Raw genomic sequence first — 53,493 nt, 5'->3', positions numbered from 1 at the left:
CGTCCCCGTGACTGGCCCCGATGTCGCGCTTTATACATGTAGCTACGCCGTAGGTCGCGTCATGCACGTTGCTGATGCTTACGTTCTGCGTATCCGATACCGTCCAGGTCACATTCGTCAGATTGCTTTGCGCAATCGCGCAACCCTCCGGAACCAGGACCAGGCAGGCGGTTTTAAAGTAGTAGTTCTTCATAACAGCGAGGTTGTTCTCGGTTTTTTAGAATGGACCGCTGGATCGAAACCACATAAATCAAGGCCGATTTCTGGATTCTCCAGACTGTATCCACTGGCTTTCCCATTTCGGGAAAAACCCTGTCAAGAGACAAAATCTGTCATTTTCGCCGCAAGCGTCTCATTCCAATCAAAATATAAATTCCGCCATGATGTCACAGTAGCCATACCCAATTTGCTATTCTGAAAATAGAGAGAAAAAAGCAAGTCAAAGGGCAGAAGGAAAAGGGCAAAACTGAAGAGCTTCGGCTTTTCCGTTCTGCCCTTTTCCCTTTGCCTTCCGACTTTTTTGACCCGGTACCCGGCACCCGGTACCCGGTACCCGTTCGCTTGCGGTCTTTTGCGACCTGGGACCTGCGACCTGTGACGTCTTACCCGGCACCCGGTACCCAACAAGGAGCTTCCCATGGCTGCTCTTCGCCTTTGCACCCACATCAAAACCAACGGCATCAAATGCGGCTCCCCGGCTTTACGCCACCACACTCTCTGCTACTTCCACTACCAGTGGCAAAAGCGAGACCAGCGCCGCATCCGCCTCGGCGGCCCCGTCGGCATGAATAAAAACTCGGGTGTCGAACTCCCACTCCTCGACGGCCCCGAAGCCATCCTCGTCTCCATCATGGAAATCCAGCGCGGCCTCCTCGACCACCGCATCGAGGTCAAAATGGGCACCGCCCTGCTCTACTCGCTCCAACTAGCGCTCCAGGCCCGTATCCCTCGTGTCGGTCTCTGCCCCACGGAAGCCGTCCGCGAATGCCCCGAACTCGACATGGAACTCGAAATGGAACGGGCCCGCGCCATGCGCCCCGCCAAAGAAAAATGCGCGGCCTGCCGCAAACAAGACGATTGCCTCTCTCCCCGCGACTGCCGCAAACTCCCCAAACTCCCCGCCGGCTACCACCGCGAAGGCGAGCGCCTCGTTTGTGAACGCTCTCAATCCACCGAAAAAGATGATTCGTCATCCCGAGCGGAGTCGCGAAGCGACGTAGTCGAGGGACCTGCATCTGATTCGTCATCCCGAGCGGAGCACGCGTCAGCGTGCGTAGCATCTGATTCGTCATCCCGAGCGGAGCACGCGTCAGCGTGCGTAGTCGAGGGACCTGCATTCTCCCCGACCGAAGCCACCGCCCTCAATACCACCCCGATCCCCGAGACCGGCACTCACTCGCTCCGAGAAAGTAGCCCCGGGCGTGAGCCCGGGGAAAGCGCACCGCCCAAATTTCCCCCGAGTCGCGCCGAAGCGCGACGGCAGATCGTGCCCTCTGAAGAGAAACAAAAGGTTCTTCGGCTCCGCGACTCACGTCGCTCCCCTCAGGATGACACCTCAAAAATCGACGCTATACCCTACGCCAACAGTATTTTGAGATTTAACCCCAGCCCCCTCATGGATCTTCCGGGAAAATTTCCGCAACTCGTTGAAACGACGGGAGGGACGAAATAGGGGGTGGGTCGTGCCCCACACCTGCGAATTCAGCAGATGCAGGGCACACAAGCAATTAGGCTGCGCGGACTTGGACCTTCATTGGTTTGCTGGCGCGTGCTTTGGGAAGGATGAGGTTGAGGACGCCGTCGCGCACGACAGCCTCGCAGTCTTCCGGTTTGACTTCCTGCGGTAATTCGATGACCCGGAAAATCATGTTCGACTGGCGATCGGAGTAGAGCACGCGGCCGTTCTGGTCTTTCTGGCGGCTGCTCTTTTCGGTGTTGCCGCGGATCAGGATCCGGTTGGTGTCGCAGAGGATGTCCAGGTCCTGCTCGCGGAAGCCGGGGACTTCGACTTCGGCGTTATATTCTTCGCCGTTGTCGACGATCTCGACGGCGGCAGGTGTGAGGATTTCGGCTTCGGCTCTCAACCAGTCCTCGAGGTCGTGGCCGTGGATCCAGCCGCGCTGGGAGCAGAGGTCGAAAGCTCGCTGGGCGATGCGGTGACGGAAATCGTGGATTTGCTGGTCGATCGCGTTGGAGGTGTCTGGGCCGCTCATAACCGACGATGCGACGGCTACGTTGCCGCTGGTCTTTTTCAAGGTCATAACGTCTCCCTGGTAGTGGCGCGGAATTGGCAGATGTGAAAGATCGACGATTGGTCTGAGGTGAGGAGTCGACGATAGCGCCGAATGTGAGTACGTTCAACGTCTCTGGGTGTGGAAAAGGAGGGAGGTTGAACGCGCAGCTGCGGGACACCGTTCTTGAACCGGACCTTGCTGGCGTGGCATTCTGCCTGTATGAGTCTCTCACCCGAGCAGGTTAAGGCCGAGATTACGCGGTACTGGAAGGCGTTTACGGATAAAGATGCGGCGACGCTCAGCGAGTTTTACGCCCACGAGTCGGTTGGGTTCAGTTCGACGTCAAAGCGGTCGGAGCCGGGACGGATGGCGGCGATCAGGCGCCAGCGTGAGTATTTTGGCGGCGGCGGAAGGATTGAGGCCAAGGTCGAAGGAATCGAGGTTGTGCTGCTTGGGGAGTCGGCGGCGATTGCGGCGTACATGTTCCGGTTTCATGCGAGCCGGACTGATGCGCTGGGGAAGACGGTGGAAGAAGACATCCGGGATGGGCGCGCGACCCAGGTTTTCGCGCTGGATCCGGATGGAAGGTTGAGGATTTTTCACGAGCACTTCTCGCAGCCGGTAGGGTGAGGGCGATCTTCGAGCCCCCTGTTTGCGTTCTGAGAGTTCCCGAATATACTGGCTGGCCGTTGGGAGAGCGCGGTCGCGGTGTGGGTGTGCATCCAAAGAGTAGTTGCTGGAGGAAGAGCCGATTCAGGTCCTTCGACTCCGGTTTCCGGCGCTGGACAAAACGCGCGGGAGTCCTCCCTCGCTCAGGATGACGGTTCAATAAGTCAGTAAGAAGGAGAACGAATGGCCGGTGGAACCCAGGCGGTTCTTCGAGATCAGGTGGCGGTGGTGACAGGCGGCAGTCGCGGGATTGGGGCGGCGATTGCGCAGAGGCTGGCGGAGTTGGGAGCGATGGTTTACCTCGCGGGCCGCTCGCAGAAGGCGGTGGACGCGGCGGCCAATAAGATTCGGATGGCGGGCGGCAACTGCGTGGGGTATCAGGCGGACGTCTGCAAGTGGCGAGATGTTGAAGAGCTGGCGGAGTTCGTGAATAAGGAGAGCCGGCGGTGCGACATCCTGGTGCATAGCGCCGGGATTGGGTGCTTCGGGCAGCCGCTGCACGAGATGGATTTGCAGGATTGGGAAGACGTGATGAATACCAACCTGCGCGGCGCATTCTATTGCGTGAAGGCGTTTGCGCCGCTGATGATCCGGGCGCAGTACGGGCACATCATCAATATTTCGAGCATTGCGTCGAAGAACCCGCTGCCCAAAGGGGCGGCGTACGCGGCGTCGAAGTGGGGGCTGAACGGGCTGTCGTATTCGATCGCCGAGGAGTTGAGGAATTACAACATTCGGGTTTCGCTGATATGTCCGGGGTCGACGGATACGGGGTGGTCGCACTATGCGGGCAAGGATCCGGAGAAGATGCTGAGGCCTGGAGATATCTCAAGAATCGTGGAGTTGCTGGTGACGCAGGCGCCGGAGTCGTTTGTGAGCGAGATTATTGTGCGGCCAACCAGGAAGCCGTAAAGGCGGATCCCGGGTGCTGGGTACCAGGCCGACGGTTGCGGCGAGCAATATTTTTTCAGTTTCAAGAGACAATAGAAGGGAAATGTTTCGATGACGGAATCGCAGCATCTTGCGGATACGGTGAGGCGGGCGTGCGATGGGGATGCGTGGCATGGGCCGGCTCTGGGAGAGATTTTGCGGGACGTTGATGCCGAGGCGGCGCGGGCGAAGAAGGATGGCGTGCATTCGATTTGGGAGCTGACGCTGCACGTGATGGCGTGGTTCGACATTGTGCGGCGACGGATGGCGGGCGAGGTTCTTGGGGATCACAATTTGACAGGGAGTGATGACTGGCCACCATTGCCGGACGATCTGAGCGAGAGTCGGTGGAAACAGACGAGGGATGCGATGGTTGAGTCGGCACACAGGCTGGCAAAGGCGATTGAAGAGTTCCCTTCCGCAAAACTCAACGAACAGGTGCCTTCGAAAGATTACTCGTACGCGGTCATGCTGCACGGGGCGGCGCAGCATGGGCTGTATCACGCGGGACAGATGGCGGTTTTGAAGAAGCAATTAGGCATTAGCAAATAGCAAAGGCGAAAAGACCCAGGTTAACGCGCAACTGCGGCGCGTGAAGCTGGAGCACCACGTACCGCGAACTTTCGCGAGACGACTGAGCTGTTGATTTTCGTACTTGTACTCTCGGCTGTGAGAGCTCTGGGTTCCAATTGCCCGGCCTGAGTTCCGGTGCTACCATCGGATGCTTGGAATACATTCAGGAGGTCTTTATGGCTGACGACAGCGGCAGTGGAATTCTGTGGTTTCTGGCGGGGCTCGGCATCGGCGCAGCGGTGGGAGTTCTGTATGCTCCGAAGGCGGGCAAGGAGACGCGCGACGACATCGCTCGTTATGCCCAGGAAAGCTCCGATTATGTGAAGGACCGCGCGAAGCAGTACAAGACCCAGGCGAACCAGTGGGTGGATCGCGGCAAGGAAGTTGTGACCACGCAGAAGGAACAGATTCGCAACGCGGTGGAAGCCGGACGCCAGGCATATCGCGAGGCTAAGGCAGAGCCGGAAAAGGTATAGTCGTGAAAAAGGCCCACATCTAAACCCACATCTGCTCACTACGGCAGATGTGGGGCACCGAACAACGAGACACCATGAACGAATCACTGATAACGGCATTCATTATCGTCACCGCGGTCGCGGTGGTGCTGCAAATGCTGATCCTCGCGGCGTTGTACTTCTCGACGAAGAAAACGTCGGCAAAAGTGGAAGCGCTGGCGAAACAGGTCGAGGAAAAAGCCATCCCGGTTCTGACGCAGGCGAACGAGATGATCGTCGAGTATCGGCCGAAGGTCACGACCATCATCGACAACCTGCATGCCACGTCGACGACGGTGCGCGAGCAATCGGAACGTATCAACGTCACGCTGAACGATATCGTGGACCGCACGCGGTTGCAGGTGATACGCGCCGACGAAATCGTCAGCCGGTCGATGGATCGCGTGGAAGAGACGGCGGAAGCCGTGCACCACGTGGTGCTGTCACCGGTTCGGCAAATGTCGGCGGTGGTGACGGGACTGCTGGCGGGAGTCGGCGAGTACGTTGGCGGACGCAAGGTGCGGCGTCAGCGCGACGCGGTACCGCAGGACGAGATGTTTATCTAAAGAGGGGCTTTGAGATGGAGTCGGCGGCCGAGAGGTCGCCGATTTTGTTTTGGGGGCGGAAGGTGCAAGGTACAAGGTGCAAGGTACCAGAAAAACCCCACCCTATCGCTTCGCGATAAGGGTGGGGCACGAGAGTTTTCTTTTCTTGTGCCTTGAAGCTTGTGCCTTGAACTTCATTGTTTTGGTGGATCGGCGGAGCCACCGTCCCAGATGATCTTCCAATCGCCTTCTTTGTTCTGGCGCCAGATGGTCAGGTACTGGCCGGTCATCTTGAGGGACTTCCCTTCCTTGTCTTTGGTGGTGAGGGTCCAGTGGCCGCGGGTGTAGCCCATGCGGTTGCCGGGCATGGCGTAGGCTTCGTCAGGATTCCAAGCGAGGTGGAAGTTGGGATCGGCCCACTGATCTTTCAAGGCGGCGCGAACGGCTTCCGTGCCGACGACAGGCTTGTCCCGCTGAACGACGCCGTTCTCGTCCATGTACTGCATCCAGCCGTCGAGACGGTGCTCCTGCGTGGCCTGGTTGAAGTCGCGGTCTGCTTTGAGGAGCGCTTGTTTGACGGAGTCGGACTGCGCGAGGGTGGAGCCTGCGAAACCGCACAGCATGACTGCCAAGATGATGCGACGCATAGAGCCTCCCGGTTCGTTTGGCGAAATAGTACAGGAATGTTGGCAGATGTCGAAAGGATTGGGCGGAAAAGCGGGTACTGGGACGATTGTTTATGAGATGGCGACCATATCATAATCTATCCAACTGGGCACCGGGGTTTCCAACGTAGATGTCATTGACCCGAGAGCTCCCCTCAGGGGCTAAAGCCCCGATCAATGGGGCAGCTTAACGGCACGCCTGAAGGCGTGCCCCTTCAAAACTATTCACAACGTGAAACGCGTGCAGGTGAAGCGCTTGGCGGCACGACTAAAGTCGTACCCTGACACGGGCGCATTCAGCACGAAAGAAGTCGTGCCCTTCCATTTCAGTGCAGTTTGCCGAGTTTGTCGAAGGGCCAGTAGACGAAGACGGCTTTGCCGTAGACGGATTCCTGTGGGATGGAGCCGAAGTCGCGGCTGTCCTGCGACATGTTGCGGTGGTCGCCGAGGACGAAGAAGGAGTCGGCGGGGACGGTTATTTCGGGGAAGCTGCGGTCGTCGCGGTAGGACGGGCGAACGTAAGGCTCGTTGAGCAATCGGTCGTTGACGTAGACGCGGCCTTCTTCAATGCGGACGCGGTCGCCGGCGGTTCCAATAACTCGCTTGATATAGCTTTTGCTGGGGTCCTGCGGGTATCGGAAGACGACGACATCGCCGCGTTCGATGGGCTCCCAACGGTAGATGAACTTGTTGATGAAGATGCGTTCCTGATCGACGAGGCCGGGCATCATGCTGGTGCCTTCGACTTTAACTGGCTGGTAGACAAAGACGATGATGAAGACGGAAACTGCAGCGGAGATGATGACGTCGCGCAGCCAGCGCAGCATCCCATTGCGAGGCTTGAGCGCCGGTGCCGCAGGTGCGGCAACGTGCGGTTGCGGCTGTGCTTCCTGGTTCGGTTGGTCTCCTGATATCACTAGCTTTATTGTAATCTCCCGCACCGACAACGGAATGACACTTATTGGACGCACTTCCCGGGCGAGGGTTGTGGGAGAGGTTTGTTGTTTTGCGATAGAATCCTTGCCCGAGGTGAGGATAATGCGTAAGCATGCGTTTGGTAGCGTGCTGGTGGTTCTTTCGTTGGCCATCGTGGCGCTTGCCCAGTCGGAGATTCCGGCGTACCACATAGGGGCGCCGCCGAAAGGCGCCCACCTGGCTCCGATCGTGCCGAGGTCCCAGAGGACAGGCGAGGCCTATTCGGAGAAGTATCAGCAGGTGGCTTACGACATCGCGCAGAAGATTCCGGGAGTGCTGTACCAGCTTCCCTGCTATTGCTATTGCGACCGGATCGGGCATAAGAGCCTGCGGACGTGCTATGAGTCAGACCATGCGGCGCATTGCGCGACCTGCCTGAAGGAAGCGTATTACGCTTACTTCGAAACGAAGAAGGGTAAGACTGCCAAGGAGATACGGGCGGGAATCATTAAGGGCGAATTCCAGTCGATTGACCTGATCCAGGCCGCGGAACGAGTGGGGAAAATGTAAAAGGGGTCGACCCTGTCGCCAACAAAGGCCACTAGAGTAGGCCAGCATGAGAGTTGCACCACTGCTGGTGCAGTTGACGCAGCGTGTCAATATCGGTATAAAGCGGTGCAAGCCCTGCTCTCCTTGTAGATGAAGGCTGTAAGGCAGGACGGTTCCGCGCACTGTGGCGCCTGTGGGTGCTGCCCGATGAAGAAAAAAGCTCTAGTGAAACCTAAACATATAGTGGCTAAATCAAGTAAAACAAAGAAGAACAGGAATCATACTGTGAAGGGGTCGGCGGCCAGAAAGCCAGAGATCCTTGCCGTCCCACCGCGTCCGCAGCCCCCGATGAAGGCAAGCCAGGATCCAAAACTTGTGCAGGTTGTGAAGGATTACGAACAAGCGCTCAAAGCGTTACAGTCGCAGAAGTTCGACAGGGCCAAGCCATTACTGGAAAAGGTGATCGCTGCGGGAAACAAAGAGCTTTCGGATAGGGCTAGCCTGCACCTGAACATCTGCAACCAGCAACTTGCGAAGGCGTCGCAGAAATTTGGCAATGCCGCCGAACAGTACGACTACGCTGTGTCGCTAATGAACATGGGCGACTATGTCGGCGCGCGGGAGCAGCTGGAACGGGTGATCAAGAATGATCCCAAGCTGGATTACGCGTGGTATGGGTTCTCGGTGCTGGAATGCCTGACGGGGCATTATCCCGACGCACTGCAGCGACTGACGGAAGCCATAAGGTTAAATCCGGCGAACCGGTTCCAGGCGCGTAACGATTCGGATTTCCAAAACCTCGCTGACGATCCGCGATTTACGGAACTGCTCTATCCCGAGGGAGCGGCGCTCTAGTGGTGGGATGGGGCCAAGCATGACCCTAAAGCAACAACCGCTGGCGGCAATTGAAGCTTATCGAGTGGTGTGCCTGGGCGGCGGCACCGGGCTTTCGACCATTCTTCGCGGCCTGAAACATCTTGTGTTTCTAACGGGACAAACGGTGGAGGCTCCACCGCCGAGCTGCATCTCTCATCTCACCGCGGTTGTTACTGTCACAGATGATGGCGGCTCCAGCGGGCGTCTGCGCAAGGAACTGAACGTGCCGCCGCCGGGCGACATTCGCAACTGCATGGTGGCACTGGCAGAAGACGAAGCGCTGATGGCGCATCTTTTCCAGTATCGGTTCTCGGCCGGGGTGGGACTCGAAGGTCACAATTTTGGGAATCTGTTTCTGACGGCGCTGGCGGACCTGCGCGGCGATTTTGCGCAAGCGGTGAAGGATTCGTCGCAGATTCTGAAGACGCGCGGAAATATCGTTCCTTCGACCACAAGCGACGTGCAATTGACGGCGCAGATGGCGGACGGGACGACGGTTCGCGGAGAGACGCGGATTACGGCCAGCAAAAGCCGGATCCTGAAATTGGAAATGGAGCCGCCGAATGCGGCTCCGCTGCCCAGCACGCTGGAAGAAATCGCCGCGGCGGACCTGATCACGATTGGACCGGGATCGCTGTTCACGAGCCTGATTCCAAACCTGCTGGTTCACGGGATTCCGGAGGCGATTCGGAAATCGAAGGCGCTGAAGGTGTATGTCGGGAATCTGATGACGCAGGCGAATGAGAGCCTGGGTATGACAGCGGCGCAGCACATCGAGGCATTGTTCCGGCACGCGGGTGGCAAATTCTTCGATTACGCGCTCCTGAACGAAACACCGATTCCGCCGGAAATGCAGGACCGGTACGCTGCGGAAGGGGCCGAGCCGATCGTGGTTGATGTCGACGCAGTGCATGCGCTTGGAGTGGAACCAGTGCTGGGACTGTACCTGGCCCCGGGTGAGATAGCGCGCCACAACGCCGACCGGATCGCGCACGACCTGATGCAGTTACTGTCCGAGCGTAACAGGGCGGAACGCGAGGCGCGCGTTACAATGGTCGCCGATGCCGAAAAGCCAGCCCACCGCTAAGACTTCCGCGAAGTCCACCGAACAACCGCGTTTCGCTGTCGCCATCATGGCGGCGGGTAAAGGCACCCGACTCAAATCCAAACATCCGAAAGTGCTGCACCGGATTGGCGGGATGCCGCTGCTGGCGCATGTTATTCGCGCGGCGGCGGCAGCGGTGCCAGTGAGGGACATTTACTGCATCATCGGACACGAAGCGGATCGGGTTCGCGAGGCGGTGGCGTCGTACGGCACGGGTTTTGTCGAGCAGCGAGAGCAGCGAGGGACGGGGCACGCGATGATGCAGTGTCGTGAGGCGCTGCGCGGATACGATCATGTGCTGGTGCTTTCGGGCGATGTGCCGCTGATTCGCAGAGAGACAATCGCGCGCGTGCGAGATTTTCACCTCGCGCAAAGGGCGGAGATGACGCTGCTCTCGGCGATTCCGCCGGATCCGTTTGGGTACGGGCGAATTATCCGGAGGAAGAAGGGCGCGCGGGCCACGGATGAAGTAGCGGAGATCGTGGAGGAGAAGGCGGCTTCGGCGTCGCAAAAGAAGATTCGGGAAATCAATTCGGGGATCTATGCGTTCTCGGTGCCGGAATTGTTTGCGCGAATCGATAAGCTCTCGACGAACAACGCGCATCATGAGTTCTACCTGACGGATATGGCGGAGTTGTTTTCGCGCGACCGGAAGAAGGTCGTGGTGCTGCCGGCGACGGATTCGAACGAAGTGCTGGGTGTGAATACGCGGTTCGAGTTGGCGTCGCTGGATGCCCTGTTGCGGGCAGAGAAGGCTCAGCAACTGATGAGCGAGGGCGTGACCATCTTCAGGCCGGAGACCTGTACGATCGACTCCGATGTGACGGTTGGACCGGATACGGTGCTTGAGCCGTTCGTGCAACTGCTCGGGACGACGTCGGTCGGCGGAGATTGCGTGATCCGGTCGTACTCGGTCATCAAGGATTCGCGAATAGGTGACGGAGTCAAGGTGCGGAATGGGTGCGTGATGGATGAGGCTACGGTCGAGAATGGGGCGATTATCGGGCCGTATTCGCATCTCCGGCCGGCGAGCCACGTCGGCGAGAACGCGCACGTTGGGAACTTTGTCGAGACGAAGAAGGTTCGGTTGGGGAAGGGTTCGAAGGCGAATCACCTCACTTACCTTGGAGATGCCGAAGTCGGCGAAGGCGTAAACATTGGGGCGGGGACGATCACCTGCAACTACGACGGCGTGAACAAGCACAAGACGACAATCGACGATGGCGCATTTATTGGGAGCGACAGCACGCTTGTGGCGCCGGTGACAGTTGGGCGCGGGGCTTACGTCGGAGCGGCCTCGTGTATTACTGAGGATGTTCCGGAAGACGCGCTGGCGATTGGCCGAGGACGGCAGGTGAATAAAGAAGGCTGGGCTAAGACGAAGAGAGAGATGATGAAGAAGGGCTGCTAGGGCGAAGCCACGAATTCCGTCTCTTGCAGTTACCTCGTCCTTATTATTCCCATCTCGGAATCCGTCGTTGGTTATGTTCTGCTGTTCTTTGGATCTCAGCTGATGTGGCTGGGACTTTCCCAAATTGCACGAGAAATGAAGGACACGGCTCAGGAAATCACGGGCAGGATGCCGCCGCGACTGCCGCCGGCGCTACTGTCTATGAATGTGGTTGATGGTGCGGCGGTGTAGTGCCTGAGCTTCGGTGAATACGCCAGCGATTACTGTGCCGCAGTGGCGGCACTTCCCTTCTTTTACGTCGTCGCTGAGGATGGAGTGCCAGGAGCGGCGGATAATGCGCTTCTTGCAACCGGGGCAGATAGTATCGCCGCCGTCGGAGAAGATGTTTCCCTCGTAAACGTACTTCAGTCCCATAGTCATGGCTAACCGGCGCGCACGATGTAGAGTCGCGGGCGGCGTCGGGGGCTGGTCCTGAAGTTTGAAATCCGGGTGGAAGGCGGTGAAGTGGAGGGGGACGTCGTCGCCCAGATTCTCGAGCACCCAGTTGCAGAGTTGCTTGGTTTCGTCCTGATCGTCGTTCAGGGTCGGGATCATAAGGTTCGTGATCTCGAACCAGACATTCGTTTCGTGGCGAAGCCAGCGGAGGCAATCGAGCACGGGTTGCAGATGGGTCAGCGTGATCTTGCCGTAGAACTTTTCGGTGAAGGCCTTGAGGTCGATGTTGGCGGCGTCAATGTGCTCGTAGATTTCGAAGAAGGGCTCGCGCTCGATGTAGCCGTTCGAGACCATGACGGTATTGAGGCCGCGATCGTGCGCTTCGCGAGCGATGTCGATGACGTATTCACCCCAGATGGTCGGCTCGTTGTAGGTGAAGGCCAGGCTGGGAGCGCCGTACCGTTCGGCGAGTTCGGCGACCTCTACTGGTGTGAGGTGAGTTGAGCGGACGTGATCGGCTTTCGCTTTGGAGATGTCGAAGTTCTGGCAGAACTGGCAGCCCATGTTGCACCCGGCAGTTCCCATGGAGAGAATTCGGGTGCCGGGGAAAAAGTGGTTCAAGGGCTTCTTCTCAATCGGATCCATCGCGACGGCGGCGGGGCGTCCGTAGCCGAGTTGAACCAGGCGGCCACCTTCGTTTTTGCGGATGAAACAGAAACCAGATTGGCCTTCACCGACGTGGCAGTGCCGCGGGCAGAGATAACAGTGCAGGCGCCCGTCGGGCATGGTTTCCCACCAGCGGGCTTCGTGAATGGCGGCCTTCTCTGCAAGCAGCGGCATAAACAACTGGAGTCATTTTACTGCGAAAAAATGAGGTAAGCAGGAACAAGCGAAGAATTGAAGATCGGGTGAACCGAAGACCGGAAAGCACTACCCCGCCCTGGCCAACTACAGGCGGCGATGGGGCACCGATACGTTACTGAATAAAAAAGCCCCTCTTTTCAGAGGGGCTGATTGCTTCAGGAGAGAAAGATCTATTTCATCTGGGAGGTCAATTCGCGAATGCGGAGGCGAGCCTGGTGGAGGCCGTTCTGGGATTCGCGTTCAGAGATTCCGATAGTGCTAGCGATGCGCTCGTGCGAGTAGCCTTCGCCGTCATGCATGACGAAGATGAGGCGCTCGGTTGCGGGTAGCTGAACCACTGCGCGCTCGAGGTGAACCCGCTTCACGTTGTGGCGGATTCCTTCAACTTTCTCAGAGGCTGCGCAATTCAGTGTGAGGCTACCAACCGGCATGGATTCGCGAATTTCGGTCAGCAGCATGCGGTCGATCATCTCATCGGTGGGAGCATCACTCTGGGCAAAGGCACGATGGAAAGTACGCGCCGAGAGTTCCTCCGCAAGGAGTTCGTTGTCGGTCATCCAGAACGCGAACGAATAAACGCGATGCCGATTTACCTCGTGTATTTTCTGATACTGCTCGCGCTTCGCGGCCTGCTTTGTACCGGTCACGATCCCGAGAATTTTTGCCTGAATGCCATCCGTCATTTTGTATGCCCCCTGCTGAACCTGGAATTCGCTTCTGTAATCTAACGGTGTGGCGCGCAAGAACTGAATGGAAGTAAGAACCCCACATCCACACCGATAGTTTCGGTTGCAATCGCTCTTCCGCCCGAAAGGGAAATTGAACAGGAATGAGGGCAAACCTACGTAAGTTATTGGGATAAAAGGCCGATTAGAGACTAAGGTTTTGACGTACATTCCCCAGGGTACTTGCAAGGCGGCGTCTGAGTAGCTCCTGTATGGCGCGGGCGATACCGCAAGTTGGTATGTCGATGCCAATTTGCGGCGGAACAAAGTAAATTTTGCCGGAGCCCGGTGGAAGGAAAGTTACGAGGGTTAGCAAGCTGGGGGTCAGGCGCCAGCGCGCTTCGCCGGGTGATTGGTAACGCGCCGAACCATCGAGAGTAAGTCGCCAACTTCAAAGGGCTTAACGAGACACAGGACGGATTGCGAATCGGTGAAGTCCCGGGTTGCTTCTTCTGAGGCGTCGGAGAGAGTTAGCACGATTCGGCCAGCCATTTCCGGACGGTGTCCCCTCAACCAGTTGTGGATCTCCGCGACCGACCAACTGCCCGGCATCTTGCCGTCGAGAAGAATGACGTCGAAGCTCTCTCGTTGGAGTCTTTCGATGGCGGCTTCACCGGTGTTGGCAGTCACGACAGTCGCGCCGGCGCCGCTCAGCACCTCACGCTCGAACTCGAGGATGGCGTCTTCGTCGTCAACAACGAGAATGCGGCCCTGAACTCCGTGGTCCCTGGGCTTGGCTCGGCGGTCGCGCGGGCCTTCTTCTTTCGATTCCGCGATTGGGAGCAAAACCCTGAAGACAGCGCCGCCAGAAGGATGGTTCAGGGCGAGAATCTCGCCACCGTGCTCCTTGGTTATGCCGTAGCAAATGCTGAGGCCAAGGCCAGTTCCCTTGCCTATTTTCTTCGTTGTGAAAAATGGATCGAAGACACGCTTGGGTTCCCTAATGCCCGGGCCGGAGTCGTGGAACTCGGCACAGACATAGTCGCCTTCCGTATAGGTATGAACCTGGAGTTTGCCGCCTCGGCTGACCTCCAAAATCGCGTCAACGGCATTGTTGACGACGTTGAGAAAAACCTGTTCGAGTTGGTGCGGGTCGGCTACGACGGTGGGGAGATCGCTTTCGAAATTGCGCTCTACCTCGATGTTGTTCAGCTTGAGATCGTAATCGCGTAGCGCGAGGGTTTCGTCGATCACGCGGCGGAGATCCACGGTCTGTTTTGTGGGCTTTCGCTGGCGGGCGAAGGAGAGCAGATTCTGGACAACACGATGAGTTCTCTGCGCCTGCTTGTAGAGCTTGGAGACGAAATCCAAAGACTTCTCGGGAAGAGGTTCGCTCTCCAGCAATTGCGAGTAGCCGAGGATGGCGGTAAGTGGATTGTTCAGTTCGTGGGCCACGCCGGAGATTAGCTGGCCGACGGCGGACATCTTTTCGCTCTGCAGGAGCTGCTCCTGGGTGCGGCGGAGATCTTCATAAGCCTTCGAGGTTTCTTCGTAAAGGCGGACTTTCTCTATGGTGGTTGCCAGTTGGCGACCGATGGCGATGAGCAGGTTCTCGTCCGTCTGGGAAAATTCGCGTTCGCTGCGGCTACTGACCCCGATGATGCCGAAGGGTTTGTCCTGCGACCAGAGGACGACCCAGCGCCACGATCGTAATTGCTCCACCTCCACAAATTCCTGTATGACTGTGGGAAGTTGAACAAGGTGCTGCGGCGTGATGAGTTCGGTTCGAGAACCCTGAATGCGAGCCATGAATTCCGGCGGAAGCTCCAGCTCCTGAAGGAACTCGGCGGTGATGCTGTGTCCCCACGAGGCTCGGCGCCGAACAATGTTGGTACCTGGTTTCAGGAGGAGGATTGCGCCGGTTTCGGCTCCGAAGAGTTCAATGCAGTGCCGCAGTGTGACGTTCAGAATCTCATCGAGGTCGAAGGACTGGTTGGCGATGACGGAGATGCGGTTGAGCGCGTTGAGTTCGCGGTTGTGGCGCCGGATCTCGTCTTCCACGCGCTTCTTCTCGGTGATGTCAACGACGAAGCCCTGGATACGGTCGATGGCGCCGTCTGGCTTTCGGGTGGCGAAGCTGTTTTCGAGAACGATGGCGCGGGAGCCATCTTTGCGTCGTAATGCGAACTCGTAGTTTCGGACGAAGCCTCGTTCTTCGATCTGGCGCAGGAAACGCTCGCGATCGTGGGAGTCTTCATAGAGTTCCTTGGCGACATTGAGGGAGAGGACTTGCGCACGAGACTGGTAGCCAAGCAGGCGGACGAAGGCCTCATTGCAGGCGAGCAGTTGACCAGACGCGGTCGAGATGAAAACACCTTCCTGGACTTCTTCGAAAAGCAGGCGATAGCGCTCCTCGGCGGTGAGAAGTTGAGTGGTGTCGCGAATGACGTGAACGATGCCGGCTCCCGAAGTACCTTCGACGGAGTAATTCGAGGTGGAAACCAGTGAATAACCTCCGAAGCAGGGATCGACATCGGCATCGCTGACCGTGTATTTACTGGAGCGCTGACAATACGGACAACCACCGGAGGCATTAGGCAAGACCTCGGTAAGGCGTCGGCCGACAATTTCCTGCGCGGTGGATGCTTTCAGCTTCGACAGGAGCGCGCGGTTGACCCGCAATATGGATCCGTTCGCATCGTGGACAAGCACCAGGTCGACGATGGAGTCGAAGGTTGCCACCCATTGCCTCTGCGAATGGATGATCTGCTCGAACATTCGCAGATTCTCCATGGCGAGGCCCAGTTGGCTGGCCGTGGCCACGAGGAATTTGAGTTCGTCGGCGGTGTAAGAGCGCTCGTAGGCTATGCCGAAAAGGAGTACGCCGATCAGCGACGACTTCCCCGCTATGGGAATCATGAGCACGTGCTGGAACTTGCAGCCTTCGAGGCCACGCCTGGTGGCGTCGTCGAGACCTTGCACGGTCAACTTCACCGGTTGGCGCTCCAGCATCAGGCGGGAGCCATAACTGGTGCTGGCGTCGATTTCGCGGCGACTTCGGACGTAATCCTCTGGAAGGCCGACTTGCTCGAAGATCACCATGCGACCGCTCTGCTTCATTCGTACCCAGGCTGCGCGAGCGCGACAGAGAATCTTCAGTTCGGAAAGAGCAGAGTGCATCATGGCACGCGAGTCTTTAGCCTCGGCAATCGATGCGCCAATAGAGGTAAGGACCTCGAGGCGGTCGGTGCGCGCCTTCGAATCGTCGAGCACGATAATGATCATGCTCAGGCCGAGCAGAAGTTCGATGATGGGATCGAGGTCGTGAAAAACGTGAGTGGTCGAATGCCGGTCGTCCATGTGGAGCAGGAGTAGCGTCAGTACCATGAGCCAGGGACCCTGAGTGAGACGTCCGCGATTAAATCGCGCTAACAGAATGGCACCCATGAAGGTCATGACGCGGTAACCGATGTGAACGGCTAGCATGAGGAGGAAGGCATTGGGAAAGCCATAAATTCGGATGGCAACGAGTATCAGCGTGCCTGCGGCCGCAATGCCGACGGGAAGCAAATAGCGCGTGGAGTTGGTATAGAGCAGGACAGCCACTACCAGAATTGCAGTTGCGCAGACGAATGCGGAATGGGAAAGGATGAGCCATGGGCGGGGATCCAAGGCATTTTCAGCGACGAATTCCCACTCGCGGTAAGTAAGATAAAAGATCCATCCGATGATCCAGAGGAAAAGATATTTTTCCTGGAAGGTGCGATAGATGAGGATGGCACCGGCAATGAGGACGAGAGTGCCCGATCCCTCGGCGAGTACCTCGGAGATGGCAAAGCGCGAGCTGAGAAGCCAACTTGCCCAGAAAAGGATCAACATGCGGAGTCCCGGCGAAGCAGGCGCAATTGCACCACAGTGTACTTCGATAATTGAGGAACCGTTTGGTGACTCAGGTAACCTAGTTTGCACCTAGTTTGGACAATCGCGGAATTGTCATTTAGGGAACTGCGTGTAAAATGAAGCCGCCCTTATAGATTTTTGCGCTTCAGGGCCACCGCCGGGGAGTCAGATAATCTCACTCATGGATGCCGATCGGATCCTGGTCGTCGACGACGAAGAGCCAATCCGCGAAATCGTGACGTCGATGCTCGCCAACGCGGGCTATAGCTGTAAGCAGGCCGGCTCCGGCCTGGAGGCGCTCGCGATCCTGGAATCCGGCGAGCAGTTCGAATTGATCCTCTCCGACCTGATGATGGCTGAACTGGATGGGATTGGGCTGCTGGAGCGCACGAAAGAGCGCTTCCCTGACCTTCCGGTGGTGATGGTCACGGCGGTCCACGATATTTCCGTTGCGCTGGCGGCCATTCGGAATGGCGCATACGACTACCTGCTGAAGCCCTTTGAGCGCGAACACCTGCTGGCGGTGGTTCGGCGAGCGCTGGAGAACCGGCGGTTGAAACTGGAGAACCGGGCCTACCAGACGAACCTGGAAGCTCTCGTGGAGAACCGCACTGTGCAACTTCGGCAGGCGATGTCGGACCTGGAACGGTCGTATGACATCACGCTGGAAGCACTGGGCGATGCGCTTGACTTGAAAGACGCTGAGACGGAAGGCCACTCGAAGCGGGTTACGGCATTCACGATTGCGATTGCGCGCGCGATGGGGTTGCAACAGGATGCAATTCGCGTGATCGCCCGTGGGGCTTTCCTGCATGACATTGGCAAGATGGCGATCCCGGACGCGATCCTTCGCAAGCCCGGGGCGCTTACGCCGGAAGAGACCGAGATCATGAAGGAGCACTGCTTCAAGGGGTTCCAGATGCTCCGACGCATTCCCTTTCTGCAGGAAGCGGCCGAAATCGTTCACGCGCACCAGGAGCGGTACGACGGTACTGGATACCCGCGCGGGTTGAAGGGCGAGCAGATTCCGCTGGGGGCACGGATATTCTCGATTGCGGACACGCTGGATGCGATTACATCGGATCGGCCGTATCGGGCTGCACAGAGCATTCAGGCGGCGCAGGAGGAGATCGAGCGCTGGTCGGGGCGGCAGTTCGACCCGAAGATCGTGGACGTGTTCAGGCGGATGCCGGAGAGCATCTGGAGAGACCTAAGGAAAGAAATCGATAGCCAGATCTACCGTTTCGCGATTTCGCCGAAGCTGACTAAGGGCGGGAACGCGTAAAGCAGCATTCAGCATTCAGCATTCGGTCAGACGAGCCAGTAGTAAATCCCTGTCGCAATACGCCACACACAAAACTAAAGAAGCCATTAGCAGCTAGCCATCAGCAACTGCAAGGATCCGCACCTTTGCAAAATAGGGACTGGTTGGCTCGCGGCCGTTTCGGGGCGAAGGGGGCAGGCGAGGCGCCGGCGCTCTAATAGCAATCAGGCAGGATGTCGATCGGCGCTCCAGGGTGCGAGTCGCTGAAGTGCGGTATGCTGTTCGTCATGCCAACACCGATTTCTGAACATGATGTACGCAATGCTTTATTGAAGCTGCCGGGATGGCACCAGAATGGCACGGCGATTGAGCGCCTGTTTCGGTTTCCAGATTTCAAGGCGGCAATGGAGTTCGTCAACCGGATTGCCGATGCGGCCGAAGAAGCCGGGCATCACCCGGACATTGCGATCAGCTACAACAAGGTGACGCTTACGTTGATCTCGCACGATTCCGGTGGGGTGACGGATCGGGACATTAAGATGGCCGGGCGTATAAACGAAATCGCCGGCTGAGCGCCGGCGATTCCAGGTTCCGAAATTTGGATATATTTATCTATCCGGACGCTGCCGCCCGGTTGGCACGGCGCCGAGCCTATTGCGCCGGACGGGTCTGGAGGTTATCCGCGACTTCGTTCAGCGCGGCCTGAATCTTCTCTAACTCCGATTGGGCCGCATCGTTCCACTCGGCCAGCCTGTCCGGAGCCTCATCGAGCCGGTCCAACAGCCATTCCAGGCGACGCCGGCCCGCTTCCGACAAGAGCAGGGCCCCGATCCCTCCTATACCCAGTACGGTTAGTGGCAAAAACCACTTTCGCATGTTCGGCCTCCCCCCGACCGTTCACACCACTCTCTATCAATATTTGACGCCATAGGTAAAGCTAAAGTTTCAGTGGAACCCGGTTAGTGAGTGACGGAGGTAATCCGTTTCAGGATTCGGCGGCACGGGAGTAACCGAAAGGAGTCTCCAACCCGCCGATTCGGGATAGCCGCTGGCCTTCTTGCCTGCAAGTCGTTTATGGTTGTCCCGCAAATCTAGCCTATCCCGAGGGAGTCAACTCATGAAATTGTCGAGAATTCTTCCACTTCTCTCTCTGCTTTTACTGGTTTTGCCAGCCTTGGCCCAGGAAATGCCGCGCACTTTCCAGCCGGACACGATTTACGTGGGTGCGGCCGGTAAGTTCGAGGCTGAGCCGGACACGGCGGTGATCAATTTCAATATCGGCGCACAGGAGCCGGTACTTAAGGACGCTTACGCGCGGGCGCAAAGAGCCGCGGAGCAGATACGACAGACACTGAGGTCGAATGGAATCGAACCCAAGGAAGCCCAGATATCGTCATTCCAGGTGGCACCGGTTTACGACTACAAAAACCCGAAGAGAAAGCTGGTCGGGTACCGAGTCAGCGCGAACATTACAGTGAAGGTGACCGATTTCTCGAAGGTCGGTCCGATCGCTGCGAGCTTCGCGGACATGGACGTCACGGAGAACCAGTCGATCAGCTACACTTTGGAGAATATGGAAGCCGCGAAGGCCAAGGCAGTGCAAGATGCATTCCAGAAAGCGCGGGCGAATGCAGAGGTCGTGGCTCGAGCAGCTGGACGGCAGTTGGCGTCGCTGATCTACTCGTCAATCGATACGAGCAGCGAGGTCGTCCCTCTTCCGAGAGCAAGACCGATGATGGCGATGGCGGCAGGGGTGGCAGCTCCAGCACCGACTGAAGAGTTCTCGGCGGAGAAAATCACAGTGACAGCCAATGTTAATGCGGTGTTTGCGATGACGGGATATACGAAGTAGTCCCCTCAGTAAAAGCCCACGTCTGCTAAAAACCGCGGCAGACGTGGGGCACGAGTCAAGCGCAGGGCACGAGCCACTGGAAGGGACACTCCGCGCGATAAAGAATCGTTGGGGCCGTTCAGACTACGCGGTGATTGGGATCGGGATCGGGTGGGATCTCTTGTTCCGAGGCGGGGTCGATGATTTCAATGTCGGAGGCGTGCCATTCACCATCACTTTCCTGTGTGGCGGTGATACGAACTTCGCTACCCGGTTTCAGTGACAATTTGGCTGACTGCTTTCGCTTGGCTGCGGGGAAAGTCTCCTCGTAATGAACGACTGCGCTTTTGATTTCAACCTTGCGCATCATTCCGTTTTTTCCTTTTACAAAGATCCAGCCGTCGGCGCGCGATGCCGCTGGAGCGTCGACGACTACGCCGCGGAATATCCCCGGAGTACCTGCGAAGGCTGGCAGCGCCACCAGCCAAACAATCAGCAGAAAGAGAGCCGCACGCTTCATGATGAAGTTGGATGATACGACAGCGCGGGACGGAGAAGAAAAATCGGGCGGCTCAGGATCGGGCAATCAGAAAAGCTGGTAATCGGGTAAATCAAAAACAAAAACTAAGGGCCTGGCCCATGCCAAGCCCCTGATTGCCAGATTACCCAATTGAACGATACCCGATTAACTCAGTCGTAGTATTCCAGGCCAAGGTGGGTGATGAGCTCTTCGCCCTGGAGATAGCGGAGCGTGTTCTTCAGCTTCATGAGCTGAATGAAAAGGTCGTGCTCCGGATAGAGGCCGGGGGCAGTCATGGGTGACTTGAAGTAGAAGCTGAGCCACTCCTGGATGCCAATGCCCTTCAGTTCAGCCGAACGCTGGGCGAGGTCCATGAGGAGGATCAGGTCGAGGACGATCGGTGCGGCGAGGATGGAGTCGCGGCAGAGGAAATCGACCTTGATCTGCATGGGGTAGCCGAGCCAGCCGAAGATGTCGATGTTATCCCAACCCTCTTTGTTATCACCGCGTGGCGGGTAATAGTTAATGCGAACCTTATGCGTTATGTGTCCGTAGAGCTGGGGGTAAAGCTCGGGCTGCAGGATGTGCTCGAGCACGCTCAGCTTGGACTCTTCCTTGGTCTTGAAGGACCCGGGATCCTCGAGGACCTCGCCGTCGCGATTGCCGAGGATGTTGGTGGAGAACCAGCCGTTCAGACCGATCATGCGCGCCTTGAAGCCGGGCGCCAGAATAGTCTTCATGAGGGTCTGGCCGGTCTTGAAGTCCTTGCCGCAGATGGGAGCCATGTTGCGGCGAGAGAGTTCGTGCATGGCCGGGATGTCGACGGTCAGGTTCGGTGCGCCGTTGGCGTAGGGGACTTTCTCCATGAGAGCCGCGTAGGCGTAAATCTGAGAGGGCGCGATGTTATCGTCGTTCGCCACCAGGGCTTTCTCGAAGGCCTTTACCGTGGAGTGGATTTCGGTGGGTTTGGTGAAGCTCTCAGTAGAGCCGCACCACATCATGACGAGGCGGTCGGTGCCGCTGGACTTGCGGAAATTGCGGATATCCTCGCGAACCTGCTCGGCGAGATCCATCTTGGTCTTGCCCTTCTTGACGTTGGGGCCGTCGAGGAGGCGGACGTAATTCTTGTCGAAGACTGCCTTCTGGGGCTTGATGCCGCTGAGGAATGGCTTGATCTGGTTGAGCAGATCTTTCTCGAGCACGCCGGCTTTCATCGCGGCCGAGTACATGTCATCTTCGAAGATGTCCCAACCGGTGAAGACGAGATCGTTGAGATTGGCGAGGGGGACGAATTCCTTGATCTTGGGCGAACGGCCTTCGGTACGTTTGCCGAGGCGGATGGTGCCCATCTGGGTGAGAGAGCCGATGGGGGCGGCGATGCCCTTGCGCACCGCTTCGACGCCGGCGACGAAGGTTGTCGCGACGGCTCCCATTCCGGGAATCATGATTCCTAACTTACCTTTGGCCGGAGCTATCTCGGTTTTTGCGGAGCCCGGCTTTGCATTCTTCTGCGCATTAGGCATTGCGACTGTCACTTCCTGATGAGGGATGAAAACAAGCCAGTATTTCGCATGCAGAGACCTTTTGCAAACTCTTGTTTCCTGAATGGTTAGGGGGGAGCGGTGAATGACGAGATTTCGGAGTGGAATGTGGAAACCGATTCACCACCGAGACACAGAGGCACATAGGATTTCATTTCAAAAAGCAAAACCGCAAAAGCGCAGGCCTTGAAATTTGGGATTCTAGAATTCAATTTCTCTGTGGCTTTGTGCCTCTGTGGTGGAACGGTTTTCGACGCTGTATACTCCCCCGAACTATGCAAAAGGTCGCGGTTGTTACGGGAAGTTCGGGTGGCATTGGGATGGTGACGGCGCTGGAGTTGGCTCGAAATGCGTTTTGCGTGGTGGCCACGATGCGGAATCTCGGCAAGCGCGGGCAACTGGACAAGCTGGCTGCCGAAGGCGGCATTGCGCGAAATGTCGACGTGCGGCAGCTTGACGTGACCGACTTCGATGCCATTCAGCCGACCATTGATGGGATCGTTCGCGACTATGGGCGCATTGATGTGTTGGGGAACAACGCCGGGTTTGCGCTGGGCGGGTTTGCGGAGGACGTCGAGTTAAGTGAGTTGCGCGAGCAGATGGAGACCAACTTCTTCGCGCATACGCAGGTCACGCGGGCGGTATTGCCGACGATGCGACAGCAGCATTCGGGGCAGATCATCATGATCAGTTCGGTGTCGGGGGTGTGCGCACAGGCGGGCGTGAGCAGCTATTCGGCGTCGAAGTGGGCTCTGGAGGGATGGAGCGAGTCGCTGCGAATGGAATGCCTGCCGCTGGGGATTCGCGTGGTGCTGGTCGAACCGGGGGCGTTCAAGACCGACGTGTGGGATACGAATGTTCATGTGGCACAGAAGGCGTTCAGCGGAGATTCTCCGAACCGGGAACGGGCACGACGGTTCAGGGAGTATGTCCAGAAGAAGGTTGTAAAGCGAGATCCTCAAGGGGTAGCGACGCTGATTGCCCGGATCGTGCAGGAGAAGAATCCGAACTTGAGGTATCTTGCGGGACCGGACGCGCATGTGCAGAAGTGGCTGAAGCGGGTGCTGCCGTGGAAGGTTTACGAGAAACTGATAATTCGGGAGTTGGGAATCGGGCAGGATTGACGATTTTCTCTTTGACGATTGGGAACGGCGAATTTCGAAATGACGAATAGAAAAACGAGAGATTACGGATGGTTCGCGGCGGCGGTGCTGGTGCTGTTTGTAGGGTTGACGGTCACCGCGGCGGTTGGGCAGCAGGGTTCGCCGGAGACTGGGCCGCAGGCTTCGAGTCAGGCTCCGATCACCCATTATTCGTTGCCGCCGGATAAATTGGCCAAGGCAGAGGCGCTTTATCACATCGACGTGGCGATGTTCCTGGCGGGAAGCTTCTATGGGTTCGCGATACTGATCCTGTTTTTGCATTTCCACGTCGGGCCGCGATTTCGGAAGATTGCGGAGCGCGCGACGCGGTTCCGGTTTGCGCAGGCGTATATCTATGTCCCACTGCTGCTGTTTGCGCTGGCAGTGCTGAATCTGCCATTCGATCTCTACGGCCATCATGTGAGTCGCGCTTACGGGATTTCGGTGCAGGGGTGGGGATCGTGGTTTTGGGATTGGACCAAGGGACAACTGGTCAGCTATGCCATTCTGTCATTCGTCTCCTGGTTGCTTTACCTGATTATTCGCAAGAGTCCGCGGCGGTGGTGGTTCTATTTCTGGTTGATCAGTTTGCCGATCATGGTGTTCGTCCTGTTCATCTCGCCGATCGTGCTGGATCCGATCTTCAACAAGTTTGAGCCGCTGGCGCCGAAGAATCCGGCACTGGCTGCGGCATTGCATCGCGTGACTGAGCGGGCCGGGGTAAATATCCCTGAGAGCCGGATGTTCGAAATGAAGGCCAGCGAAAAGGTGACGGTTTACAACGCGTACGTCACCGGGATTGGGGCCACGAAACGGATCGTGGTGTGGGACACGACGGAACACGACATGACGATTCCGGAGATCATGTTCGTGTTCGGACATGAGTTAGGACATTACGTGCTGGACCACATCTGGAAAGGCCTGGCGTTTGCGGCGGTGTTGTCGTTTGCGGGGCTGCTGATAGGGTTCTGGATTGTAAATGCGAGTGTTGAGCGTTGGGGAGACAGGTGGGGGATACGCGCGCTTGGGGATTGGGCTTCGCTGCCGCTGCTGCTGCTGATCCTGTCGGTGATTTCATTTGCAGGTGAGCCGATCGGGGCCGCTTTCAGCCGGCATATCGAACACCAGGCGGATATCTTTGGGCTCGAAGTCACGCACGGGCTTGTTCCTCACAGCAGCCAAAACGCGGCTATGGCGTTCCAAAAACTGGGCGAAAAGAGCTACGACTATCCGTACCCGAACCCGGTGTATGTCTTCTGGACCTACAGCCATCCCCCGATTGCCGACCGATTAGAGTTTGCCCTGCACTACAGGCCGTGGGATGAAGGCAAGCCCAACGAGTTTGTGAAGTAGCAGAGTTGTTAATAGTGCCTGGAACGGGACTGTGTTGTGATCTTCGCAAGGAGATTGCATGCGCGAAGCTCCGCCGGTCGTGGAGTTCCTCTCAATCCTGCTGCCGATCGTCAACATCCTGATTTCACTGCCACTGGTGCTGAGGGCGGTTCCACCGAACCGGTGGTACGGTTTTCGGACGCGGAAGACACTGTCGAATGCAGACATCTGGTATGTGGCGAATTACAAGGGCGGAGTGGGGTTGATTGTGGCGTCGGTGATTGCGCTGGTTGCGCGTGCCGTCTTCATGCAGAGTTTTGAGCCCGGCACCGGGGCGCTTTACAGTGTTTTCTTCTTGTTGGTGTGCATGGCGGTGGCACTGGTCGTGTGGGGAATGCAGTTGAAGAGGATGTGAGTGCCAAGGCATTTGATGCTGTCCTGGAGGTTCGCTCCATGCCGATATCTGTACTTGCGAAGGGTTTTATCATCATTGCTCTTCTTCCTGCCATTCAGCCGTGCAAACCGATTAAGCACACGATTAAGGTCGATAGAGCAGCCGTCAAGCAGCTTCAAGTTTTTGTCAATGAAGGGCACGAACCCTGGAGGATGGATGCTAAGTCTGTAGCAGCTGAAAGGATTCTGCTCCTCCGAAAAGTGAAGACAACTGACCACGATGTGTTCAACGTTCCGCTTGAGCAAGTCAGTTCGAGCGAGACTCACGCGACGTTTCAATATAAAGGGTCAAGTAAGAACTACCGCGTCACAGTCCAGAGGTTTGCGTGGCTGTTGCCACTGGCAAAGCAATGGAAGTGGGCAGTGTGGACAGCGACCGAAGAAGAGACTATCCCAAATTGCGGGGAACTTAGGAAAAAACAGGGCGATTCGAAATCTTCTCAATGAGTAGTGGGGCCTATTTCGCCGACTCGCTACTCGGTACCGGGAACTGATTTCCCTGCCCGGTTCTTCCAGTGATTCCAGACAAACCAGAGAATACCTAGAACGATTACGGCTCCGATTGCGCCGTCGAAGCGGTGGAACCAGATTTTGAGGCGCGGGTCGGTGTTCCAGCGTTCGCCGAGTTTGAAGCCGACGTAGGCGAGCATGAAACACCAGGGCCAGGAGCCGAGGAAGGTGTAAACGTGGAAGCGAAGACGAGGCATGCGGCCGATGCCGGCGGGTAGGGCTATGAAGGTTCGGATGACCGGAAGAAGGCGCGCGCCGAAGACGGTAACACTCCCGTGCTTTGCGAAGAACCGTTCTGCGACTTCGAGGTCGTGCATGTTAAGCCAGATGTATTTGCCCCAGCGCTCGACCAGGGGGCGTCCGCCGAAATAGCCGACTTCGTAGGCGAGTACAGAACCGACGTTGCAGCCGATGGCGCCGAGGGTTGCGACCATCGCGAGCGAACTGAACCGTCCGGCGTACACAAGGTAGCCGGAGAACGGCATGATGATCTCGGACGGCAGAGGGATGCAGGCCGATTCGATGGCCATCATGGCGACCAGGCCGAAATAGCCGGAGGTGGAGATGGCCCAGATTACGAAGGCACCGAGCGCTTCAATGATTTTGGCGACCATGCTGGCGGGCTAGAAGCTCTCCGATTCCTGGGTGAAGGTGTAGCCGGGGAGGGAGGCGCCGTCGGCGGCCTTAGTGACTTTCACGCGCGTGGTATCGGTGGTAGCGGCGCTGGAGTCGGCGCGGCGCAGGATAGCGTACTGGGTGAAAACTTCGTTGTAGAGCTTGGTGACGAGATAGGTTTGCCCGCTCTCGTCGTGACGCCACACCTGCCCGAGTTGAATCGCTTTCACGGCCATGTTGTGGCTAGCCTAACGGCTTAGAGGTGCAGCGTCAAATTTCGGCATGGTGCCTTCGAAGAGCGAACCGATGTCTTTGAGCGCGCAGCGAACGCCCACCATGAAGATGCCGAAATTGGAGTACTCGGCGCTGACCTCGTCGAAACGCATCTCGTAGATCAGCTTCTTGAAATTCACGGGCTCGTTGGAGAAAAGGTCGACAGCCCACTCCCAGTCGTCGAAGCCGATGCTGCCGGAGATGATTTGCAGGACTTTGCCGGCCCAGCGGCGTCCTTTGTTGCCGTGCACGTCCATCTGCTTCTGGCGGTTTTCGATGGGAAGCGCGTACCAGTTCTTCTCTTCTCCGCGGCGCCGATCCATGGGATAGAAGCAGATGTAGCGGGCGGCGGGGATCTTCGGGAAGAGTCGGACCTTCATGGCTTCAGCCTGGCGGGTCATATTCTCTTCGATAAGGCTGGTCCATTCGGGCGAATTCGGCGCCACGTTGTTGGACTTCATCTGGCGGTAAAGCTTCAGCGACGACTCGTAGAGACCGAGTTCGACCACAGAGAGATAAGAATGCGAGGGCTCCAGATACTCGCGGATGGCGAGGGTGTCGAGTGCCAGTTCGGCGGCCTTGAGTTCTTCGAAGCTGGGGCGGAAATGGACGATCATGAGATCCGCCTTGTGGCCGAAGACGGAATAGACGGCGGTCTGGGCGTCGGCTTCGGCCTGCTGGAAGACGCGCTGGAACTCGGCGAACATTTCACCCTTGCGGGCGGCGGGAAGACCCTTGAACGCCGACCAGCGGATGCGGTACATGGAGTGAAGAACGCTGGAGCCCTCGAGCGTTAGCGGTTCGGGCGGCAGATTTTCGGAGGGAACTTGCGGATTCGCCATCAATCTTCCTCTTCACGGTTTGAAGGACTTGAACCTCACATTGTAATCTCAGACAAGTATCACGGTGGGTAACGTCCAGTTCTCTGAGGTTTCAGCCATGGTGCGTGGCATTGTTCCCCGTCAGCCCTCAAAATCGGGTCGACACGCAGAGGCAAAGATGAGCCGCGGCGGTTCGCGTATGCCGAAAACGTCGGTGTCCCAACAGTCGCGCAAGCCGGGAAAAGCAGGTGCGCCAAAAAAGGCGGCGTCCGGTGGGAAGGCCCCGAAAGGATATAACCCGACCGCGCCGGAGCGCATGAGCGAAATACTCAAGCGGCTGGATGCGACGTATCCCAATGTCAGGTGTGCCTTGCACCACAACAGCGCCTGGGAATTGCTGGTTGCGACAATTCTTTCTGCGCAGTGTACGGACGCGCGGGTGAACATGGTTACGCCGGTGCTGTTTGCGAAGTATCCGACGGTGGAGGATTTTGCGCGGCTGAAGCCGGAGGACTTGGAGCCGGATATTCGGTCGACGGGGTTCTTCCGCAACAAGTCGAAATCGCTGGTGGGGGCGGCGAAAAAGATCGTCAGCGATTTTGGCGGTAAGGTGCCGGAGACGATGGAAGAGCTGCTCACGGTTCCGGGGGCCGCGCGCAAAACCGCCAATGTCGTGCTTGGGTCGTGGTTCGGGAAGAATGTGGGTGTGGTGGTCGATACGCACGTGCATCGGATCTCGCGGCGGCTGGAGCTGACGAAGAACAACGATCCCGTCCGGATCGAGCAGGACCTCATGAAGGTCATTCCGCAGGCGAAGTGGACGGATTTTTCGCACCAGATCATTCATCATGGGCGTGCGCTGTGCATTGCACGGAACCCGAAGTGCGCGGATTGTCCGCTGGAGAATATTTGCCACGCCGGAGATAAGACGTGGTCGACGGTGGAGATGCACAAGGATGCGCAGTAGAAGCGAACCGCGGATTTGCGCCGAGCTACGCGGATTTCAAATTCGCAGGAAAGTGCTGTCTCACCACAGAGACACGAAGGCGCAGAGAATTTCCCTTCAAGAGGCACAACCCTCAAGTCTGGAATTTTAGAATCACTTTCTCTGTTTGTTATCCTTAGTCGCGACAGGTGAAGTATTCAGGCCTGCCAAGGTTACTATGCGAAGCGCTTCCCTTCTTGCTGTTCTCTTCTTAGCACTCATTGCATCGGCCCAAAACCTTTCGACACCGCAGGCTGTTACCGATGCGGCAAAGCTGCAAAGTCTAACACTTATCGATTTTCAGCCGATTGATCTGGATAAATTTTTCCTCACGCGGCAATTCGATGGGGCGACCTGGTCTCCCGACGGGAAACGGGTTGCGTTTACGAGCAATATTTCAGGGCGCATGAATATCTGGCTGGTCGGGGCCAATGGCGGATGGCCGCGGCAGTTGACGGTCAGCGATCAGCGGCAAACCTCGCCGGTGTGGTCGCCGGATGGGAAGTGGATTGCGTTCCTCAGCGACAAGGATGGCGATGAGTTGTGGGACATTTATGTCGTCAGTCCGAAATCGGGCGAAGTCAAGAATGTGACGATGTCGTCGCGGACGGAAGAGGGACGTCCGGCGTGGTCTCCGGATGGAAAGCAGATCGCGTATGCGGCTCGACCGAAGGACAAACCGGCGTACGAGATTGACGTGATGGACATCAAGTCGCAGAAGACGACCCATATCACGCAGAACACGCCGGGCGACCGATATAACGACAATCCGATCTGGTCGAAGGACGGGAAACTCCTGGCGTGGACGCAAGATTACGCGGATGAAGAAAACGCCGATGTGATGATGGCGGACGTCAAGACGGGAAAGGTCGAGAACCTGACGAACCACGCGAAGGGGCAGACATTTAGGGCGGCGGCATGGTCGCCTGACGGAAAAACGATTTTGATTACGTCCGATGCGAAGAACGGGCATCCGAATGTCGGGTTGCTGGATGTTGCGTCGACGCAGATCAAATGGCTTACCGACGAGAAGTGGGAAATGCAGGCGGTCGACTTCACTCCGGATGGCAAGCGCGCGATCTGGACGGCGAATGTGGACGGCGAAGTTTCGGTTCGTGCGACCGATCTTGCGACCGGGATGTCCGAGGCTTTCGCGATCGGTGGCGGTGTGAATACGATGTTGGAGATCCCAAACCCGGTTTCGCGCGATGGGTCGCATCTGCTTTATATGCATGACGGAGCGAACTCTCCCCGGGCGATCTGGACTTACGACTTTGCTTCGAATAAGGCGCAACCGGTTACGGACGCTCTGCTGGCGGGGGTTCTGCCGAAAGAACTGGTTGAGCCGACGCTGGTGCACTTTCCCAGCAAGGATGGCAAGTTCACGTTGTCGGCGTGGGTATACATGCCGTACAACATCCAGCCGAACCACAAATATCCGGCAATCGTTTATGTGCATGGGGGTCCGGCGGACCGGTCGGGTCCGAGTTTCTATCCCCTGCTGCAATATTTCGTCAACCTCGGGTACGTCATCATTGCGCCGAATTACCGTGGGTCTTCCGGGTACGGCAAGACCTTTCAGCACGCCGATCGCATGGATGCGGGGGGAGCTGAGCTGCAGGACGTTGTGGATAGCGCCGAGTTCATCAAGAAGTCGCCCTATGTCGACCCGAAAAATATCGTGCTGATGGGACGCAGCTATGGCGGGTATCTGACGCTGATGGGGGTGACGAAGTTTCCGGACGAGTGGTCGGCGGCGGTGCCGATCGTTCCGTTCGCAAACTGGTTCACGGCTTACCAGAATGAGGATGCCACGTTGCAGGCTAGCGACCGGGAGTTTATGGGCGATCCGATAGCAAATAAGCAGTTGTGGACGGAGCGCTCACCAGCGTTCTTCGTGGACAAGATTAAAGCGCCGATGCTCATTCTCGCGGGCGGGCACGATCCGAGATGTCCGAAGACGGAAGCAGAGGCGATGGCGCAGGCGATCCGGAAGCACGGCGGGAAGGTACAGCTCAAGGTGTATGAAGACGAGGGGCACGTCTTCTCGCGGACGGAAAACATTCTTGATGCCTATAAGCACGTTTCCGATTTCGTGAAGACGTATGCGCCGTCACCGGGTTGTGGATGCTCGGTGTACGAGTAGAGGTTCAAGGCACAAGCTGCAAGACGCCGACAGCTGCGGGTAAGACCTGATCCATTTGGAGAGCGAAGGAGAAGCCGGCTTTCGCGGCCGCCCTCAGTTTACTGATTCAGATTAGTGGGGCTGTTGGTCATGAGCCTGACTGCGATCATGATCCTTTTTGTCTTTGTCGTTTTAGCAACTGGGTGGATCATCGCTCGTCCTTCTGAGTGGAGAGTGATGTGCCAGCTGTCACGCACTCCTTGCAAAGCCAAGCCTGCACGATCTCAGATTGGCCTTTGGTTTTTGTGGGGCGCCAACCCAGGAGCGCTGGCGTAATTGCGGCTGCGTGTGATGCGGTGCCGGTCCGAGTACAACGACTTGGTTCATAGAAGACCGCGATCAGGATCACGGTTCCGGGATCATCCTGTAGTCACAGACACGTGCCAATCAGAAGATATAGGTTTTTCATAGCACGAAGGCTCTTGAGCATGTCTTCAATGATGTCGTGAGGAGATAGCCGATGTTGACACGCTTTGCAGCCGCTGCCGTGGTTGCATCCATAGCGACGGCCATCGCCGCTGTTTTCGTTTTAATGCTGCCGAACCTGACTCTCCAGCAAATGTCGCCAATCCTGGTGATCTGGTGCATGGCTCCCTGCATTTGGGGGCTCTGGGCAGTAATTGCACCATCAGAGTGGGTGCAACAACGGTTGCCGATTTGGGGAGCTGTGCTGGGCATCATCGTAGGGATTTTGGCACTGTTCGTACTCAATATGCCGTACCGGGTCTTTGGGCTCTCACTGTCGCATAGCATGCGCGCCCTGGGAACAGTGTTTGCCACTCTTATGTATTACCTGCTTTGGATGGCGGTCAGCTTCACGTACCGGAAATTCTCTCGACCGTCTGCTCCGATGAAAGCGTAGGAAGACAGAACGGGAGCATCGCATCGGTGAGACGAATACAATCGTCGGGCAGGGGTTCCCAGCCATCGGGTGGCCGGAAGTCAACTTTTCCGGGAGGTCACTGCGTAGAAGACTGCCGGCTCCTGCTCTACCTTTTTGCTGCCGCATTTCGGGCAGCGGACGATTCCCTTCTCATGCTCAGCCAGTGTCAGCGCAATCTCGAAAGTCTTGTGGCACTCTTTGCAAACGTAGTCGTATAGAGGCATGGGAATCTCCCGTTCCCCGAGCGATTCGGGGTGAGGCAATCTCAACCGTGTACCTGCTCTTGTGGCGGGCTAGACGGTTCGAGCTGGAAGCAGCAGTAGTATGAGCAGTGCTGCGACGCACATCAGCCAAAAGAAAAAGAGCCAAGGCGACAATTTTGCATAAACAGCGTCGACACGACGGGCCATTTTGTTTCCTCCGTCACTTACGCCGCAAAGTCCAACCCAGCAAAATTCCTATTCCCAGTCCAAGCGAAAAACTTCCGGCCACGGCCGCGACCGGATGCCGCTTGATGTGCAATTTGCTCTCGTCGAAAAGCTCTTCCGCCCTATGAGTTCCGCGGCGAGCCAACTGTTTCGCTTCATCGTAACGGTCATGCAGGGCGCTACCGATGCTACCGGTGGCGCGAGCGGCCTTTCCAACAGTGTCCGCAATTTGTTCGCTCGTTCTTTCCAATACCGTTTGCCGCATGACATCCTCCTTACGGTTTTAACTCCACTACGAACGTATCGACAGCACCGGGCAGTGCGCGTGGGCAATTACCTGCCCCGCTACTTCGAAAGGCCAGTGTGCGGCGAAAGCACCAGGCTTGTGCATACCCATAACGATCAAACTCACATTCTCGCGATTGGCAAAGGCGAGAATCTGGTCAGCCGGGGAGCCGACGAAGGTCACGAAAACGGGCCGTTTTGAAAGAACCGTTTCGGCAGTGAGCAGGTCTCGCAACTTCTTTTCGGATTCAGCGACTAACTGATCGCTCACGTTTGCAGGCATGCTCGGAGGTTGGACTACATGCAAGAGCACCAGTCGAGCGTCGTGATCCTCCGCGAAGCCGGCAGCGTAATAGAAGGCATGCGGCGAACCCTCGGAGAAGTCCGTGGCAAAGAGGATTTTGTCTAAACGGCCGATGTCGCCCAGGTTTGACCGCACGTGCGGTCCGATGGTGATGACTGGGCAAGGAGCGTGCCGGCATATCTCCTCTGCTACCGACCCTAGCAACAGGCGCTTGATCGCGCCCCTGCCGTGAGTTCCGAGAACGACGAGGTCGATCTTACGATCCTCGGCTACCTTGGCCAGTACAGGCCAGATGAAACCCGGTTCGATGACGACTTCCGTTTTGAGGTCGTGAAAGAGATCGGATTTGAGGAGTTCGACCATTCGCTTCTGAGCAAGTTCCCGCTCACCTTCGATTTCAGGAGGCAGATAGTCCATTGGCACAGAGGTGATTGGGGTTTCCTCCAGCACGTTCGCGACAAAAAAGGTGGAGTGGTATTGGCGAGCCAATGCGGTCGCGAACGGCAGAGCATTGCGCGAGGGTTCAGAGAAATCGGTTGCAAAGAGAATGTTATTGAGCGCCAGGCGTGTTTTGGCGAGAACAGGAGACATGGAACACCTCCTCGTTCGCAAGACAGGGTCCCACTATGTTTATTTTCTCTCGCAATGTGTAACGTTTCAGTGACTAAGGTCACCACCTTAGCGGGTATGGAACGGGCGCGTTCCGGTGCCCATGATCTGCGCGTCCCTGGTTACTTTCGTACATTGACCGAAAATCGAGACCTGACGTACCTTCGTCGCATCGGGGGAAACTCATGAGGATGCCGTCTGTATTCGTTACGGCACTTTCGGCTCTGCTTCTGGTGTATGCGGACCTACAAAGCTGGTCCGCTGTCGCGATTGTCGGCCTGGTTTGCCTGGGCAGCGCGGCCGCGAGTCTGGCGGTTGAGAAGCATTCCCATTACGCCAGCGCCCTTGTTGCCGGATCTCTGATTATTTGCGATGCGTTGTCGCGCCACTATGAAACCGCGGCAAGTTCGCTTCACAGTTCGGTAGCCTTTGGAGATTTTGTGTACCCGATCTGCCTCTTTGCGACCATAGGCTGGACCATAGGGTGGTTCGTGCGTCGCAAGCATGTGATGCCCGAGAAGATGGAAATCTATGAGCCGCCGCGGACGAATTTCGTGATCTCTCCGGCGTTCGCACCCAAATCCGCGCCGCGGAGGGCCAATCACCGGTGGAGCAGCACTACCCGCAGCGCATAGGCAGAGCTGATTGGAAAGGTGTGGGCGCCGGATATTCGGCGCCCATTCTTGTTGGAAGAGTTCAGATTTGGGTCGAATTGCCCGAAGGTCCTTCTTCGTTTTCGCGTTCGCGCTCGAGGACTGCAACAGCACGCATGATCATCATGTAGAGGTTCACGAAGTCGAGATATAGAAGGAGAGCGCCGACTACCGCAGCCTTGTCCTGTAGGCTGTCGTCGTCATCGAACTCCCACTCGAAGTCGCGGATGTTGCCGGCGTGGTAAGAGGCGAGTCCGCAAAAAACGATGATGCCGAGGGTGGCTGAGGCGTAGTAGGCGTCGGTATGGCCGAGGACGGCGTTAACGAGTATCTGAAGGACAAATCCGAAAACGCCCATGAGGAGGATGTTCCAGCCCGAACCGAGATCGCAGCCGGACACATGCCCGTAAAGAGCCATGGCGCCGAACATCATCCCCGTTAGCAAGAAGCCGTACATGACGGCAGTGGGCGGAAAGTAAAGGAAGAAAACGGAAAACGAAACGCCATTCAGGATGGCATAGGCGGCGAACAGCGCCCACGCCGCGGGGATGCTTAGGTTGCCGACGTAGCGGGAAATGAATCCGACGGCGATAATTTCCGAAAAGAAAACAATCTGAAAGCCTTCGGGATGACGCAGGGTGTATGCGCCGATTTCGGTGTGCGAGGCGGCCCAGAATGCAACCAGAGCACTGAGCATCAACCCGGCAAACATGAAGGCGTATACGCGAACAAGGAGACCGCGCTGGGATTGCTCTACTTCTTCGGTGTCGAGGTCGGGCGTTTGCGCAGGAGCGGTGGGATCGTACACCGTCCCGTCGACCGTGGAGCGGGTGTGCTCCGGCAAGAATGAGCCCGAAGTGGACATGGGGAGATTATGGGCGGGTTGGGGATACCGGAAAAGTTACTGAAGTATTGAGACAGGTTGCGCTCAGAAAGTGGTTCACCACAGAGCCACAGAGTACACAGAGTTTTTGGGGAAGCCCCAAAACTCTGGTTCTATGGTGATTTAAAAAATCCCTCCCCCTGTGATCTCGGTGTCTCTGTGGTGAAAAAGCCCTTTTTCTCTTATGACACTTTGCGTGGAACGATGTCGTCGTTGTTGATAAAGAACTGGGCGGAGCAGGTTTCCGAGCCGCAGATGACCGGCAGGAGACCGGCAATCTGCTTGCGAGTGATGAGTCCGAGTGTGCCGCAGGATGGGCAGCCGAGTACTGCCCAGAACGGATCTTCTTTCTCGCCGATTTCTCCGGCGTTCTCGAGGACGAAGACAGTGCCAGGTCCCATTTGTTCCGGGATCCACTCATTGAGGAAATTGATCTCTGCGACCATTATTGACCTCCCCCGAACTGGGATGAACATCATCCAGCTAAAATGCCGTTAAGAAACGATCTCCCCCGTACCATGGCCAGTAGTAACTATCTGTGAACGATTAGCACGGCGGTAACGACGCATTCCCGCCGCGGCACGGTGCGACTGCGGCGCGACGCTGCGAACTGCTTCTTTCTTATGAACCTTATTCGCACCTAGAGCTTCGGCGCGGATCTCATGGACTGTGTCGCTGAGGCAAATTGCGAGCAGGGGCTGGCGGCTGTTCTTGAGCACATCGACCACGCCCTTCGCCGAGTTCTCCAGAAAAATGCTTCGCCCGTCGGTGAGCAGATGGTACTCGGCTCCGGCGGTTACGGTCTCGACCAGGCGCTTGCCGAGTTCTTTTTGCAGGAAGCGGATGACCTTGCGAACGCGCTGCAGGCTGAAGCCGCGGCGACGCAACTGGCAGATTACGGCGATTTCGGCGACGTCGTCGAAGGTGTAGAGGCGGCGGTGGCCGTCACGGGCGGGCGAGACGATGCCGCGTTCGTCCCACCACTGCAACTGGCGGGCGGTGATGCCCGTCAGAGCCGCTACTTCCTGGGATGTGAAGGCCGACTGCATGTCTCACTCCCGAACCCATGACCTGTTCCGAAAGAACAATTTAAGACGAAAACATTTCTTCTTAAAAATGTTTGAAACATATTACGGCTCTCTCGTTGCATGTCAAGGTAATGAGAAGGGTTCGGGCTGAGGAAAACGTGAAAAGTGTGAAAACGACTGCTGGTCCTTTCAAAGAAGCTGGAAATATCTCTTGTTGTTGGACGGAGAGCAAAGTGGCGCGCTCGTTTATTGTTGCGGTGGCGGTGGACCCTGCGGCTTCTCCGACATGGGCGGCTTCTCGCTCATCGGGGACTTTTCAGTTCCTGTGCTGGAACCCGAGGTGCACGTGGACGAGATGTGCTTGACGCCGGAAACTTCGATCTGTTCTCCCGACGCAGCGCTGGTTGCGGCGGAAGATGCGCCCGGGGCTTCACCGGAAGCAGTCGCCGTGCCGTGGATTTGGACCTCGTGGCCGACGTGCTTCTCTAACTTGCTGGTATCGCCGGTAAGTTGATAGGTGGTGCCGGACTTGTCAGTCAGCGTGTAACCGCTGCCGGAATGGGAGAGGCAGCCCTGAACGGTGGTCTTTGAGCCGCTACCCTTTGCCGATTGGTCTTGAGAACTCTGGGCGAGCGCATACATACCAAATGCAAGCAGCACCAGAGCGGTAAATGCCAGTTTCTTCATGCGACCTTCTCCGACCCGCCCTGCGTCCAGAGCAGGCCTCATAGTGAATTGCTCGAAGGTGGTGATTCACGGAACTAAGCGGCGGTTGCCAGGGAGAAAACCAGGGTAGGGTCGAAAAGCACTGTTCGGAGAGAATTCAACCACAGGTTTAAAGCGGCGCGACGGATCTCTGCGGTGTGCCGCCGCCCACAAAATGAACGATCTCCAGCCTGTCACCGTCCTTTAAGGAAGTCGACGCCCATTCTGAGCGGGAGACGATGTTGCGATTGAGTTCGACGGCGACACGGTCACCCTTGAGGCCGAGATTTTCGACGAGGTCCGCCAAGGTCGCGAGCTCAATGAAGGTGCGGGATTCGCCATTGATGGTGAGAGTCATAAGGGTGTTCTTCGTCGTTAGTTCTTTGTTCTTCGTCAGGTCCTGTTGAAGCGTTCGCTTGAGGATCTCAAGAGAGATTGTAATCGAGGCGAAAGAGCAGGGGCGGATGTTACTTCGTGAGGCGGAACTTCTTGGTGGCCGTTCTGCCTTGGTGGGTGGCCTGGACGAGGACGGTGGCTTCGGTAACACCCTGGAGGCTGAGCGGCAGCTTAACCTCGCCGCAGCCGTCAGGTTCGGTTTCCGCCTGAGCGAACAAAGGATGGTTCTCCTGGCCGTTGTTGGCGGAGGTCACCTTCGAGATCAGCTTTGCGCCGTTGACGGGCTTGTCGCCTGCGAGAACACGGAACCTCAACTGGAGGGTTTCTCCGGCGAGTACAGGGGCTGAGTTGAGGAATTCGAGAGAGAGAACGGCTGTAACCGGGGCAGGATTCGCGGCGGGAATCTGGATGCCGCACATTTCGGACAAGACTTCGTGCAAGGGTCGAACGCGGGTCAGAGCTTCGTCGATTTGACCGGCGCGAAGGCTCTCGACGGTGTCGCGATGCTGGGATTTGAGCATCTCGTGCATGCGGGCTTCGCTGAACTCGGGATGGCTGATGAGGTCGGCATACGACGACGCTTTCTTGCCGATACAGTGGCCGCGAACGAAGATCTGCGTCTGCAAGAGGCGCTCGTGCTCGCGGGCCTCGCTCTGCACGTGGTAGATCGTGTTGCTGCTCTTGATGTCCGTGTTGAAGCCGAAAATCATCGGGCTAAAGCCCTCGGGATGCCAGTCGAAAGTCTAAAGTCAAAAGTCGGAAGTCTAAGACCAAAGCTTTAAGCTTTCGACTTTCGACTCACGGCCACGCCTTTTCAGCACATTAGAGTTAGTTTTCGACTCATGCAACATACCTTTGGTCAGTGTTCTTCCACGCTATTGTGTGCTGTGGAAAAACATTGTTGCTGATTCGTGAAAACGCCTGATCCTGCGACACTTTGCCAAGTTTCGTATGCTTGACACTATAGTCGTACGAAAACTAAACTCGAATGTTTGCCTCACTATTTCTGGGGCGCATTATACCGTCGCATCTTTATGACTGATAACTATTTCGCCCGCTACATACCGTTACTAATTCACTTCGTCCTGGTCAGCATCATCGCGGGCGCGATGGTCACGCTTTCCTGGTTCATCGGGCAGCACAAGAAGAATCGCGTCAAGATGTCGCCCTATGAGTGCGGCATGCAGCCCGTGGGCGACGTTCGGGGCCGCTTCTCGGTGAAGTTCTACCTCGTGGCCATGTTGTTCATCCTGTTCGACGTGGAAGCTGTGTTCCTGTATCCCTGGGCTATTCGGCTCAAAAAGCTGGGGATGTTCGGCTTCTGGGAGATGATGGTGTACATCGGGATCGTCCTCGCAGGCCTCTTCTATATATGGAAGAAGGGCGCGCTGGATTGGAACAAGCCGACGCGCGGCGAGGTGATGTAACCGATGCCACTCGAGCCCGCAATCACCGAGATAGAAAAGCTGAAAGACAATCCCGCCCTGGCATGCGTGCTGGCGTGGCGTTCCGACGCTGTTGAGAGCGCCAAGTGGGATCGCGAAGAATTTGCCATCACTTTGCAGCGCGAGGCTCTGCGCGAAGCCTGTGCCCTGCTCCGCGACGATCCCCAGACACAGTTCAATTTCCTGGCCGACATTACCTGCGTGGATTGGTATCCGTCGGAACCGCGCTTCGAAGTCGTCTATAACCTGCTTTCGATTTCTCGTAAGGACCGCGTGCGTATCAAGGTTCGGCTGGACGGAAGTGATCCGAACGTGGAGTCGCTGACCAGCCTGTGGCCGGGTGCAAACTTCTTTGAGCGCGAAGTATTCGATCTGTTTGGTGTCCGCTTCAATGGCCATCCCTATCTACGGCGCATCATGATGCCCGACGATTGGGAAGGTCATCCGCTCCGCAAGGACTATCCCGTCGAGGGCTACCGGTAAATATGTCGTCGAACTTGATGCAGAACATTGCCACCGTGGAAGCAGGCGAAGACCGCACGATGGTCCTCAATATGGGACCGCAACATCCGTCGACGCATGGAGTGTTGCGCCTGCTGCTGGAGATCGACGGCGAAACGATCGTGAAGATCGCGCCGGATATCGGATTCCTGCACACCGGGATAGAAAAGACGTACGAGGCCAAGTTCTACCAGCAAGGCATTCCGCTGGCGGACCGCATGGATTACCTGGCACCTTTCTCAAACGAGCTTGGGTTCTGCCTGGCGGTCGAGAAGTTGCTTGGGATGGAGATTCCGGAGCGCGCGGTGTGGATGCGCGTGCTGCTGACCGAACTGACACGTATTAACTCGCACCTGGTGTGGCTAGGAACGCACGCCATGGATATCGGCGCGATGACGGTGTTCCTGTACTGCTTCCGCGAGCGCGAAGAACTGCTGAAGCTCTTTGAGGCAATCGGCGGGCAGCGCATGTTTACCTCGTATTTCCGCGTCGGGGGCCTGGCGATGGAAGCGCCGCTGGATTGGTTCGCGCGGGTGAAGAAGTTCGTCGATACCTTCCCTGAGAAGGTGGACGAGTACGAGGGCCTGCTGACGGGCAATCCGATCTGGCAGCAGCGCACCAAGGGCGTCGCGCATATTTCTGCGGAAGACGTGATCAGGCTGGGCGGCAGTGGTCCGATTCTTCGAGCGAGCGGCGTCGACTGGGATCTGCGCCGCGACATGCCGTATTGCGGATACGAAAAGTTCCAGTTCAAAGTACCGACGCATCCGGACGGCGACGTTTGGGCGCGATACGTTGTGCGTGTCGCCGAACTGCGCGAATCGCAGAAGATCTGCAAGCAGGCGCTGGACGGAATGCCGGGCGGGGCGATCAAGGCCGACGCCCCGAAGATCATCCTTCCGGACCGCGAAAAGATGAAGACGCAGATGGAAGCCCTCATTTATCACTTCAAGATCGTGACTGAGGGCTTCACGGTGCCGCCCGGAGACGTTTACCAGGCGATCGAGTCGCCGCGCGGCGAGATTGGTTTCTACGTCGTGAGCAATGGAACGGCACAGCCGTATCGCGTGCACGTGCGCGCGCCATCGTTTGCGAACCTGGCCCTGCTGCCGGCGATGTGCGAAGGAAAGTTGATCGCGGACGTGGTGGCGGCGATTGGGTCGATTGATATCGTGTTAGGGGACGTGGACCGCTGAGATTGGCAATTGGGTAATTTGTAATTGGTAATTTCCGATGGGACTTACGGCCGAGGAATGGGCATTGTTGCGGAAGAAGCTGATGAATCGCTCTTCTGGCTTGAGATGCTGAGCGAAACCGGAGTCCTAAACATACAACGAGTAGATCCGTTGCTAAAGGAATCAAAAGAACTAACCGCTATTTTTACTGCAGCACTGTATACGACGAAGGCTAGTCGGTAACTGGTTCAATTACCAATTACAAATTGCCTAATTACAAATGTATTTCTCTGAAGAATTCGAAAAGCGTTTCGCCGAAATGAAGACGCACTACCCGACGCAGCGGGCGGTGCTGGTTCCCACGTTGCTCTATGCACAGGATGAAGTTGGCTATCTCTCCGACGAGGTGATCACGGAGATTGCCGGGCGGGTGGGCTTGACGGAGTTGGAAGTTCGCAACGTCATTTCTTATTACTCGATGCTGCGGACGAAGCCGGCCGGCAAGTACAACGTGCAGGTATGCACGAACGTCAGTTGCCTGGTTCGCGGTGGCGAAGAGATTTACGAGCACTGCAAGAAGAAACTCGGCATCGGGCACAAGGGCGTTACGAATGACGGCATGTTCTCCCTGGAAGAGGTCGAGTGCATTGGCGCGTGCTCATGGGCGCCGGCAATGCAGGTGAACTACGACTTCCACGAGAACCTGACGGATGAAAAAGTCGATCAGATTCTGGACGGGTATCGGAAAAAAGGATAGGGGAGAATTTGTGATTGGTAATTTGTAATTTGTAATTTTCGCGTGGGAAGTTGCGGTACTTCAATTACCAATTACCAATTTGAAATTACCAAATGGCTTACTTGGTTTCACATCCTGACGAGGTCAAAGCGATCTCGTGGCGCTGGGGCAAAGGGGCGGAGAACATCGACCGCTACCTCGAACTCGACGGCTATAAGGCAGTGCGCAAAGCCATCGAGATGGGTCCCGAGGCGATCATCAACGAGATGAAAGCCTCGAACCTGCGGGGGCGCGGCGGCGCGGGCTTCCCAACCGGCATGAAGTGGTCGTTCGTCCCGAAAGAGAGCGCCAAGCCGAAGTACATCCTCTGCAACGGTGACGAGTCCGAGCCGGGAACCTGCAAGGACCGGCTGATCTTCGAGCACGATCCGCACTCGGTGATTGAGGGCGTGATGATCGCTGGGCTCGCTGTAGGCGCGAAGAAGGGCTATATCTACCTGCGTGGCGAATATCGCTACCTGTCGGTGATCATGCAGAAGGCGATCGCCGATGCGTATGCCAAAGGATTTCTCGGGAAGAACATCTTCGGCAGCGGGATCGACTTCGATGTTTACTGGCACGGCGGAGCGGGTGCGTACGAGGTTGGCGAAGAGTCGGCGCTGATGGAATCGCTGGAAGGCAAGCGCGGGGTTCCGCGCATTCGGCCTCCCTTCCCTGCTGTCGTCGGACTTTGGGGCGGACCTACGGTCATTAATAATGCCGAGACGCTCGCTTCGGTTCCGCACATCCTCCTGATGGGCGGCCAGAAGTATGCCGAAATTGGCACGCCAAAGAACGGCGGCACGCGGTTGTTCTGCCTGAGCGGCAACGTCGAGAAGCCCGGCGTATATGAGCTCCCGATGGGCTACAACCTGAAGAAGATGATTTATGAGGTCGCCGGGGGGATTTGGAAGGGCCGCAATCTGAAGGCCGTGGTTCCGGGCGGATCGTCGGTTCCCGTGCTGTTGGCGAACGAGATCGACGTTGCGGCCGATTTTGATTCAATGATGAAGGCCGGAACCATGCTTGGTTCTGGTGGCGTCATCGTCATCGACGATCACACCTGCATGGTGAAATTCGCGTTGCGGACCATCAAGTTCTACCAGCACGAAAGCTGCGGATGGTGCATTCCCTGCCGCGAGGGTACCGACTGGCTGAAGAAGACGTTGATTCGGTTCCATGCGGGGGGCGGTATTAAGAAGGATATCGACAACATGGCATATCTCGCCGAGAACATGCTTGGGCGGACGTTCTGTCCGCTGGGCGACGCGGCGGCGATGCCGATTATCGGATTCGTTAAGAAGTTCCGCGAAGAGTTTGAGGCGCACCTGGAAGGCCGGCCCTGTCCCTATGAGGATCACGGCTCGGACGGCGAGATTCCGGTGCTGGCCCAATTGCCGGTTCTGACCAGGTAAGGATTATTAGTGTCTACGAGCCCAACATTGACGGATGAGAAAGGCGTGCTTCGCGCGCGACTGGAAGAGAACGGCGAAAAATGGCTGGCTTCGATTCGCGACGTGAGCGAAGAGCAGGCGCAGTTCTCTCCCGGCGAGGGGCAGTGGAACATCCTGCAGGTAGCCGAACATGTCGCGGTCGCAGAACGTCAGATGCTGGCGATGTGGAAGAAGGTAATGCAGCCGGGAACCTCTCCACGCGAAAAGGATCAGACGATTATCGCCGCTCAGGGCGACCGCAACCAGAAGAGGGAGGCGCCGGAACGATCGTTGCCGATCGGACGATTTTTGCGACTGCGCGACGCCGAAGGGGAGTTTGAGTTGAATCGGCAGAACAGCATCTCGGCGCTGCTCGTTGCCGAAGGATTGCGCGACAAGGTTGTTGAGCATCCGCTGGCTGGGCTCGTGGACGGATACCAGTTGTTCCTGGTGATGGCAATGCATCCGCTGCGCCATGTGTACCAGGTGGAAGAGATCAAGGCCGCTCCGGGATTTCCGGCGGCGAAGTAAAGGCTCACCCTCTCGCCAAAAGAGGGCGAGAAGGATAGGGCACCAAAGATAAGGATTCATGGCTGACGCACCGAAGTTGGTAAACATCACGGTAGACGGTAAGCAACTCAGCGTTCCGGCGGGCACACTGCTGATTGAGGCGTGCAAGAGCGTCGGGATCGAGGTGCCCTCGTTCTGTTACTACCCCGGACTCTCGCTGCAGGGCGCGTGCCGCATGTGCCTGGTCGAGATCGAGAAAATGCCCAAGATGCAGACGGCGTGTACGACGCCGGTGGCCGAGGGCATGGTGGTCCGCACCGAAAGCGAAAAAGTCGTACAGGCGCGCAAGAGCATGCTGGAACTGCTGCTCGCCAACCATCCGCTCGATTGCCCGGTTTGCGACGCGGGCGGTGAATGCGAACTCCAGGACATGACGTTTAAGTACGGCGCCGCGGAGTCGAAGTTCATCGACATCAAGAGCCATCGCGACGAGCAGCAGTGGTCGCCGGTGGTGTACTTCGACAGGCCTCGCTGCATTCTTTGCTATCGCTGCGTGCGCGTTTGCGGCGAAGGCATGGACGTTTGGGCGCTCGGCGTGCAGAACCGTGGGCAGAGTTCGATTATTGCTCCGAACAAAGGCGACCACCTGGAATGCGAAGAGTGCGGCATGTGCATCGACATATGCCCGGTTGGTGCATTGACCAGTGGCTCCTACAGATATAAGACGCGTCCGTGGGAGATGAACCACGTCGGCACCGTGTGTACGCACTGCGGCGACGGATGCCTGACAACCTTGGGCGTGCGGCGCGCCGATACTGGCACGGAGATCGTGCGCGGCGATAACCGCGACAAGAGCGGTATCAATGGCGATTTTCTGTGCGTCAAGGGCCGCTACGCGTTCGACTTCACCAACAGCAAGCAGCGCATCACCACTCCGATGATTCGGAAGGACGGCGAACTGGTACCCTCGACCTGGAACGAGGCGCTGGAACTGGTCGGGCGCACGTTCCGCGAGATCAAGGAGAAGGACGGCGGGAAGGCGTTGGGCGTGATCGGATCGAACCGGACGACCAACGAAGAGAATTACCTATTGCAGAAGTTCGCGCGCGTGGTGCTGGGGACGAACAATATCGACCACCATCGCACCGCGGATTACGCGACGTTCGCGAAAGCGATTTCCGGGAACAAAGCCCAGACAGCGACGATGCGCGATGTCTTCAACGCGCCGGCCGTGCTACTGATCGGCAACGATCCTACGGAGCAGCATCCGCTGCTGGCCTGGCAAATTCGCAACAACGTTCGGCTGCATCGCTCCAAGTTCTACGTGGTGAATTCGCAGCCAATTAAGCTGCGCCGGCAGGCGTCGACCTTCGTGCAGGTTCCGACTGGAGCGGAAGGGGCTTTCGCGAGGTATATTGCTGGCGAAGACGGCGCCGTGGATTCGATCGCGAGCGCTTCCCTTACCCAAGATCAGCTTGCTTCATTGCGCGACAACCTGAAGGGCGAACAGAACCTTGTCGTTATCTTCGGCTCGGAGATTCGCGGCATGGATATCGAGGCGCTGGTGGCGTTCAATCCCGGCGCGAAGTTTGTATGCCTCGGTGATTATGCCAACTCTCGCGGCGCGGCCGACATGGGTCTGCTGCCCGACCTGCTTCCCGGCTATGCACCGATTTCCGGCAACACGGCTTATCACAAGGAGTGGCCATCGATTCCAGCCGAGCGCGGTTTAAGCATCCCCGAGATGTTCGAGGCAGCAAAGGCAGGAAAGCTTAAAGGTTTGTTGGTAGTGGGTTCGAATCCGATCGCACGTTATGGTGTCGATCCCTATGTGCTCCACGGGTCCTTCGTTGTGGTACAGGATATGTTTTTGACCGAGACAGCGATGGCCGCGGACGTTGTGCTTCCGGTGCTGAACGCGTATGAGAAGTCCGGCACGTTTACGAATACCTGCGGCGATCTCCAGAAGTTGAAGAAGGCCGGGGAGACGAGTTCGGCAAAGAGCGATTTCGAAATTGTCGTGCGGATTGCACTGGCGATGGGCTTCGATGTTCACGGGTTAGTTGCTTTCGGCCACGGAACGCGGGCCGATATGGGGCAGTCGCGTGGCGCGCAATCGGGTGAGGCCGATCGTCACGCGGTCTGGCTCGATGCGCACGGGTTGGAACCGAAGATGTCGCCCTTCGATGCGATGGCGGTGCTGGATGAGATTCAACGCCTCGTTCCGGGTTACGACGTGTCGCGCATCAACCTGCTCTCCGGAAACGATGAGCCCACTAAATTGGTTCAGATCGATTTAGGCAACTACCAGTCGCGCACGGATCTTGTAGTCCCGTCCAACGACAGTCTATTCACCTCCGGAACCCTCGGGCGCTACTCGAATACACTGAACTCGGTAATCGAGAGCAAGATGCCGGACGCGAAGGCGCCGACGGATTCGGAAGTGATGGCGGATTAACGAAGGTTCAAGGTACAAGCTACAAGGTACAAGAGGTCAGCTAAGTCTCTCAGATTCGGCGGCACCCTCTTGCACCTTGAACCTTGCACCTGGCACCCCAAGGATTCAATGACCAACGCAATTACATTCATACTGACGGCCATCGTGAAAATCCTGATCACGATCTTCGTGCTGCTGACGGCAGTCGCATATACGGTCTGGCTGGAACGCAAGGTCGTGGGCCGGATGCAGAACCGATGGGGTCCTTCGCGCGTGGGCCCGTTCGGACTACTGCAGCCGCTGGCTGACGGCTTGAAGTTCATCTTCAAGGAAGACCTCACGCCACCGTACGTCCACCAATTCATTTACATCCTCGCGCCGATGCTCGCGGTCGTGATGGCGCTTACGGCAATTGCACTTGTACCGATTGGACCGGCGATTACCTTTGGTGGCGTTACTACGCCGATTCAGATTACCGGTGTAATGAATGCCCAGGGACACAGCACCGATATCGGAATCGGGCTGCTGATCCTGCTTGGGATTACATCGATCAGCGTTTACGGCGTGTCTCTGGCGGGCTGGTCGTCGAACAGCAAGTACTCACTCCTGGGTTCGCTTCGCGCGAGCGCGCAGATGGTGAGCTATGAGATCGCGCTTGGGCTTTCGCTCGTAGGGGTATTGATTACTTCCGGCACGTTCAGCCTGCGGAAGATCGTCGAGCAGCAACAAGGTGCGTTCTGGCACTGGAACATTTTCGGGCATTGGCAGTTTATTGCTTTCTTCATTTACATCATGGCGGCCTACGCGGAGACGAACCGGATTCCCTTCGATCTGCCCGAGGCGGAGACCGAGCTTGTCGCGGGGTATCACACCGAATACAGCTCGATGAAGTTCGCGATGTTCTTCATGGCCGAATACGCGAACATGATTACCGTCGCCTGCGTGGCGTCGGTGATCTTTCTCGGCGGATGGAGCGGCCCAGTTTGGGGACCGCCACTGGCACAATCGCTGATTCCGATTTTCTGGTTCCTGCTGCGGGTGTTCTTCTTCATTTTCCTTTACATCTGGATTCGCGGCACGCTGCCGCGATTCCGTTATGACCAGTTGATGGGCTTCGGCTGGAAATTCCTGCTGCCGTTGGCCATCGCGAACATCGTGATTACCGCGTTCGTCGTCGCGGTGAAGGGCTAATCGATGTTGCACCTGATACTGTTTCTGATCTTCGCGGCGTTCTGTGCCGGTGGCGCGCTGAACATGCTGATACAGCGCCACCCGATCAACAGCGCCCTGTCACTGATCGTCGTGATGGTTTCCCTGGCGATGCTCTACCTGCTGCTGGGCGCTGAATTCGTTGCGGCCATCCAGGTTATCGTTTACGCCGGCGCCATCATGGTGTTGTTCGTCTTCGTCATTATGTTGCTGAATGCAGGCGAGGAAGAGCACACGAAGGGCTCGCGCGTCGCGCTTATGTTTGGCTTCCCTGCCCTGCTGGTCGCCGCGGGCGTCGTGGCGTACACACTGGCACTGCGCAGCGGAAAGCTCCCACGGCTCGCTATCGGGCAGGTGCACGGCACCGCAGAAGCAATAAGCGACCTGCTCTTCACGAAATTCCTGCTGCCGTTTGAAGTCACCTCGGTACTGATACTGATCGCGATTATGGGTGCGGTTCTGCTGGCGAGGAAGGGAGGAACCGAATAATGGTTCCCCTGGTCTGGTACCTGTTGCTGAGCGCGTTCCTGTTCGCCTGCGGCGTGTGCGGATTCCTGATCAAACGCAACATCATCTCGATCTTCATGTCGATTGAGCTGATGTTGAATGCCGTGAACCTATCGTTCATCGCCTTCTCCGCGCACTGGAGCGTCATCAAGGGACAGCCGCTGCTCAGCGGCAATATTTTCGTATTCTTTGTTATGGTCGTCGCGGCAGCCGAAGCGACGGTCGGACTCGCAATCATCATTGCTATTTTCCGGACGCGTGAAACACTGAACGTCGACCGCGTGAACCTTTTGAAATTATGACCTCACATTTCTGGGCATATTTGTGGATCATCCCCCTGCTGCCGGCGGCGGGTGCAGCCCTCAACGGCCTGTTGGGCAAACGGTTTTCGAAGCCGGTTGTGAATGCGATCGCGCTCGGCTCAACAGGGCTGGCGTTTGCATGGGCGTTGAGAGTTGCTATCGGATTCCTGGCGGGCGGATCGCAGCCGATTGCAGAACACTACGGAACCTGGATCCGCGCGGGCGCGTTCTCGGCGAGCTTCGGGCTCTATCTCGATCAGCTCTCGATGGTCATGCTGCTGGTTGTGACCGGGGTTGGATTCCTGATCCACATCTACTCTGTCGGGTACATGGCGCATGAGGGCGGGTATTACCGGTTCTTCTCGTATCTGAACCTGTTCATGTTCTTCATGCTCACGCTGGTGCTGGCGGACAATTACCTGCTTATGTTCGTCGGCTGGGAGGGCGTGGGCCTGGCGTCCTACCTGCTGATCGGGTTCTATTTCCTGCGGCAGTCGGCGGCGAATGCGGGCAAGAAGGCGTTCATCACGAACCGGGTTGGCGATTTCGGATTCCTGATCGCCCTCTTCCTGCTGATCAAACACTTTGGAACTCTGCAGTACGGAGATGTTTTCCAGCAGGTGGCGCAGAGGTTCCCCGGAGCGGAAGCCGCACCCGGATTGCTGACGGCGATCGCGATCCTGATGATGGTGGGTGCTGCCGGAAAATCGGCGCAGATTCCGCTGTATGTCTGGCTGCCGGATGCCATGGAAGGTCCGACCCCAGTCTCTGCACTGATCCATGCGGCGACGATGGTAACGGCCGGCGTCTACATGGTTGCGCGTTCGAATCCGATCTTCAGCCGGTCACCAGAGGCGTTGGCGGTAGTGGCAGTGATCGGCGCGGTGACGGCACTGTTCGCGGCAACGATCGGCATTGCGCAAACGGACATAAAGCGTGTGCTGGCGTATTCAACGATCTCGCAACTCGGCTATATGTTCCTGGCGTGCGGAGTGGCCGCGTACTCGGCCGGCATTTTCCACCTTATGACGCATGCGTTCTTCAAAGGACTGCTCTTCCTCGGCGCCGGTTCGGTGATACATGGCGTCGGCGGCGAGCAAGATATGCGGAACATGGGCGGGCTCAGAAAGTACATGCCTTGGACTTTCGGCGTGATGTTTGTCGCAACGTGCGCGATTTCAGGAATCCCGGGCTTTGCCGGATTCTTTTCGAAGGACGAAATCCTTTGGCAGGCATACAGCAGTCCGCACGGCAGTTGGGCGCTGTGGCTGGTCGGCGTGATCACGGCGTTCATTACCAGCTTCTACATGTTCCGCCTGCTCTTCATGACCTTCTGGGGTGAGTACCGCGGACCGCTTGGAGCGGCACACCTCACGCATGAAACTCAGCCGCACGGAACTCACGGTTCCACCGAACACGCGCAGCATACGCATCAAGTTCCAATAGGCGGACAGCAGACGGTTGCACATGCGCCCAGCACGGATGAATCGGCGCATCACGGAACGCCGCACGAGAGTCCGTGGGTGATGCTTGCGCCGCTGGTTGTTCTTGCCGTTCTCTCTATTGTGGGCGGGTGGATCGGCATTGGAAACAGATTTGAGAACTTCCTGACGCCGGTTGTCGGGCAAGCGCAGGCCGGCTTAGCGACACCAGCAGCAGGCGTTGAAGCGGCAACCGGCCACGAATCAGCGGCGGAAAATGAAAGCGAAAAGACAACGGAATCTGCACTGATGTGGACGTCTATTTTCCTGGCGTTTGCGGGCGCGGGCCTAGCGTGGCTCCTGTATGTCAAGCGGCGCGATCTGCCCACGAAGATTTCTGACAAGCTCGGCGGCGTGTACGCGGCGGTATTGAATAAGTATTACGTAGACGAACTGTATTACAACGTCATCATCCACCCGCTGGTGCAGGGCTCGACGAAAGTCCTGTGGCGCGGAGTGGATGCCGGACTGATCGATGGGAGCGTGAACAACGCCGCTATCGGCGCGCAACACGCTTCCGATAATGTCCGCCACATGCAATCCGGCAACATTCGCTCGTATGCCGGATGGGTCGCCACGGGAGCGGCGGCGATACTTCTCTACATGATCTGGATGGGAACGCGATGAGCAGCCTAGAGAATTTGAACCATATCATCCTCACGCTCGTGACGTTCTTGCCCGCTGCGGGCGCGGTATTGCTATTGTTCTTCCCGCGGCGCGATCGCGACATTCGGTGGTTCGCCCTTGGCATCTCGATCATCACATTCTTTGTTTCTCTGCACTTGCCGGCGCGGTTTGTTGCGCATCAGCCTGGCTTCCAGTTCGAGCAGAACGTGCAATGGATCAGCACACCGAATATTCACTACCACCTGGGCATCGACGGTATCTCCATGTGGCTGGTGGTACTGACCACTCTTCTGGTGCCCTTCTGTGTCATGATTTCGTGGCACTCGATTCACGAGCGGGTGAAGGAATTCTTCATTCTGCTGCTGCTGCTTGAGTCGGCCATGATCGGCGTCTTCATGGCGCTGGACCTCTTCCTGTTCTACTTCTTCTGGGAAGCGACGCTGATACCGATGGCCCTACTCATCGGAATGTACGGCCACGAGCGGCGGATTTATGCGGCGGTAAAGTTCTTCCTGTACACGATGATTGCCTCGGTCTTCATGCTGGCCGCGATCTTGTGGCTGTACGCGAAGACTGGGACATTCGAGTTCACTAAATTGCAGCAGATGATCCAGGCTGGACAGGTTCCAGGATTCGCTGGGGCGGCGACGCTTCTCTTCCTCGGCTTCTTCATCGCCTTTGCCGTCAAAGTTCCGCTCTTCCCCCTGCACACGTGGTTGCCGGACGCGCACGTGGAAGCGCCAACCGCCGGTTCCGTCCTGCTCGCCGGCGTTCTACTGAAGATGGGTACGTACGGCCTGTTGCGATTCAACCTCGGACTATTCCCCGAGCAGTCGCGGCAAAACCAGGGTTGGATCATCGCGCTAGCTATTGTGGGTATTATCTACGGCGCGCTCGTCGCGATGGTTCAGCCGAACATGAAGAAACTGATCGCGTATTCGTCGGTCAGCCACCTGGGCTTTGTCGTACTCGGCATCTTCAGCTTCACCCAGTTGGGGATCGATGGCGCGGTGTACCAGATGCTGAACCACGGCATCTCGACCGGCGCATTGTTCATCCTCGCTGGCATCATCTACGAGCGCCGCCACACTTACGATCTGAAGCAGTACGGCGGACTGGCGACGCCAATGCCGGTGTACGCGACGTTCTTCCTCATCATTACGCTGTCGTCGATCGGTCTGCCGCTTATGAACGGATTCGTCGGCGAGTTCCTGGTTCTGAGCGGTGCATTCCAGGCGAAGGCGATTTTCGGAATCCTGGCGGCGAGCGGAGTGATCTGGTCAGCCTGCTACATGTTGTGGATGTATCAGAGAGTCTTCTACGGAAATGTTACGGTCCCGGTGAATAATTCCCTTCCCGATCTTGATAACCGCGAACGGACGACGTTGTGGCCACTCGCACTGCTGGCCCTCGTTATGGGCATCTGGCCGGCTGCATGGATGAACTCCATCGACGCGGCCGTAACCAGAAGCGTACAGCAGGTGATAGGAGCACCGGTGCAAGCAAGGAATGGACCCGTGGCAATCGGCGCCGCCGGGAGTGGCGCGGTGAAAACTGTCGCGGAGGTGAATGGACGATGAATCCGATTCCTTCCGTCGATTACATCCGTATACTGCCTGAGATTGTACTGACCGTGTTCGGCACAATCGTCATGATGATTGATCCTCTGCTGGACGACCACAACGATCGCAAGTCGCTGGGAATCGTATCGGCGATCGGCGTGCTTTGCGCGATCGGGGCAACGCTATTCCAGGCACAGCCGCAATACCATGGCGATGGTTTCTTCCAGATGGTCCGCGTCGATGCCTTCAGCATCTTCTTCCACATGGTTGTGCTGATAGTCGCGCTGGCCGCTATCCTGATGTCGTTCGAGTACCTTTCAGTACAGCATCTGAAGCACGGCGAATATTACGGCCTGATCCTCTTCGGCGCCGTCGGTATGGGCCTGATGTCGTCGGCTATTGAACTGGTCCTGATCTTCATCGCTTTGGAGATCTCGTCGATTTCAACCTACATCCTCGCCGGGTTTCGGCGGAAGCACGCAGAGAGTACCGAATCGTCTATTAAATATTTCCTGCTGGGATCGTTCGCGACCGGGTTCTTCCTATACGGTGTGGCGCTGATGTTCGGCGCTACAGGTTCCACGCAAATCGATACCATCGCAGCCGCGCTTAAGCAGAACACGCCGGCGCTGGCATATGTCGCAATGGCGCTGATGTTCGTGGGACTGGGATTCAAGGTTGCCGCCGTGCCGTTCCAGACGTGGACGCCCGACGTGTACGAAGGCGCGCCTGCCCCGGTGGTCGGATTCATGTCCACGGCACCGAAGGCGGCTGCCTTTGCGGTGCTTCTGCGAGTTCTATTCGGAACCGGAGCGCCGGGGTGGTTCTGGTTCATCTGGGTGGCAGCGGCCCTTTCAATGACGATTGGTAACCTGGGCGCACTGGTTCAGTCGAATGTGAAGCGTCTGCTGGCTTATTCATCCATCGCCCATGCCGGGTATCTGCTCGTCGCTTTTGCGGCGGTGAAAGATATGGAAAACGGCATCTCTGCGGCGATGTTCTACGCGGCGTCGTACGCTGCGATGAACGTTGGGGCATTCGCCGTGATCAGCCATTTTGCCAGCGCCGGAGAAAAGTACGTCCAGGTCGACGACTACGCGGGACTGGGGCGTCGCGCGCCCGTGCTGGCGGCGATCTTGACGGTCTTCCTGCTATCGCTGATTGGAATTCCAGTCACGGGCGGGTTCTTCGCGAAATTCTATGTGTTCAGCGCGGCATTGAAGTCCAGCCTGGTCTGGCTGACGATCATCGGGGTTGTGAACAGCGCGATAGGGGCTTACTACTACCTTCGCGTGATCGTCATGATGTACATGCGCGAACCGAAGACGGATGCGCCCGTCCCGGGGATCCCGTTCGGACTTGGAGCTGCGCTTACGATCAGCCTCGCGTTTACGATCTACCTCGGCGTTCTGCCGAACCGCGTGTTGGGATACGCATTGCAGTCGGCCAGGGACCTGCTTCACTGACTGGCTGGTTATTGACTGACAGCGACTGGCGTCAACGGGAGCGCGTGCTTTTCACTCTGTTGCGCGCGCCAGGTCCCGTCGTAGAAATACGGCCAGTGCGACGAAGAAAACGATAATCGCGTAGACGATCGTTGCCGCACTTGAGGTTCGCAACCCGGGGGCCGCGGAACCCTCGAAGTCTCTCACGGTTTTTGTCACAAGCAGAGCCACGGGCGCCAAATAAATGAGCTTGGGCGCAAACTGAATGGCGATCAGGGGAATCGCCGTAAGCAGGCCAATCGTCGCCGTTGTTGCGAAAATCGGCGGCACAAGCAAACCGAAAAATAGTCCCACGGTCTCCACTGCCACGGTCGCGACGAGTACGTTTACTGCAAAGTGCGCAATGCCATGGATCGGGTATCCGGCCCGGGTTGACAATACCACACCCAGAACCGAGACCGCCGCGCAATAGACGGCGATCGCTGATGTGATTCCGACCAACACTCCCAGCAGATAATGCCAACGTTCGACCGCCTTGGAAAGAATGGAAGGAAGGCGTCGTGTACGCATGTCGGTATTCACGGCCGAGGTCGAGAGAAACATTCCGAACAGCACGGCAAACCACATCTGCTGCTCGACGAAGAAGCGCGCATCTTCGTAGTTCGAGCGGTGGACGACGGCGGCCATCATGGAACTCATGAAGAGCACGTAGCCGAACATGGTCAACAGGATCCAGCGCTGGTCGCGAAGGTGGTTGCCGGCAATGAGGAGCACGTTCCTCATTGTTTCGACTCCGGCCCGGACGCGGCCAGGCGCAGAAACATCTCCTCAAGGCTTTCGCGCACCGGATTGATGCTGACCACTTCCCCGCCCGCGGACCATATGCGCTCGATAATTTCGCGCTGACGTGCGCGCTCGACCTCGAGCACGAGAAAACCGTTTTGCGACGTCGCACCGGAAAACATCTCTTCTCCAACTCCCCGCGCGACGACAGAGCATCGGTCGGCATTCTCCAGCAGTTCGGAGATTGTGCCGACCCGCACCAACTCTCCCTTGCGCAGAATACCTATACGGTCACAGACGGCTTCGACCTCGGAAAGCAAATGAGAGCTCACGAAAACCGTCTTGCCGGCGCGTTTCAACTCCAGTAGAAGTTCGCGGACCATTACGCGCGCGACAGGGTCGAGCGCCGAAGTCGGTTCGTCGAGAATCAGCAGATCGGGGTTATTGACGATGGCCTGCGCGAGGCCGACTCTCTGTTGCATACCGCGCGAGAGTTTCATGGTGATGCGGTTGCTGGCGTCCGATAGTCCGAGGCGGTCGATAGCGATTCGTGCGGCGCGGCGTGGCTGGGGAACCTTGTTCAGACGCGCATAAAAGTCGATCAGTTCCACAACTCTACGATTGTGAAGCGCAAGATTTTCCGCCAGGAAGCCAACGCGGCTGCGCGTGGGTGCGTCTCCGAATTCCTGCCCGAGCATTCGGCCTCGACCGGCGGTGGGATGCATGAAGCCCATGGCGAGATGAATGGCTGTCGTTTTGCCGGCGCCGTTGGGCCCGAGAAAGCCGAATATCTCACCCGGCTGGACGGCGAGGGAGAAGTCGTGG

At 57.3% G+C, this 53,493-nt stretch carries 58 protein-coding genes (1 of these 58 cut by a window edge); 34 read left to right on the top strand and 24 right to left on the bottom strand.

All coding sequences use genetic code 11. The features are described from left to right. A partial coding sequence (locus ROO76_18680; GenBank protein MDT8070197.1) for a hypothetical protein occupies positions 1-193 on the bottom strand: 193 nt, incomplete at its 3' end. A gap of 444 nt (positions 194-637) precedes the next feature. Here ROO76_18680 and ROO76_18675 point away from each other — a divergent pair. Further along, positions 638-1,672 (top strand): hypothetical protein, encoded by a 1,035-nt coding sequence (locus tag ROO76_18675; protein MDT8070196.1) that lies wholly within the window; start codon positions 638-640, stop codon positions 1,670-1,672. A 55-nt stretch (positions 1,673-1,727) separates the two neighbouring features. Here the strand turns inward: ROO76_18675 and ROO76_18670 are convergent, their stop codons facing one another. Then, entirely contained in the window at positions 1,728-2,261 is a 534-nt protein-coding gene (locus tag ROO76_18670; protein MDT8070195.1) for an Hsp20 family protein, read from the bottom strand. A gap of 192 nt (positions 2,262-2,453) precedes the next feature. On the opposite strand from ROO76_18670, the gene ROO76_18665 reads away from it, so the two are divergent. From ROO76_18665 to ROO76_18645, 5 genes are all read left to right on the top strand, one after another. Further along, positions 2,454-2,864, top strand: coding sequence for a DUF4440 domain-containing protein (locus ROO76_18665; GenBank protein MDT8070194.1), 411 nt, complete (start codon positions 2,454-2,456; stop codon positions 2,862-2,864). A gap of 222 nt (positions 2,865-3,086) precedes the next feature. Then, entirely contained in the window at positions 3,087-3,815 is a 729-nt protein-coding gene (locus ROO76_18660; protein MDT8070193.1) for an SDR family oxidoreductase, read from the top strand. Positions 3,816-3,905: 90 nt separating this feature from the next. Next, the gene (locus tag ROO76_18655; protein MDT8070192.1) at positions 3,906-4,385 is read left to right on the top strand and encodes a DinB family protein; all 480 of its coding nucleotides are present in this window, start codon (positions 3,906-3,908) and stop codon (positions 4,383-4,385) included. 197 nt (positions 4,386-4,582) lie between these two features. Then, positions 4,583-4,882, top strand: coding sequence for a YtxH domain-containing protein (locus tag ROO76_18650; GenBank protein MDT8070191.1), 300 nt, complete (start codon positions 4,583-4,585; stop codon positions 4,880-4,882). 74 nt (positions 4,883-4,956) lie between these two features. Beyond that, the gene (locus ROO76_18645) at positions 4,957-5,466 is read left to right on the top strand and encodes a hypothetical protein (protein MDT8070190.1); all 510 of its coding nucleotides are present in this window, start codon (positions 4,957-4,959) and stop codon (positions 5,464-5,466) included. A gap of 173 nt (positions 5,467-5,639) precedes the next feature. On the opposite strand, the gene ROO76_18640 is transcribed toward ROO76_18645, so the two are convergent. Both ROO76_18640 and lepB read right to left on the bottom strand, forming a co-directional pair. Further along, complete coding sequence (locus ROO76_18640; GenBank protein MDT8070189.1) at positions 5,640-6,092, bottom strand: nuclear transport factor 2 family protein; 453 nt, start codon at positions 6,090-6,092, stop codon at positions 5,640-5,642. 344 nt (positions 6,093-6,436) lie between these two features. Continuing rightward, complete coding sequence (gene lepB, locus ROO76_18635; GenBank protein MDT8070188.1) at positions 6,437-7,027, bottom strand: signal peptidase I; 591 nt, start codon at positions 7,025-7,027, stop codon at positions 6,437-6,439. 121 nt (positions 7,028-7,148) lie between these two features. Between lepB and ROO76_18630 the strand changes: the two genes are divergently transcribed. The 4 genes from ROO76_18630 to glmU all read left to right on the top strand — a co-directional run bounded on the left by ROO76_18630 (position 7,149) and on the right by glmU (position 10,966). Further along, positions 7,149-7,595: a CYCXC family (seleno)protein gene (locus ROO76_18630; protein ID MDT8070187.1), complete on the top strand. Its 447-nt coding sequence runs from the start codon at positions 7,149-7,151 to the stop codon at positions 7,593-7,595. Positions 7,596-7,922: 327 nt separating this feature from the next. Further along, positions 7,923-8,429 (top strand): tetratricopeptide repeat protein, encoded by a 507-nt coding sequence (locus tag ROO76_18625; protein MDT8070186.1) that lies wholly within the window; start codon positions 7,923-7,925, stop codon positions 8,427-8,429. Between the two features lie 19 nt (positions 8,430-8,448). Beyond that, on the top strand, positions 8,449-9,537 hold the full coding sequence (gene yvcK / locus ROO76_18620; GenBank protein ID MDT8070185.1) for a uridine diphosphate-N-acetylglucosamine-binding protein YvcK: 1,089 nt from the start codon (positions 8,449-8,451) through the stop codon (positions 9,535-9,537). Next, entirely contained in the window at positions 9,512-10,966 is a 1,455-nt protein-coding gene (gene glmU, locus ROO76_18615; protein ID MDT8070184.1) for a bifunctional UDP-N-acetylglucosamine diphosphorylase/glucosamine-1-phosphate N-acetyltransferase GlmU, read from the top strand. The genes yvcK and glmU overlap by 26 nt, the downstream gene beginning before the upstream one ends. Positions 10,967-11,158: 192 nt before the next feature. Here glmU and amrS read toward each other — a convergent pair whose 3' ends face one another. The 3 genes from amrS to ROO76_18600 form a co-directional block, all read right to left on the bottom strand. Further along, on the bottom strand, positions 11,159-12,241 hold the full coding sequence (gene amrS / locus ROO76_18610; GenBank protein ID MDT8070183.1) for an AmmeMemoRadiSam system radical SAM enzyme: 1,083 nt from the start codon (positions 12,239-12,241) through the stop codon (positions 11,159-11,161). A gap of 194 nt (positions 12,242-12,435) precedes the next feature. Then, positions 12,436-12,948, bottom strand: coding sequence for a sigma-70 family RNA polymerase sigma factor (locus ROO76_18605; protein ID MDT8070182.1), 513 nt, complete (start codon positions 12,946-12,948; stop codon positions 12,436-12,438). A 366-nt stretch (positions 12,949-13,314) separates the two neighbouring features. Continuing rightward, a complete protein-coding gene (locus ROO76_18600) occupies positions 13,315-16,809 on the bottom strand; it encodes a PAS domain S-box protein (protein ID MDT8070181.1) in 3,495 nt (1,164 codons plus the stop codon). Between the two features lie 202 nt (positions 16,810-17,011). Here ROO76_18600 and ROO76_18595 point away from each other — a divergent pair, with 202 nt between their 5' ends. Both ROO76_18595 and ROO76_18590 read left to right on the top strand, forming a co-directional pair. Then, entirely contained in the window at positions 17,012-18,115 is a 1,104-nt protein-coding gene (locus ROO76_18595; GenBank protein MDT8070180.1) for a response regulator, read from the top strand. A gap of 212 nt (positions 18,116-18,327) precedes the next feature. Further along, complete coding sequence (locus ROO76_18590; GenBank protein MDT8070179.1) at positions 18,328-18,666, top strand: 4a-hydroxytetrahydrobiopterin dehydratase; 339 nt, start codon at positions 18,328-18,330, stop codon at positions 18,664-18,666. Positions 18,667-18,745: 79 nt separating this feature from the next. Here the strand turns inward: ROO76_18590 and ROO76_18585 are convergent, their stop codons facing one another. Continuing rightward, positions 18,746-18,970: a hypothetical protein gene (locus tag ROO76_18585; protein ID MDT8070178.1), complete on the bottom strand. Its 225-nt coding sequence runs from the start codon at positions 18,968-18,970 to the stop codon at positions 18,746-18,748. 241 nt (positions 18,971-19,211) lie between these two features. Here ROO76_18585 and ROO76_18580 point away from each other — a divergent pair, with 241 nt between their 5' ends. Next, positions 19,212-19,946: an SIMPL domain-containing protein gene (locus ROO76_18580; GenBank protein MDT8070177.1), complete on the top strand. Its 735-nt coding sequence runs from the start codon at positions 19,212-19,214 to the stop codon at positions 19,944-19,946. Between the two features lie 118 nt (positions 19,947-20,064). On the opposite strand, the gene ROO76_18575 is transcribed toward ROO76_18580, so the two are convergent. Next, on the bottom strand, positions 20,065-20,445 hold the full coding sequence (locus ROO76_18575; GenBank protein ID MDT8070176.1) for a hypothetical protein: 381 nt from the start codon (positions 20,443-20,445) through the stop codon (positions 20,065-20,067). Between the two features lie 170 nt (positions 20,446-20,615). Continuing rightward, positions 20,616-21,968, bottom strand: a complete 1,353-nt coding sequence (locus ROO76_18570) for an inositol-3-phosphate synthase (GenBank protein ID MDT8070175.1) — start codon at positions 21,966-21,968, stop codon at positions 20,616-20,618. A 293-nt stretch (positions 21,969-22,261) separates the two neighbouring features. On the opposite strand from ROO76_18570, the gene ROO76_18565 reads away from it, so the two are divergent. From ROO76_18565 to ROO76_18550, 4 genes are read left to right on the top strand one after another with little or no spacing between them, the layout of a single operon-like run. Then, positions 22,262-23,110: an SDR family oxidoreductase gene (locus ROO76_18565; protein ID MDT8070174.1), complete on the top strand. Its 849-nt coding sequence runs from the start codon at positions 22,262-22,264 to the stop codon at positions 23,108-23,110. Positions 23,111-23,149: 39 nt separating this feature from the next. Beyond that, positions 23,150-24,481: a M48 family metallopeptidase gene (locus ROO76_18560; protein ID MDT8070173.1), complete on the top strand. Its 1,332-nt coding sequence runs from the start codon at positions 23,150-23,152 to the stop codon at positions 24,479-24,481. Between the two features lie 58 nt (positions 24,482-24,539). Further along, positions 24,540-24,875, top strand: coding sequence for an SdpI family protein (locus ROO76_18555; protein ID MDT8070172.1), 336 nt, complete (start codon positions 24,540-24,542; stop codon positions 24,873-24,875). Next, complete coding sequence (locus tag ROO76_18550; GenBank protein MDT8070171.1) at positions 24,872-25,360, top strand: hypothetical protein; 489 nt, start codon at positions 24,872-24,874, stop codon at positions 25,358-25,360. Before ROO76_18555 ends, ROO76_18550 begins: the two co-directional genes overlap by 4 nt. Positions 25,361-25,386: 26 nt before the next feature. On the opposite strand, the gene ROO76_18545 is transcribed toward ROO76_18550, so the two are convergent. From ROO76_18545 to hemQ, 3 genes are read right to left on the bottom strand one after another with little or no spacing between them, the layout of a single operon-like run. Further along, complete coding sequence (locus ROO76_18545; protein MDT8070170.1) at positions 25,387-26,037, bottom strand: DedA family protein; 651 nt, start codon at positions 26,035-26,037, stop codon at positions 25,387-25,389. A 9-nt stretch (positions 26,038-26,046) separates the two neighbouring features. Then, the gene (locus ROO76_18540; GenBank protein MDT8070169.1) at positions 26,047-26,274 is read right to left on the bottom strand and encodes a hypothetical protein; all 228 of its coding nucleotides are present in this window, start codon (positions 26,272-26,274) and stop codon (positions 26,047-26,049) included. 12 nt (positions 26,275-26,286) lie between these two features. Further along, on the bottom strand, positions 26,287-27,153 hold the full coding sequence (gene hemQ / locus ROO76_18535; protein ID MDT8070168.1) for a hydrogen peroxide-dependent heme synthase: 867 nt from the start codon (positions 27,151-27,153) through the stop codon (positions 26,287-26,289). Positions 27,154-27,310: 157 nt separating this feature from the next. On the opposite strand from hemQ, the gene nth reads away from it, so the two are divergent. The 3 genes from nth (at position 27,311) to ROO76_18520 (ending at position 31,164) form a co-directional block, all read left to right on the top strand. Next, entirely contained in the window at positions 27,311-28,099 is a 789-nt protein-coding gene (gene nth, locus ROO76_18530; protein MDT8070167.1) for an endonuclease III, read from the top strand. Positions 28,100-28,295: 196 nt separating this feature from the next. Beyond that, entirely contained in the window at positions 28,296-30,263 is a 1,968-nt protein-coding gene (locus ROO76_18525) for a S9 family peptidase (GenBank protein ID MDT8070166.1), read from the top strand. A 499-nt stretch (positions 30,264-30,762) separates the two neighbouring features. After that, positions 30,763-31,164: a hypothetical protein gene (locus ROO76_18520; GenBank protein MDT8070165.1), complete on the top strand. Its 402-nt coding sequence runs from the start codon at positions 30,763-30,765 to the stop codon at positions 31,162-31,164. A gap of 80 nt (positions 31,165-31,244) precedes the next feature. Here the strand turns inward: ROO76_18520 and ROO76_18515 are convergent, their stop codons facing one another. The 3 genes from ROO76_18515 to ROO76_18505 all read right to left on the bottom strand — a co-directional run bounded on the left by ROO76_18515 (position 31,245) and on the right by ROO76_18505 (position 32,793). Beyond that, entirely contained in the window at positions 31,245-31,409 is a 165-nt protein-coding gene (locus ROO76_18515; protein ID MDT8070164.1) for a zinc ribbon domain-containing protein, read from the bottom strand. A gap of 199 nt (positions 31,410-31,608) precedes the next feature. Beyond that, positions 31,609-31,878 carry a hypothetical protein gene (locus ROO76_18510; protein ID MDT8070163.1) on the bottom strand — a complete coding sequence of 90 codons (270 nt, stop codon included), beginning with the start codon at positions 31,876-31,878 and terminating at the stop codon, positions 31,609-31,611. 27 nt (positions 31,879-31,905) lie between these two features. Continuing rightward, positions 31,906-32,793 carry a universal stress protein gene (locus ROO76_18505; protein MDT8070162.1) on the bottom strand — a complete coding sequence of 296 codons (888 nt, stop codon included), beginning with the start codon at positions 32,791-32,793 and terminating at the stop codon, positions 31,906-31,908. A gap of 209 nt (positions 32,794-33,002) precedes the next feature. Between ROO76_18505 and ROO76_18500 the strand changes: the two genes are divergently transcribed. After that, positions 33,003-33,446, top strand: a complete 444-nt coding sequence (locus ROO76_18500; protein MDT8070161.1) for a hypothetical protein — start codon at positions 33,003-33,005, stop codon at positions 33,444-33,446. A gap of 61 nt (positions 33,447-33,507) precedes the next feature. Here the strand turns inward: ROO76_18500 and ROO76_18495 are convergent, their stop codons facing one another. From ROO76_18495 to ROO76_18470, 6 genes are all read right to left on the bottom strand, one after another. After that, positions 33,508-34,329, bottom strand: a complete 822-nt coding sequence (locus tag ROO76_18495) for a Bax inhibitor-1/YccA family protein (GenBank protein MDT8070160.1) — start codon at positions 34,327-34,329, stop codon at positions 33,508-33,510. 200 nt (positions 34,330-34,529) lie between these two features. Next, positions 34,530-34,793 (bottom strand): hypothetical protein, encoded by a 264-nt coding sequence (locus tag ROO76_18490; protein ID MDT8070159.1) that lies wholly within the window; start codon positions 34,791-34,793, stop codon positions 34,530-34,532. Positions 34,794-34,841: 48 nt separating this feature from the next. Then, a complete protein-coding gene (locus tag ROO76_18485; GenBank protein MDT8070158.1) occupies positions 34,842-35,396 on the bottom strand; it encodes a MerR family transcriptional regulator in 555 nt (184 codons plus the stop codon). A gap of 225 nt (positions 35,397-35,621) precedes the next feature. Next, a complete protein-coding gene (locus ROO76_18480; protein MDT8070157.1) occupies positions 35,622-36,062 on the bottom strand; it encodes a DUF5818 domain-containing protein in 441 nt (146 codons plus the stop codon). Positions 36,063-36,210: 148 nt separating this feature from the next. Further along, positions 36,211-36,438 (bottom strand): sulfur carrier protein ThiS, encoded by a 228-nt coding sequence (thiS, locus tag ROO76_18475; GenBank protein MDT8070156.1) that lies wholly within the window; start codon positions 36,436-36,438, stop codon positions 36,211-36,213. Between the two features lie 109 nt (positions 36,439-36,547). Further along, complete coding sequence (locus ROO76_18470) at positions 36,548-37,186, bottom strand: hypothetical protein (GenBank protein MDT8070155.1); 639 nt, start codon at positions 37,184-37,186, stop codon at positions 36,548-36,550. Positions 37,187-37,510: 324 nt separating this feature from the next. On the opposite strand from ROO76_18470, the gene ndhC reads away from it, so the two are divergent. The 13 genes from ndhC (at position 37,511) to ROO76_18405 (ending at position 51,906) form a co-directional block, all read left to right on the top strand. After that, a complete protein-coding gene (gene ndhC, locus ROO76_18465; GenBank protein ID MDT8070154.1) occupies positions 37,511-37,903 on the top strand; it encodes an NADH-quinone oxidoreductase subunit A in 393 nt (130 codons plus the stop codon). A gap of 3 nt (positions 37,904-37,906) precedes the next feature. After that, on the top strand, positions 37,907-38,404 hold the full coding sequence (locus ROO76_18460; GenBank protein ID MDT8070153.1) for an NADH-quinone oxidoreductase subunit C: 498 nt from the start codon (positions 37,907-37,909) through the stop codon (positions 38,402-38,404). Positions 38,405-38,406: 2 nt separating this feature from the next. Then, a complete protein-coding gene (nuoD, locus tag ROO76_18455) occupies positions 38,407-39,618 on the top strand; it encodes an NADH dehydrogenase (quinone) subunit D (GenBank protein ID MDT8070152.1) in 1,212 nt (403 codons plus the stop codon). A 259-nt stretch (positions 39,619-39,877) separates the two neighbouring features. Continuing rightward, positions 39,878-40,354 carry an NAD(P)H-dependent oxidoreductase subunit E gene (locus ROO76_18450; GenBank protein ID MDT8070151.1) on the top strand — a complete coding sequence of 159 codons (477 nt, stop codon included), beginning with the start codon at positions 39,878-39,880 and terminating at the stop codon, positions 40,352-40,354. Positions 40,355-40,446: 92 nt separating this feature from the next. Beyond that, positions 40,447-41,787: an NADH-quinone oxidoreductase subunit NuoF gene (gene nuoF / locus ROO76_18445; protein ID MDT8070150.1), complete on the top strand. Its 1,341-nt coding sequence runs from the start codon at positions 40,447-40,449 to the stop codon at positions 41,785-41,787. Positions 41,788-41,796: 9 nt separating this feature from the next. Continuing rightward, a complete protein-coding gene (locus tag ROO76_18440) occupies positions 41,797-42,336 on the top strand; it encodes a DinB family protein (protein ID MDT8070149.1) in 540 nt (179 codons plus the stop codon). A 58-nt stretch (positions 42,337-42,394) separates the two neighbouring features. Further along, on the top strand, positions 42,395-44,773 hold the full coding sequence (nuoG, locus tag ROO76_18435; protein MDT8070148.1) for an NADH-quinone oxidoreductase subunit NuoG: 2,379 nt from the start codon (positions 42,395-42,397) through the stop codon (positions 44,771-44,773). 108 nt (positions 44,774-44,881) lie between these two features. Continuing rightward, the gene (gene nuoH, locus ROO76_18430) at positions 44,882-45,943 is read left to right on the top strand and encodes an NADH-quinone oxidoreductase subunit NuoH (GenBank protein MDT8070147.1); all 1,062 of its coding nucleotides are present in this window, start codon (positions 44,882-44,884) and stop codon (positions 45,941-45,943) included. A 3-nt stretch (positions 45,944-45,946) separates the two neighbouring features. Then, positions 45,947-46,450, top strand: coding sequence for an NADH-quinone oxidoreductase subunit J (locus tag ROO76_18425; protein MDT8070146.1), 504 nt, complete (start codon positions 45,947-45,949; stop codon positions 46,448-46,450). Continuing rightward, entirely contained in the window at positions 46,450-46,770 is a 321-nt protein-coding gene (gene nuoK, locus ROO76_18420) for an NADH-quinone oxidoreductase subunit NuoK (GenBank protein ID MDT8070145.1), read from the top strand. The genes ROO76_18425 and nuoK overlap by 1 nt, the downstream gene beginning before the upstream one ends. Further along, positions 46,767-48,878 carry an NADH-quinone oxidoreductase subunit L gene (gene nuoL / locus ROO76_18415; protein ID MDT8070144.1) on the top strand — a complete coding sequence of 704 codons (2,112 nt, stop codon included), beginning with the start codon at positions 46,767-46,769 and terminating at the stop codon, positions 48,876-48,878. Before nuoK ends, nuoL begins: the two co-directional genes overlap by 4 nt. Then, positions 48,875-50,458 carry an NADH-quinone oxidoreductase subunit M gene (locus ROO76_18410; protein ID MDT8070143.1) on the top strand — a complete coding sequence of 528 codons (1,584 nt, stop codon included), beginning with the start codon at positions 48,875-48,877 and terminating at the stop codon, positions 50,456-50,458. Before nuoL ends, ROO76_18410 begins: the two co-directional genes overlap by 4 nt. Further along, positions 50,455-51,906, top strand: coding sequence for an NADH-quinone oxidoreductase subunit N (locus ROO76_18405; GenBank protein ID MDT8070142.1), 1,452 nt, complete (start codon positions 50,455-50,457; stop codon positions 51,904-51,906). Before ROO76_18410 ends, ROO76_18405 begins: the two co-directional genes overlap by 4 nt. Positions 51,907-51,957: 51 nt before the next feature. On the opposite strand, the gene ROO76_18400 is transcribed toward ROO76_18405, so the two are convergent. Together ROO76_18400 and ROO76_18395 are read right to left on the bottom strand one after the other, a co-directional pair. Next, entirely contained in the window at positions 51,958-52,668 is a 711-nt protein-coding gene (locus ROO76_18400; protein MDT8070141.1) for a hypothetical protein, read from the bottom strand. Beyond that, on the bottom strand, positions 52,665-53,493 hold the 3' portion of the coding sequence (locus tag ROO76_18395; protein MDT8070140.1) for an ABC transporter ATP-binding protein. It continues 80 nt past the right edge of the window; 829 of the gene's 909 nt are visible here — the last part of the coding sequence; its start codon lies beyond the right edge, outside the window; it ends in the stop codon at positions 52,665-52,667. The genes ROO76_18400 and ROO76_18395 overlap by 4 nt, the downstream gene beginning before the upstream one ends.

It is taken from the genome of Terriglobia bacterium, from assembly GCA_032252755.1.
GTDB lineage: Bacteria > Acidobacteriota > Terriglobia > Terriglobales > Acidobacteriaceae > JAVUPY01.
This window is presented reverse-complemented; position numbering and strand designations above follow the sequence as displayed.

Coding starts and splice junctions, on each gene's coding strand:
- ROO76_18675 (MDT8070196.1), top strand. CDS start 638: ATGGCTGCTCTTCGCCTTTGCACCCACATCAAAACCAACGGCATCAAA.
- ROO76_18670 (MDT8070195.1), bottom strand. CDS start 2,261: ATGACCTTGAAAAAGACCAGCGGCAACGTAGCCGTCGCATCGTCGGTT.
- ROO76_18665 (MDT8070194.1), top strand. CDS start 2,454: ATGAGTCTCTCACCCGAGCAGGTTAAGGCCGAGATTACGCGGTACTGG.
- ROO76_18660 (MDT8070193.1), top strand. CDS start 3,087: ATGGCCGGTGGAACCCAGGCGGTTCTTCGAGATCAGGTGGCGGTGGTG.
- ROO76_18655 (MDT8070192.1), top strand. CDS start 3,906: ATGACGGAATCGCAGCATCTTGCGGATACGGTGAGGCGGGCGTGCGAT.
- ROO76_18650 (MDT8070191.1), top strand. CDS start 4,583: ATGGCTGACGACAGCGGCAGTGGAATTCTGTGGTTTCTGGCGGGGCTC.
- ROO76_18645 (MDT8070190.1), top strand. CDS start 4,957: ATGAACGAATCACTGATAACGGCATTCATTATCGTCACCGCGGTCGCG.
- ROO76_18640 (MDT8070189.1), bottom strand. CDS start 6,092: ATGCGTCGCATCATCTTGGCAGTCATGCTGTGCGGTTTCGCAGGCTCC.
- ROO76_18630 (MDT8070187.1), top strand. CDS start 7,149: ATGCGTAAGCATGCGTTTGGTAGCGTGCTGGTGGTTCTTTCGTTGGCC.
- ROO76_18625 (MDT8070186.1), top strand. CDS start 7,923: ATGAAGGCAAGCCAGGATCCAAAACTTGTGCAGGTTGTGAAGGATTAC.
- yvcK (MDT8070185.1), top strand. CDS start 8,449: ATGACCCTAAAGCAACAACCGCTGGCGGCAATTGAAGCTTATCGAGTG.
- glmU (MDT8070184.1), top strand. CDS start 9,512: ATGCCGAAAAGCCAGCCCACCGCTAAGACTTCCGCGAAGTCCACCGAA.
- amrS (MDT8070183.1), bottom strand. CDS start 12,241: ATGCCGCTGCTTGCAGAGAAGGCCGCCATTCACGAAGCCCGCTGGTGG.
- ROO76_18605 (MDT8070182.1), bottom strand. CDS start 12,948: ATGACGGATGGCATTCAGGCAAAAATTCTCGGGATCGTGACCGGTACA.
- ROO76_18600 (MDT8070181.1), bottom strand. CDS start 16,809: ATGTTGATCCTTTTCTGGGCAAGTTGGCTTCTCAGCTCGCGCTTTGCC.
- ROO76_18595 (MDT8070180.1), top strand. CDS start 17,012: ATGGATGCCGATCGGATCCTGGTCGTCGACGACGAAGAGCCAATCCGC.
- ROO76_18590 (MDT8070179.1), top strand. CDS start 18,328: ATGTCGATCGGCGCTCCAGGGTGCGAGTCGCTGAAGTGCGGTATGCTG.
- ROO76_18585 (MDT8070178.1), bottom strand. CDS start 18,970: ATGCGAAAGTGGTTTTTGCCACTAACCGTACTGGGTATAGGAGGGATC.
- ROO76_18580 (MDT8070177.1), top strand. CDS start 19,212: ATGAAATTGTCGAGAATTCTTCCACTTCTCTCTCTGCTTTTACTGGTT.
- ROO76_18575 (MDT8070176.1), bottom strand. CDS start 20,445: ATGAAGCGTGCGGCTCTCTTTCTGCTGATTGTTTGGCTGGTGGCGCTG.
- ROO76_18570 (MDT8070175.1), bottom strand. CDS start 21,968: ATGCCTAATGCGCAGAAGAATGCAAAGCCGGGCTCCGCAAAAACCGAG.
- ROO76_18565 (MDT8070174.1), top strand. CDS start 22,262: ATGCAAAAGGTCGCGGTTGTTACGGGAAGTTCGGGTGGCATTGGGATG.
- ROO76_18560 (MDT8070173.1), top strand. CDS start 23,150: ATGACGAATAGAAAAACGAGAGATTACGGATGGTTCGCGGCGGCGGTG.
- ROO76_18555 (MDT8070172.1), top strand. CDS start 24,540: ATGCGCGAAGCTCCGCCGGTCGTGGAGTTCCTCTCAATCCTGCTGCCG.
- ROO76_18545 (MDT8070170.1), bottom strand. CDS start 26,037: ATGGTCGCCAAAATCATTGAAGCGCTCGGTGCCTTCGTAATCTGGGCC.
- ROO76_18540 (MDT8070169.1), bottom strand. CDS start 26,274: ATGGCCGTGAAAGCGATTCAACTCGGGCAGGTGTGGCGTCACGACGAG.
- hemQ (MDT8070168.1), bottom strand. CDS start 27,153: ATGGCGAATCCGCAAGTTCCCTCCGAAAATCTGCCGCCCGAACCGCTA.
- nth (MDT8070167.1), top strand. CDS start 27,311: ATGAGCCGCGGCGGTTCGCGTATGCCGAAAACGTCGGTGTCCCAACAG.
- ROO76_18525 (MDT8070166.1), top strand. CDS start 28,296: ATGCGAAGCGCTTCCCTTCTTGCTGTTCTCTTCTTAGCACTCATTGCA.
- ROO76_18520 (MDT8070165.1), top strand. CDS start 30,763: ATGTTGACACGCTTTGCAGCCGCTGCCGTGGTTGCATCCATAGCGACG.
- ROO76_18515 (MDT8070164.1), bottom strand. CDS start 31,409: ATGCCTCTATACGACTACGTTTGCAAAGAGTGCCACAAGACTTTCGAG.
- ROO76_18510 (MDT8070163.1), bottom strand. CDS start 31,878: ATGCGGCAAACGGTATTGGAAAGAACGAGCGAACAAATTGCGGACACT.
- ROO76_18505 (MDT8070162.1), bottom strand. CDS start 32,793: ATGTCTCCTGTTCTCGCCAAAACACGCCTGGCGCTCAATAACATTCTC.
- ROO76_18500 (MDT8070161.1), top strand. CDS start 33,003: ATGCCGTCTGTATTCGTTACGGCACTTTCGGCTCTGCTTCTGGTGTAT.
- ROO76_18495 (MDT8070160.1), bottom strand. CDS start 34,329: ATGTCCACTTCGGGCTCATTCTTGCCGGAGCACACCCGCTCCACGGTC.
- ROO76_18490 (MDT8070159.1), bottom strand. CDS start 34,793: ATGGTCGCAGAGATCAATTTCCTCAATGAGTGGATCCCGGAACAAATG.
- ROO76_18485 (MDT8070158.1), bottom strand. CDS start 35,396: ATGCAGTCGGCCTTCACATCCCAGGAAGTAGCGGCTCTGACGGGCATC.
- ROO76_18480 (MDT8070157.1), bottom strand. CDS start 36,062: ATGAAGAAACTGGCATTTACCGCTCTGGTGCTGCTTGCATTTGGTATG.
- thiS (MDT8070156.1), bottom strand. CDS start 36,438: ATGACTCTCACCATCAATGGCGAATCCCGCACCTTCATTGAGCTCGCG.
- ROO76_18470 (MDT8070155.1), bottom strand. CDS start 37,186: ATGATTTTCGGCTTCAACACGGACATCAAGAGCAGCAACACGATCTAC.
- ndhC (MDT8070154.1), top strand. CDS start 37,511: ATGACTGATAACTATTTCGCCCGCTACATACCGTTACTAATTCACTTC.
- ROO76_18460 (MDT8070153.1), top strand. CDS start 37,907: ATGCCACTCGAGCCCGCAATCACCGAGATAGAAAAGCTGAAAGACAAT.
- nuoD (MDT8070152.1), top strand. CDS start 38,407: ATGTCGTCGAACTTGATGCAGAACATTGCCACCGTGGAAGCAGGCGAA.
- ROO76_18450 (MDT8070151.1), top strand. CDS start 39,878: ATGTATTTCTCTGAAGAATTCGAAAAGCGTTTCGCCGAAATGAAGACG.
- nuoF (MDT8070150.1), top strand. CDS start 40,447: ATGGCTTACTTGGTTTCACATCCTGACGAGGTCAAAGCGATCTCGTGG.
- nuoG (MDT8070148.1), top strand. CDS start 42,395: ATGGCTGACGCACCGAAGTTGGTAAACATCACGGTAGACGGTAAGCAA.
- nuoH (MDT8070147.1), top strand. CDS start 44,882: ATGACCAACGCAATTACATTCATACTGACGGCCATCGTGAAAATCCTG.
- ROO76_18425 (MDT8070146.1), top strand. CDS start 45,947: ATGTTGCACCTGATACTGTTTCTGATCTTCGCGGCGTTCTGTGCCGGT.
- nuoK (MDT8070145.1), top strand. CDS start 46,450: ATGGTTCCCCTGGTCTGGTACCTGTTGCTGAGCGCGTTCCTGTTCGCC.
- nuoL (MDT8070144.1), top strand. CDS start 46,767: ATGACCTCACATTTCTGGGCATATTTGTGGATCATCCCCCTGCTGCCG.
- ROO76_18410 (MDT8070143.1), top strand. CDS start 48,875: ATGAGCAGCCTAGAGAATTTGAACCATATCATCCTCACGCTCGTGACG.
- ROO76_18405 (MDT8070142.1), top strand. CDS start 50,455: ATGAATCCGATTCCTTCCGTCGATTACATCCGTATACTGCCTGAGATT.
- ROO76_18400 (MDT8070141.1), bottom strand. CDS start 52,668: ATGAGGAACGTGCTCCTCATTGCCGGCAACCACCTTCGCGACCAGCGC.